48 protein-coding genes are annotated in these 42,423 nt (G+C 60.5%); 28 read left to right on the top strand and 20 right to left on the bottom strand.

The features are described 5' to 3' along the window. Positions 1–72: 72 nt before the first annotated feature. On the bottom strand, positions 73–966 hold the full coding sequence (locus NCR34_RS26295; protein WP_250501273.1) for a PRTRC system protein D: 894 nt from the start codon (positions 964–966) through the stop codon (positions 73–75). Positions 967–2,110: 1,144 nt separating this feature from the next. Between NCR34_RS26295 and NCR34_RS26290 the strand changes: the two genes are divergently transcribed. The 7 genes from NCR34_RS26290 to NCR34_RS26260 all read left to right on the top strand — a co-directional run bounded on the left by NCR34_RS26290 (position 2,111) and on the right by NCR34_RS26260 (position 8,987). Then, positions 2,111–2,467, top strand: coding sequence for a hypothetical protein (locus NCR34_RS26290; RefSeq protein ID WP_248324020.1), 357 nt, complete (start codon positions 2,111–2,113; stop codon positions 2,465–2,467). Between the two features lie 485 nt (positions 2,468–2,952). Continuing rightward, the gene (locus tag NCR34_RS26285) at positions 2,953–4,113 is read left to right on the top strand and encodes a phage integrase N-terminal domain-containing protein (protein ID WP_248324021.1); all 1,161 of its coding nucleotides are present in this window, start codon (positions 2,953–2,955) and stop codon (positions 4,111–4,113) included. Between the two features lie 62 nt (positions 4,114–4,175). Next, positions 4,176–5,726, top strand: coding sequence for a methyltransferase domain-containing protein (locus tag NCR34_RS26280; RefSeq protein ID WP_250501272.1), 1,551 nt, complete (start codon positions 4,176–4,178; stop codon positions 5,724–5,726). A 25-nt stretch (positions 5,727–5,751) separates the two neighbouring features. Continuing rightward, the gene (locus tag NCR34_RS26275; protein WP_248324023.1) at positions 5,752–6,408 is read left to right on the top strand and encodes a PRTRC system protein A; all 657 of its coding nucleotides are present in this window, start codon (positions 5,752–5,754) and stop codon (positions 6,406–6,408) included. Beyond that, a complete protein-coding gene (locus NCR34_RS26270; protein ID WP_248324235.1) occupies positions 6,405–7,238 on the top strand; it encodes a PRTRC system ThiF family protein in 834 nt (277 codons plus the stop codon). The genes NCR34_RS26275 and NCR34_RS26270 overlap by 4 nt, the downstream gene beginning before the upstream one ends. A gap of 94 nt (positions 7,239–7,332) precedes the next feature. Continuing rightward, complete coding sequence (locus NCR34_RS26265; protein WP_248324024.1) at positions 7,333–7,812, top strand: hypothetical protein; 480 nt, start codon at positions 7,333–7,335, stop codon at positions 7,810–7,812. A 92-nt stretch (positions 7,813–7,904) separates the two neighbouring features. Continuing rightward, positions 7,905–8,987 (top strand): hypothetical protein, encoded by a 1,083-nt coding sequence (locus NCR34_RS26260; RefSeq protein WP_248324025.1) that lies wholly within the window; start codon positions 7,905–7,907, stop codon positions 8,985–8,987. 57 nt (positions 8,988–9,044) lie between these two features. Here the strand turns inward: NCR34_RS26260 and NCR34_RS26255 are convergent, their stop codons facing one another. From NCR34_RS26255 to NCR34_RS26245, 3 genes are all read right to left on the bottom strand, one after another. Then, positions 9,045–9,749, bottom strand: coding sequence for a hypothetical protein (locus NCR34_RS26255; protein ID WP_250501271.1), 705 nt, complete (start codon positions 9,747–9,749; stop codon positions 9,045–9,047). Positions 9,750–9,804: 55 nt separating this feature from the next. Further along, positions 9,805–10,278 carry a tRNA lysidine(34) synthetase gene (locus NCR34_RS26250; RefSeq protein WP_250501270.1) on the bottom strand — a complete coding sequence of 158 codons (474 nt, stop codon included), beginning with the start codon at positions 10,276–10,278 and terminating at the stop codon, positions 9,805–9,807. A gap of 78 nt (positions 10,279–10,356) precedes the next feature. Continuing rightward, a complete protein-coding gene (locus NCR34_RS26245; RefSeq protein WP_248324028.1) occupies positions 10,357–10,662 on the bottom strand; it encodes a hypothetical protein in 306 nt (101 codons plus the stop codon). A gap of 454 nt (positions 10,663–11,116) precedes the next feature. Here NCR34_RS26245 and NCR34_RS26240 point away from each other — a divergent pair, with 454 nt between their 5' ends. From NCR34_RS26240 to NCR34_RS28380, 8 genes are all read left to right on the top strand, one after another. After that, positions 11,117–12,664: an EAL domain-containing protein gene (locus NCR34_RS26240; RefSeq protein ID WP_248324029.1), complete on the top strand. Its 1,548-nt coding sequence runs from the start codon at positions 11,117–11,119 to the stop codon at positions 12,662–12,664. Between the two features lie 274 nt (positions 12,665–12,938). Next, positions 12,939–13,184: a hypothetical protein gene (locus NCR34_RS26235; protein WP_248324030.1), complete on the top strand. Its 246-nt coding sequence runs from the start codon at positions 12,939–12,941 to the stop codon at positions 13,182–13,184. Positions 13,185–13,299: 115 nt separating this feature from the next. Further along, positions 13,300–13,434, top strand: a complete 135-nt coding sequence (locus tag NCR34_RS28120; protein WP_256465428.1) for a hypothetical protein — start codon at positions 13,300–13,302, stop codon at positions 13,432–13,434. A 98-nt stretch (positions 13,435–13,532) separates the two neighbouring features. Continuing rightward, positions 13,533–13,994 carry an outer membrane lipoprotein gene (locus tag NCR34_RS26230; protein ID WP_248324031.1) on the top strand — a complete coding sequence of 154 codons (462 nt, stop codon included), beginning with the start codon at positions 13,533–13,535 and terminating at the stop codon, positions 13,992–13,994. A gap of 35 nt (positions 13,995–14,029) precedes the next feature. Continuing rightward, on the top strand, positions 14,030–14,296 hold the full coding sequence (locus NCR34_RS26225) for a hypothetical protein (RefSeq protein ID WP_248324032.1): 267 nt from the start codon (positions 14,030–14,032) through the stop codon (positions 14,294–14,296). A gap of 180 nt (positions 14,297–14,476) precedes the next feature. Continuing rightward, positions 14,477–14,938 carry a hypothetical protein gene (locus NCR34_RS26220; protein ID WP_248324033.1) on the top strand — a complete coding sequence of 154 codons (462 nt, stop codon included), beginning with the start codon at positions 14,477–14,479 and terminating at the stop codon, positions 14,936–14,938. 232 nt (positions 14,939–15,170) lie between these two features. Further along, positions 15,171–15,617 carry a hypothetical protein gene (locus tag NCR34_RS26215; RefSeq protein ID WP_248324034.1) on the top strand — a complete coding sequence of 149 codons (447 nt, stop codon included), beginning with the start codon at positions 15,171–15,173 and terminating at the stop codon, positions 15,615–15,617. A gap of 97 nt (positions 15,618–15,714) precedes the next feature. Continuing rightward, positions 15,715–17,205: a hypothetical protein gene (locus NCR34_RS28380; RefSeq protein ID WP_502800127.1), complete on the top strand. Its 1,491-nt coding sequence runs from the start codon at positions 15,715–15,717 to the stop codon at positions 17,203–17,205. 7 nt (positions 17,206–17,212) lie between these two features. Here the strand turns inward: NCR34_RS28380 and imuA are convergent, their stop codons facing one another. Beyond that, positions 17,213–17,920: a translesion DNA synthesis-associated protein ImuA gene (gene imuA / locus NCR34_RS26205; RefSeq protein WP_248324035.1), complete on the bottom strand. Its 708-nt coding sequence runs from the start codon at positions 17,918–17,920 to the stop codon at positions 17,213–17,215. 443 nt (positions 17,921–18,363) lie between these two features. On the opposite strand from imuA, the gene NCR34_RS26200 reads away from it, so the two are divergent. Further along, the gene (locus NCR34_RS26200; protein WP_248324036.1) at positions 18,364–18,663 is read left to right on the top strand and encodes a flagellar transcriptional regulator FlhD; all 300 of its coding nucleotides are present in this window, start codon (positions 18,364–18,366) and stop codon (positions 18,661–18,663) included. A 134-nt stretch (positions 18,664–18,797) separates the two neighbouring features. Beyond that, positions 18,798–19,250 (top strand): monooxygenase family protein, encoded by a 453-nt coding sequence (locus tag NCR34_RS26195; RefSeq protein WP_248324037.1) that lies wholly within the window; start codon positions 18,798–18,800, stop codon positions 19,248–19,250. A gap of 88 nt (positions 19,251–19,338) precedes the next feature. Here the strand turns inward: NCR34_RS26195 and NCR34_RS26190 are convergent, their stop codons facing one another. The 5 genes from NCR34_RS26190 to NCR34_RS26170 all read right to left on the bottom strand — a co-directional run bounded on the left by NCR34_RS26190 (position 19,339) and on the right by NCR34_RS26170 (position 22,949). After that, on the bottom strand, positions 19,339–20,805 hold the full coding sequence (locus NCR34_RS26190) for a 3'-5' exonuclease (protein ID WP_248324038.1): 1,467 nt from the start codon (positions 20,803–20,805) through the stop codon (positions 19,339–19,341). 73 nt (positions 20,806–20,878) lie between these two features. Next, positions 20,879–21,217 carry a hypothetical protein gene (locus NCR34_RS26185; protein ID WP_248324039.1) on the bottom strand — a complete coding sequence of 113 codons (339 nt, stop codon included), beginning with the start codon at positions 21,215–21,217 and terminating at the stop codon, positions 20,879–20,881. Between the two features lie 53 nt (positions 21,218–21,270). Further along, positions 21,271–21,675, bottom strand: a complete 405-nt coding sequence (locus NCR34_RS26180; protein WP_248324040.1) for a hypothetical protein — start codon at positions 21,673–21,675, stop codon at positions 21,271–21,273. An 87-nt stretch (positions 21,676–21,762) separates the two neighbouring features. Further along, positions 21,763–22,212, bottom strand: a complete 450-nt coding sequence (locus NCR34_RS26175; protein WP_248324041.1) for a hypothetical protein — start codon at positions 22,210–22,212, stop codon at positions 21,763–21,765. 221 nt (positions 22,213–22,433) lie between these two features. Next, a complete protein-coding gene (locus NCR34_RS26170; RefSeq protein ID WP_248324042.1) occupies positions 22,434–22,949 on the bottom strand; it encodes a GAF domain-containing protein in 516 nt (171 codons plus the stop codon). A gap of 179 nt (positions 22,950–23,128) precedes the next feature. Here NCR34_RS26170 and NCR34_RS26165 point away from each other — a divergent pair, with 179 nt between their 5' ends. From NCR34_RS26165 to NCR34_RS26155, 3 genes are all read left to right on the top strand, one after another. Beyond that, on the top strand, positions 23,129–24,931 hold the full coding sequence (locus NCR34_RS26165) for a methyl-accepting chemotaxis protein (RefSeq protein ID WP_248324043.1): 1,803 nt from the start codon (positions 23,129–23,131) through the stop codon (positions 24,929–24,931). Continuing rightward, positions 24,928–26,403, top strand: coding sequence for a chemotaxis protein CheW (locus NCR34_RS26160; RefSeq protein WP_248324044.1), 1,476 nt, complete (start codon positions 24,928–24,930; stop codon positions 26,401–26,403). Before NCR34_RS26165 ends, NCR34_RS26160 begins: the two co-directional genes overlap by 4 nt. 117 nt (positions 26,404–26,520) lie before the next feature. Then, the gene (locus NCR34_RS26155; protein WP_248324045.1) at positions 26,521–27,171 is read left to right on the top strand and encodes a TetR/AcrR family transcriptional regulator; all 651 of its coding nucleotides are present in this window, start codon (positions 26,521–26,523) and stop codon (positions 27,169–27,171) included. 138 nt (positions 27,172–27,309) lie between these two features. On the opposite strand, the gene NCR34_RS26150 is transcribed toward NCR34_RS26155, so the two are convergent. The 4 genes from NCR34_RS26150 to NCR34_RS26135 form a co-directional block, all read right to left on the bottom strand. Continuing rightward, positions 27,310–27,873: a hypothetical protein gene (locus NCR34_RS26150; protein WP_248324046.1), complete on the bottom strand. Its 564-nt coding sequence runs from the start codon at positions 27,871–27,873 to the stop codon at positions 27,310–27,312. A gap of 513 nt (positions 27,874–28,386) precedes the next feature. Then, entirely contained in the window at positions 28,387–29,088 is a 702-nt protein-coding gene (locus tag NCR34_RS26145) for a TMEM175 family protein (RefSeq protein WP_248324047.1), read from the bottom strand. Between the two features lie 132 nt (positions 29,089–29,220). Then, on the bottom strand, positions 29,221–30,144 hold the full coding sequence (locus NCR34_RS26140; protein WP_250501269.1) for a tyrosine-type recombinase/integrase: 924 nt from the start codon (positions 30,142–30,144) through the stop codon (positions 29,221–29,223). Between the two features lie 38 nt (positions 30,145–30,182). Beyond that, a complete protein-coding gene (locus NCR34_RS26135; RefSeq protein ID WP_350029455.1) occupies positions 30,183–30,881 on the bottom strand; it encodes a nucleoside 2-deoxyribosyltransferase in 699 nt (232 codons plus the stop codon). A gap of 267 nt (positions 30,882–31,148) precedes the next feature. Between NCR34_RS26135 and NCR34_RS26130 the strand changes: the two genes are divergently transcribed. The 7 genes from NCR34_RS26130 (at position 31,149) to NCR34_RS26105 (ending at position 34,186) form a co-directional block, all read left to right on the top strand. Further along, positions 31,149–31,424 (top strand): plasmid mobilization protein, encoded by a 276-nt coding sequence (locus NCR34_RS26130; protein ID WP_248324049.1) that lies wholly within the window; start codon positions 31,149–31,151, stop codon positions 31,422–31,424. Further along, complete coding sequence (locus NCR34_RS26125; RefSeq protein ID WP_248324050.1) at positions 31,424–31,621, top strand: hypothetical protein; 198 nt, start codon at positions 31,424–31,426, stop codon at positions 31,619–31,621. The genes NCR34_RS26130 and NCR34_RS26125 overlap by 1 nt, the downstream gene beginning before the upstream one ends. A 20-nt stretch (positions 31,622–31,641) precedes the next feature. Beyond that, positions 31,642–31,890: a hypothetical protein gene (locus NCR34_RS26120; RefSeq protein ID WP_248324051.1), complete on the top strand. Its 249-nt coding sequence runs from the start codon at positions 31,642–31,644 to the stop codon at positions 31,888–31,890. A 589-nt stretch (positions 31,891–32,479) separates the two neighbouring features. Beyond that, positions 32,480–32,614, top strand: a complete 135-nt coding sequence (locus NCR34_RS28115; RefSeq protein ID WP_256465429.1) for a hypothetical protein — start codon at positions 32,480–32,482, stop codon at positions 32,612–32,614. A gap of 20 nt (positions 32,615–32,634) precedes the next feature. Continuing rightward, complete coding sequence (locus tag NCR34_RS26115) at positions 32,635–33,003, top strand: hypothetical protein (RefSeq protein ID WP_248324052.1); 369 nt, start codon at positions 32,635–32,637, stop codon at positions 33,001–33,003. A gap of 161 nt (positions 33,004–33,164) precedes the next feature. Then, positions 33,165–33,512 carry a hypothetical protein gene (locus NCR34_RS26110; protein ID WP_248324053.1) on the top strand — a complete coding sequence of 116 codons (348 nt, stop codon included), beginning with the start codon at positions 33,165–33,167 and terminating at the stop codon, positions 33,510–33,512. A gap of 170 nt (positions 33,513–33,682) precedes the next feature. Continuing rightward, a complete protein-coding gene (locus NCR34_RS26105; protein ID WP_248324054.1) occupies positions 33,683–34,186 on the top strand; it encodes a hypothetical protein in 504 nt (167 codons plus the stop codon). A gap of 71 nt (positions 34,187–34,257) precedes the next feature. Here the strand turns inward: NCR34_RS26105 and NCR34_RS26100 are convergent, their stop codons facing one another. From NCR34_RS26100 to NCR34_RS26075, 6 genes are all read right to left on the bottom strand, one after another. Then, positions 34,258–34,992, bottom strand: coding sequence for a Crp/Fnr family transcriptional regulator (locus tag NCR34_RS26100; protein WP_248324055.1), 735 nt, complete (start codon positions 34,990–34,992; stop codon positions 34,258–34,260). 636 nt (positions 34,993–35,628) lie between these two features. After that, a complete protein-coding gene (locus NCR34_RS26095) occupies positions 35,629–37,170 on the bottom strand; it encodes a methyl-accepting chemotaxis protein (protein WP_248324056.1) in 1,542 nt (513 codons plus the stop codon). Between the two features lie 29 nt (positions 37,171–37,199). After that, a complete protein-coding gene (locus NCR34_RS26090) occupies positions 37,200–37,688 on the bottom strand; it encodes a chemotaxis protein CheW (RefSeq protein WP_248324057.1) in 489 nt (162 codons plus the stop codon). Beyond that, the gene (locus NCR34_RS26085; RefSeq protein WP_250501268.1) at positions 37,591–39,123 is read right to left on the bottom strand and encodes an MOSC domain-containing protein; all 1,533 of its coding nucleotides are present in this window, start codon (positions 39,121–39,123) and stop codon (positions 37,591–37,593) included. Before NCR34_RS26085 ends, NCR34_RS26090 begins: the two co-directional genes overlap by 98 nt. A 77-nt stretch (positions 39,124–39,200) precedes the next feature. Continuing rightward, positions 39,201–39,707 carry a lipocalin-like domain-containing protein gene (locus tag NCR34_RS26080; protein WP_248324058.1) on the bottom strand — a complete coding sequence of 169 codons (507 nt, stop codon included), beginning with the start codon at positions 39,705–39,707 and terminating at the stop codon, positions 39,201–39,203. 1,046 nt (positions 39,708–40,753) lie between these two features. Then, positions 40,754–41,407 carry a glutathione S-transferase family protein gene (locus tag NCR34_RS26075; protein ID WP_248324059.1) on the bottom strand — a complete coding sequence of 218 codons (654 nt, stop codon included), beginning with the start codon at positions 41,405–41,407 and terminating at the stop codon, positions 40,754–40,756. A 173-nt stretch (positions 41,408–41,580) separates the two neighbouring features. Here NCR34_RS26075 and phaZ point away from each other — a divergent pair. Then, positions 41,581–42,423 (top strand): polyhydroxyalkanoate depolymerase (gene phaZ, locus NCR34_RS26070; RefSeq protein WP_250501274.1); only part of this gene is annotated, 843 nt, incomplete at its 3' end.

Here is a 42,423-nt window from a genome sequence, read left to right as displayed (position 1 = left end):
GTGGCGCCTAAACGCCGAAAAGTCCCCGGCGCCTTTATGCCGAAAACGGTTTGGCTCCTTAACGGCGAAAGTTCACATGTAGAGAGCCGCACCTCCACCGGTAAGAACGATTGAGCGAATGTCGACGGTGTTTTTCACACCAGCTTGGATCGCTTTAACCGCCGCGTCTATGACCGTTTGCGCTCCAGGCAGGAACTCGCGAAGGTCGTAGTCGTTCCCGTTGAGCAGCAATGTGGACCCGGTGCGCAACGCCTTATCGATCCGCTCAATCCCCTGCGTGTCGATATGCAGTTTCTCCTTGATGACAGCCGCGATAGCCTCGTAATAGTGAGATGCGCCGCTGTGATGACCTCCGCTGCGCTCCTCGTCGATCGTGAGCCCCGTTGCCACAACCCAGTCCGTAGTGAAGTAGCCAACGTCAATAATAAGGTGAGGATCCTCTTTGTCGAACTCGTGATAGCGCGAGAAGTTCACCAATGCGCCCAGAGGCTGCGGCAGCACGATGACGCTCCCGACATCGAACTCGACTTCGCCGTAGGCATTCTTGCCGGCGAAGGCACTGCGCAAATGCGCGACGTGGGTGTGGAAGTTCCGCATCGGCAGACCGAGGACCAAGCGGTCGACCGATGCAATGTTGGCGAAATGGAACGCGCCTGCCAGCAATGCGGCATAGCTCGAAGTGGTGCAGTAGTCGTCGTTCAGCGTCGCGCCCGCATCGCCGTTGCGCGAACTCAACAGGACGCCCGGGCCGACCTGATAGCGCTTCCCTTCTACCTCCACGGCGATCGTCTTCGGCGTCGTGATCAATCCGGCGCTTTCCTTGGCGATCGTATGTGCTTTGTACGGCGGCGTCAGCGATGGGAACATAAACGTTGAGACGTCAGATCCATTGCGAAAGGCAACCTTCGTGTTGCCATAACCGACGTCGACAGCAAGGACGGGCGCATTTACTTTCATTGCGTTCATTCTCTCTCCAGAGCATTTCAATAGGCCACACTCATCTGCCCGTTATCTGACAGAAAAGTGGCAGATGGGCGGTGATGACGCGTTCTCTCTTCCAACGTCCGGATAACTGTCAGTTATCTCCACCTTAACGGTGAGAAGCAAGAGTGGGTGCCGGGCCTTGCTTCAATCCGTTAGTTATCTGGACGAATTCGGTGAGAAAAGTCCACTTCACACGCGTCCAACTCTACAGATCGGCACGGAAAGTCAAGGAAGCAAAAGCTCACTACATTTAGGCAGCTTTCGAAAATTGCGTTGTCTTCCGAGCGGCTAATATTCCAATCACCAACCGCGCGACCAGCGCATCGAACCTCCTATACGGACCATCGAGGGGACCGCTTTGCCTAGCGAAAATCCCCTCTGTCACAGGCCGCAAAATCATGCGGCCTTTTTCTGAATCAAATCAAACGCACCGTGAGCCAAGTTGAGGAACACGGACACGCGATATCCATTGGGTTTGCGGGCAGTTCAGCCCGAGAAAGCAAGTTGAGTCGAGGTGCGAGCGGACACGGACACAGTCTGCTGCTGCTAACACCGACGCATTCGACGGCATGGACGCATCCTTACAGCACACGAAGCTGGGTACGTTGCATGAGGCCCGACACACCGCGGCGGATTCAACGCGCTTGGGGATGGGGGAGCGAGCAAGCCAGAGAGGCGACTGCTCCCTGTACGGAAGACGAACGGTCGGCGCAACCGGAACAAGACAGCGCAAAAGCAATTACCGAGCAATTGGCCTCAGCGCATCAGTGCTAAGGCCGGCGCGGTAGCCGTAGCAGCGGCATAGCCGAGTCGCGCAGCGAAAAGCGCGCGACAGGACTGTCGGCAGTAGCAGGGAAAGCAATCAACGGCGAGAGGTTCCGCGAAGCGGGCCCGCGTTGATGCCTACCAGGAGCTAGTCGGCGGCGGTCAACACGCGAAGCGTGAGACCGGCAGCACGCAGCAAAACGGACGGTCGATGCACGTTTCTTCCACGTGCGGGGCTGATCGAATGGAATCGCTAAAGGCGAGGAAGGCTGGACCCGGCGGGGTTACGCGGCGCGCAGCGCGAAGAGACGAGGGGATAGGCTCCCTGCGGTCCTCGCCCGGCGACAACGGGATCGGGCACATGTCAGTGTCCGCGTACCAAGCGCAAAACAACGAGGAAACGATGCAGGAGCCGTTGGAGGTGTTCGTGCTTCGAAAGGCAGTAACGGGCTCATATGTTGTCGGCTCGTACCACCGCGTCTTGGGGCCTGTTTTCCTAGACGTATTCCGTTCGGTCGGACGGCATCATGGGCTGACGCTAGACCTGGACCGCGCTCATCGCTTCGAGCGCAATGCGGTCGACATGGATGGGTTTCTAGCGAAGCTCGACAAATGTAACTACAAGTCCGGCGGGCATGCCGGCGACTTCGCCTCCCTGTGCGAGCAAACTTCAGTCACCCCTGAGAGCTTGGTTGCGTGGGCAAAAGCCACACCTTGAATAGAGGTTTTAGCGCCTGCGCCGCCGCTGTATTTGCGCGCTTTCGGACCGGCCGTCGAGCGCTATTCGCCCTGGACGCCAGACGTTTCTAAAGCACTCCGCTTCAGTGCTCGAGAAATCCTGCTTGAGCCATCGCTCAGGCGAGTCGAGCCGCACGGGCGTTTCGTCTCGCTGGCGGCGGGTCATGCCACCACTACAAATTCGCAGAAATCCGCCCAGGAGCCGTGGGTCAATCATCCGCTTGAGGCAGACCTAGCGTGGTCCATGTGGCAGTTGTCCGTGCGATACGGCTTTGACGATGTGAATGCTCGACGAGCTGCGCTTAGGCATGCGGCGGCGGCCGGCTGGGAATCCGCGGCGGCAGGTGTGATTGAGATATCCGGCCACATTGCACGGTCGCCCGAGCTGCGCCAATCGTTCGAGACGGGACGGGCGCTCTGCTACTCAACTAATCACTTGATCAAGAAAGCACTGGGGAATCGCTAATGTCGGTCACCGTAAACGTCCGCTCGGAACTTCGTCGCTACAACTTGCCAGAGGACTTCAAGGTTGCACTCGAACGGCTACTGGAGGACAACGTCGCTCGCGTGCACAGCCGGACTCGCGTGAGTAAGAACCCGCTGTCATTAAAGACACAGGCATATCGGATCCAGAAGATCTGCCACGCATTCGTGGAACTTCGCGAGAACGGATACGCTTTGAAATCTCCGTGGGCCTTGAAGCAGAAGCACGTCGAGGCACTTGTGGACATCTGGGTTCGTAAGAAGCTGACGGGCGGAACAATCGAAAACAAGCTGACCTATCTTCGCGCACTCGCCCAGTGGATGCATAAGCCGAACCTGATTGGCCCGTTGGAAAGCTACGTTGACCGCAGAGAGCAAGGTCTTGTTCGCTCGTACATCGCCACCGAGGACAAGTCGTGGGAGGGCAATGGAGTCGATTCGATCGAGAAGATGACCGAGTATTCGGCGATGGAAGTTCGAAGCGAATACAAAGTCGAGCGCGAGCTCAACACGTTCTGCCGACGGCTGCTCTCGCGGCTTGTGATGGAGGCGAGCCGCAAGTTCGCGCCCGCAGGCGGCAGAATCGAGATTGACCAGAGTCGCGAACTCGACCGATGCGGCCTCGATATCGAAGAAGAGCTGCGGAAGCACAACGTCCCTGACCTGAACGGCTTCTGGCAACACTTGGAGCGAACGTTCGGCGGCGAAGCTGGCGAGCGCGTTGCGTTCGAGCAAGCAGCCAAGGCCATCATCGACGGCTTCTGGTTGAAGCCCGACACCGAGATCAAGCGCACCAGCAGCGCGGTGATTCTCGAAAAGCGCGTCACCTCTCAAGGTTCGTATCAGTCGAAGGGGCAGCGCGAGGTCTATTACTCGTCGCAGCAAACCGTTGTCTCGACCTTCGACGGTCTGGCGACCTTCGCGAAGAAGCACCAGTTCACCGCGCTCGCGATGCAACTGCGCAACTTCAACATTCACCGCCTCACTTTTTCCACCCGCGACAAGTTGAGCTTCCCGGGTCTGGAAATAGTGATGTTCAACGACAAGTGGCAGTTCAAGTTTGCCCACGACGTGGGCGACGCTTTGTCCCTCTTCATCAGCGAGTTCGGCGCGCAGTACCTCGCCTCGCGCGACCGGTATTGATCCGCGACCGTTCCTCATTCTGACCCGCTTCGGCGGGTCTTTTCATTTTTAGGAGCAAATCCGTGCAGAGAGATCTGTTTTCGTTCGAGCGCGACTGGTATGAACCGTTGCGTGCGATCCGAAGTCTAGGGTCGCAGGCGCCGTCGATCGCTCATCAGGGCGAGCTGGCAGCGGCACGCCGGCAGCACCTTGGGCAGTTCTTCACCCCGGACGCGATCGCCGCGTTCATGTGGAGCTTCGTGAGCGGCTGGCGAATCGATCGGCGCATCCGCATCCTGGATAACTCGGTAGGCTCGGGCAGGCTGTTGCAGTACGCTGACCCGGAACGCCATGCCGTGTACGGCATCGACGTCCATGCCGAGGTTATCGAGCAATGTCAGAAGGTATTCGAAGAGGCCGGGTTCCACTGCGAGTTCCGGCGAGCCGGCATGGAAGAGATCCATCCCGCGCGCTTCGATATCGCGTTGATCAATCCGCCGTTCTCGATTCACCTCGAGTCGCCGCATCTTCAGCCGCTCGGATGCACCACGTGGGGCCGGTATGGCGCGTACACCAGCGCGCTGAGCCACGACTACGCGGTACATCAGGCGTTGGAAGCGGCGAACATCGTGGTTGCGCTGTTGCCGCTCACGACGGCCGAGGCGATGGCCGCCGGCGAGCAGGGTGACAGTCTGAAGCGTCGCGCCGCGGGCTTGTTCGAGCTGCCGGGCGACGCGTTCAAGCTGGAAGGTGCGAACGTGCGCACGGCGGTGGTCGTGTTCGACCGCTACCGCGATCGCCCGTCCGACTTCGTGCGCGCGGTAGTTCAGGACCTCGCGGAGCCGGGCCCGAATCTCGGCCTGCATTTCGAGGAACGGTCCTATGGCGAAGCGCGGCTGCGACTGCAGAAGCTCGATGACAGCGTGCCGTTCATCACGCGTGCCGTCACCGGCGACAAGTCGGTCAAGGTATCGCACGATGGTCGGTGCATTCGCCTGTCCTTCGCTTGCGGCTTCAACGAGGCGATGGTGCTCAATGCGGTGCTCGTAAAGCGCATCTACTCGCGCGACGGTCACCGCCTGCCCCGTGGCTTTCGCTATTCCGGGCAGGGCATGCTGGATATGGAAGCGTATCTTGTGCAGGACGACCCGGTGCGAGCGTTCGGGCAGTTGCTTGATCGGATCCGCAGCGTAGGCGGGGAGCCGCAACTCGCACCCGGTTTCATGGAGCACTTTCGCAGACGCATGCGACGCAGCCAGCGACAGTCAGTACCGTTGCGGCACGTTGCCTGGACCACTGGTGCGGGATCGCAAGATCACGTGTCGGGGGTCGCGAAGGAGACCCACAAGGTCGACGCGACGCGCTGGGCCAGTCCGCTCATCAAGGCGGGCGCCGAAGTTCAGTTCGACCGCGAGGCTGACGGCCGATACCAATACGCGGTGCATGGCGTTTCGTATCACCTGTCGGTCGACGAGCTCAATGCGCGGTTTGTGGTCGAGAACGTGAGCGAGGGGTGGGAAGTCGTGCACGAAGGTCTGTGCGTGCGCTTTCCGGACCAATGCTCGACGGCAAGTACGGCGAGCAATTCCCGAAAGACGCGCTCGTCCCTATGGACCTTACCCTCGCTGAGCTGATCGCCGGCAAACAAGGAGTTCGATGATGAATGCTGGTGCTTTGAATCCTGCCGATGCCGCGCTTCAACGCTCATTTCCGACTGTCATGGTGCCCCGGCGTGAGCCGGTCGCGCCAATGCAGGCGGCAGGTGAGCGGCTGCTGATCGGCGAGAACGGTGTCTTCCTAGAAATCGATCTGCCGTGGCTCTCGGTCGTTCGCCGCATTGCGCACTACACGGTCCCGACCGCGATCCCGTACGGGAAAGTGGTCGAGTCGACAGAGTTGCGCTGTGGTGCGGTGCCGCCCGAGTTGATCGGCGAGTTCGTCACGATGGCGCGCGCCGCGCATCCGCTGGAAACCGGTGCGTGGGTCGTCTGGAACGTCGAGACGAAGCAGTTTCGCCTCGCACCTGTGAAGGTGCTGTCACAGGGGACCGGGTCGCTGAAGTACGAGCGACCAGATCTTCTGCCAAGCGAACTGCGGGTCATCGACTGCCATTCGCATGGCGCGCATCCCGCGTACTTCTCGCCGACAGACAACGAAGATGACCGTCACGAGACGAAGTTCGCTTTCGTCGTCGGGAACTGCGCGTCGTCGGTGCCGAGTATGGCGATGCGCTTGTGCGCTAAAGGCATCTTCGAGAACGTCGAGCGCGTGCCGAGCAGTTGGTACGCGGCGGCTCGCGCTCAGGAGGTTGCATGAACGGGATCATCCGACATCAACTTCCTTCGCGGATGCTCGAGCGAAGCTGGAATGTGGTCGTAGTCGGCGCGGGCGGTACCGGAAGTGCGGTGCTCCCGAGCTTGGCGCGGCTGCACCACGCGATGCTGGAACTGGGCCATCCGGGCGGCATCGACTGCACCGTCTTTGATGACGACACCGTCAGCCCGACCAACGTCGGCCGGCAGGGCTTCTATCCGAACGACGTGGGCGAGTACAAAGCATCGCTTATCGTCAATCGGCTAAACGCACTGATGGGCACGAACTGGCGGGCGGAAACCCGGCGCTTCGGTCCGGGCGAGCCGCTCTACAACGTCGATCTCGTGATCGGCTGCGTCGATACGCGAGCCGCTCGTGCTGCGATTGTTGGCGCCGCCCAGCACACGGGGGCGTATTACCTCGACTGCGGCAACGACACGGATCGCGGACAAGTTGTCATCGGTCAAGTCTGTAGCAAGAGCTACGCGCTGAAACATCCGGAACGGCTGCCCCATGTGGGCGAGTTGTTTCCGGAACTGATTGACGCGAAGCTCGATGCGAAAGACGAGACCCCGTCCTGTTCGATGGCCGAGGCGCTGCGCAAGCAGTCGCTGGTCATCAATCAGGCCATCGCGGTTCAAGCGTTCAACATGCTCTGGACCATGTTTCGAACTGGCGCGGTGCCGTTCTCGGGCGTGTTTGTGAACCTCGCAACGGGGCGCACGAATCCGATTCCGTTGGATGCGGCCGCGTGGGCGCGCTTTGGGTACGAAGTCCCGAAGCCGCCTGTGAAGAAGGCGAGGAAAAGCCGAAAGGCCAAGCTCGCTGCCTAGTAAGTCGTTGTTCCATCACTGCCGACCCCCGCAAAGGGGTCGGCATTTTTCTTTCGTGCTCAACAAGCACGACAACCTCATAGGAGTATCCGAAATGTCGGAAGACATTGAAATCGTAGTTTCGGCACCGCTCAAAGTGGCGGCGGCGTTGTGGCAAGAGCGCTGGTGGTGCTGTGCGGCCTTTCTTGCCGCAACGGCCGCAAATACGCTCCCGCCGGCGGGCTACCTCGGCATGGCCGTCAGGTTCGCGTACGAGCACTTGTTGCACGACGCATCGGGAGTTGGCCGAGTCATGGCCGGGCTGCTCGGCGTTCTCGCGGCCTCGTTCGCATGGCAGGTCGCCTGTCAGCGAGACCGCGCCCGCCCAGGACTCTTCGCCCGTGTGTGCGACTGGGTCGTCAACCGCTTCCTGATGTCGCACCTTGCGCGCGGCGTCGCGGTGGTTATCGGCGCAAGTGCCGCGTGCGGCGCACACGGCGTTGTATTCGGTGCGGCATTCGGCGTCTGGCTCGCCCTGGTCATGTGCTGCATGCAGTGCCTGACCGCCTTCTCGGTTATGCCGCGTCTGCGCTAACAGCATTAGCCGCTCCCTCGTGGAGCGGTTCTCTTTTACCTCAGCGGGTACGCAGCCCGTTGGGGCTGCTCCGCGTACCAATGGAGCAAAACATGGGTTCTTCGATTTTGACGGGCAAGCGCGCAGGCGCAATGCAAAAGGCCGACGGCGAGTGGATCTACGCGTTGTTCGAGCGCGGCTATGAGTCAAACGTCTATCCGCACACCGACCACTGGTCGGCCGTGGCACTGGGCAACTATGCGCAGGTCATGCGCCGCATCTTTTCGCACGCGACCAGTTGCGAAGGCGGGATGCTCCGCAGCCGCAATGGATCGATACGGCCTGAAAACTACATCGCCAGCTGGAGAAGTGAGCTTGCCAAGCCTACGCTGCTCCGGGATCGGTCGATCGATTTGTCGGTCGGCTCCTCGTGCTACTCGGCGGTGCCTGAGTCGCAGTTGGATGATGTCCGGCTGTCGTTGATCCGGGCGGGGTTTGAGTCTCGTATCGATGAATTGGTCGGCGGCAGCCTTAGCGTTTCGCTGCACGCGGACATCGACCTACTGCTCTCAATCTATGGGAACAGCGGCCCGCTCAGCGTCTGGCGAGTGCTCAAGGAGTACGACTGTGGGACCGCGCAGATCGAGGTGCCGGTGCCGTCGGCAGCGAAGACCGCGATGGAGCGGATGCCCGAGGTGCGGTGTCATTCGATCGACCAGCACAATGTGTTGGTCGCAATGGGCGCGGCGCCGTGGCGTCACGCTGGCTGGCAATACAGCGCGGTCGGCTCCTTCATCACCGAAGTCGCTTATCCGGTTGAAATGGAAACGCCGGGGTTCGCCAAGAAGGCAATTCCAGCGTTCCGCGACGCCTTGACCGACGCTCCGCAAGTGCCCGCGGCGACGCGCATCACGGTGACGCGCGCGCCCGAGGGCACCGAGGAGTGGCGGGCTCGCCGCGCCGACGAGCTTGCGCAAACGCTCGGGCTCGTGACGGAGGGCGCATGCGCCCCTGCGGTCTATAGCTTCGCGTTCGGCGACTTGCTCAATCGCGAAGACACGGACCGGCTGCTGTACGGTCTCGGTTCGTTCAGCGATGCGCAACTCCAGTGGGAGGTGCCGCTCGCGCGAGAGGGTGCTCAGCCGGACCCGGCTTTCTTCTCGGCGGACGTTCAGCTCTCGCTTTGTCTCGCCTAATGCTGTTCTGATCAACGCCACGCTCCCGGTTTCCGGGGCGTGGTTTTTTTTCGCCCGTTAGAAGGCGAAGCTCGCTTGCGCCGGGACTGACACGGCTGCGGGTGCGATGGCGTCTGCGTCGGCAGCCGAGGGCGCGCCTTGCCGCTGTGCCAGCAGCTCGTCGTACCGGCGCATAACCTCGGTCGCGCTGGTGTAGCCGACCTCGATGCCGACTGTTTGGGCGACGCGGCGGCGCACGCTCGCGAGCAATTCCGCTTCGTCGGGCGTCGGTCGGGCGGTCGGCCACCCCGACGAGAAGAGCAGGTGTGCAGGGATCTCCGCCTCAATGGCTTGGCGCTCGACGGCGGCAGCCTTCGCACGTGCAACGTCCGTGGCCAGCTTAGGCGGCAGAAGATGGGGCGCGACGTCGGCCAGCCACCGTTGCCCTTGGAAGGCGAACGTCGAGTCGGCTTCTAGCTGCACCATCTCACGATAGACATCGTGGTTGTCGGCGCAGCTTGCCGCGGCTCGCAGGTCGTCGAGGGAACTCATGATGCAGTAGGCGCACGATACGCGCGACGCGCCATACACCGTGTACGCCTCATGCAGCGCAAGTCCGGCCGCAGCGATCTCGGTGAAGACCTCGTCCACGGTCCATTCGATGACAGCATTCCACGTCATACCGCTGCGACCCTTGGTCGACAGCGGAGCGAGCGGGGCCGCAACAGCCATCTTGCTGCGCGCGCTGCTTTCCTGGCGCCGCACGCCTGTCACGTTGATCACGTTCTGCGTCGGAAAACGCTTGTTGAGCGCGCTCGAAACAACCGAGGACTTGAGCTCACTGGTAGAAACGAAGAGCCGGCGTGCTCCACGGCAAGATCAGTCGGACGCACGATAGGTTGCTATACCGCTCCACGTTGTTTGTCCATCGCTTTTCCCATCTGGCCAGCATGTCGCCAGCTTGCCGCCGCACCGTCAAAAGCTCCCAACCCAGATGTGCGGCGAGACGCTCGCACGCAGGACCGCTGTCCTTCCATTCGACGCGGCCAAGGTCCGAGTGTACGAGGATGCGCGGGCCATTATGGCCGATGGCGTCTAGGTGCCGGGAGACCGCAAGGGCGCATGCAACGCTGTCCTTGCCGCCACTCACTCCGATAGCGACGACCGCGTCGCTGGCAAGCAGCGCAGAGACTTCGGGCGTGAGCGCGACGTCACGCGCACGCGCCGCGTCGAAGGTGGGGCGGGTGGGGCGCAGCGAGGACAGGTCGATGGTTTGGAACATGGCGAAGAGAATCGAGTGAGCTTGATCCATCTTCGCAGTTACAGCGCAAAGTCAAGGCGCTAGGCCCATGCGGGCTGCGCGGCCGCCATTCTCGCCACCCTGCAGCATCTATGCCGCTATCTGGAGGCGATCGCGCGACGGTGCTGCTGCGGCCAGTGCGGTTTCGAGGTCATCGATCGAGCGAATGAGAGTTGCAAGGCGCGCCCGTTGGGTGACTAGCAGCATGTATTGACGATCCAGCGCGGACACGCGCGAACGCCAGTAGGCTGGACCGAGAACGGCCGGAATCGACCCGGGAGACAGTGAACGGAACACTGACTCCAGGTGCGACAGTTCAACTTCGGCATCCCGCGCCGTACGTTTGGGCAAGTCACTCCGCGCGGCCGCCGCGTTCCCCGAGACGTGCTTCTTCATGATTGGTCTGATTCATTTTCGTTGTGAAGGCGCCGTCTTTGCAAAGCTCGTGCCGCTGGGGCAGGCCGGGCGGGCGCTGGCTGACCGGCGCTACCAAATGTCTGAGCAAACGTTTGCGCGCAGCGGTATAGTGAAAGCTCTCTCTCGTGTTCCGCTGCCCCGGCGGACGCGTCTTCGGGCCGATGCGCTGCATCGGCTTTCTTTTTTGAGAGGTTCCTAGGTTTTGCTCGGTAGAATCGCGCAACTTTTGCTCAGCTTTACGCGTTCAACCGACCCGAGTCGATTGGTAAATTACCGGTTCTCTCAGGTTCGTCACTGGCCCCTCGGAGGCTGACGGATCATTCAGCGCCACTCCAGCGATGGAGCTGGCGTTTTTTTTTCGCTTGTGACGGCACGGAAGCCGGCAGTTTCAGACATACGGATGAATTTGTGATTGCGAAGCGAGCGAAGGTCTATGGCTGATGACATTTATCGAGCACCAACGCGCCTATCGCTGCTGCTTTGCATCGTCTGCGGTGCCGCCGTGCTGCTTGTGTGCATCGTGGTCGGGGAGCAGCTCGCGACGAAAAGAATGGCGGACCATGAGCAACTGATTGGCCGCGATCTGGTTGCATCAGTCGACCGAATCCTCGACAGCGTCAGTACGCGACGCCGCGAACAACTCGCCGGGCTGCCCGGTGAAGCGTGCAGCCGGGCTTGGCCGTCACTGTCGGTCCTCCAAACGTATGTGCGCTACGTGCGCGCGATTGCACTGGTATCCGGCGATCGCGCCTACTGCTCCTCCGCGTTCGGAGCCATCGACTTCTCGCTGTCCGACTACCCGCTCTCTTCGGGCATACGCGACAGCATCGGTCTTCTTCCGCAAACGCAGTTTCAGCCGGGAGTGCCGGTTCTGGCCATGTTCCATCGGACGGCGCCCGGTCGAGGTGTGCTGTCGATCGTTGAGGCGGAGTACCTCACCGATGCCCTCGCGCATGGTCTCAGGTATGGCGCGCATACAGCCGTGATCTCGGTCTCGGGAACCGGGACTATCAGTGCTCGTGGCGTCTTTATGCCGGCGTCCGCACCGCTCGCTGAATACACGACGCGGGTCGCATCGCAGAAATGGCCATTTGCAATCTTGGTGTCGTCATCCGCAGGTTTTGTTTCCGGCATGCACTGGGAATACAGAATTGCGGGCTTTGCGGTCGGGCTCCTCGTCGACGGCTTGATCGCCGCGATCTACCTGCTTACGTTCGCCCCCCGGCGACTGGTGCTGACCGCCGTGCGTCACGCGCTTCGGCGCAATGAGTTCCATGTCGTCTACCAGCCAATCATTGATACCGCCACGCGGTCAATGGTCGGCGTTGAGGCTTTGCTCCGGTGGGACCACCCGAAACTAGGCGCGATCAATCCGGCGTCGTTCATGGCGGAGGTCGAGTCGAGCGAAATGCTTGGACCCGTTACGCAGTATGTGATGCGGACGGCAGTGGCCGAAATGGCCCAGCAGTCGGCAACGGTCCCGTTGCGCATCGCGGTCAACGTTGCGCCGCGTGATCTCGAACGACGAGGCTTCGTCGCTCAGGTCGAAGCCCTTACCGCTGAGTTGCCGGCGAGCGCCTGTCTCGTTCTGGAACTGACCGAGCGGTTCCTGCTTAGCAAAAGCACACATACAGCGGCTACGTTCAACGCATTAAAAGCGAAGGGAGTGAAGTTCGCGATCGACGATTTTGGGACCGAGCACAGCAATCTCGATCTGCTTGGCCGGTTCCCGTTCGACTTTGTGAAGATCGATCGGCAGTTCGTGAGCGAGGTGGACAAAGGCGGCGCCGAGCTCATCCGGGGCATCGTCTCAGTCGCGAGGCATTACGGACTGGAGGTCATCGCCGAAGGCGTCGAGACCGAATCCCAGCACGCCGCGCTGTCCGCAGCTGGAGTCCCATTCGCGCAAGGCTACCTATATCAGCGGCCGGTGAGGGCGGAGCAACTGGCGCAGCTGCGCGAGGTAGCCACAACCTTCTGAATCGTGGCTCGCACGGTGCAGAGTGGTCGAAAAACCGGAAGGCATAGCGAAATCCGTAGCTTTCGAGCTTTGGCCTCGTCCTCGGCTCCGTAGACTAGCGTCATTCCCCGCGCTTTTGCGCATCGAACCTAACCCTCCAGCGTGCTGGAAGGCCACTTCTTTCCCGCCGTCTGATGACGGCAATCTTCTGGCGACCCTTGTTGGTCGCCTTTTTTCGTCCCCTTGGGAGCCAATCCCAACGGGAGACGGCTCCCTTTTCATTTAGGAGCTGTCTATGTCTCGCACTCTCGCACCTGTCGTCAAAGTCTCCAGCATGAACGGTTTCATGGCGAATCAGCGTGTGGTCGGTCAGGACGTCGAGGCCAGTCCGCCGCAGCTTTACACCGGTCGTATCAGTTCGGTGTGGAGCGACGGTACGGCAATGGTCGATTGGGACTATTCGCTCAATCACCAAGCCGAACGGCATCTCGTGCAAAGCGGTCGCATCAGACTGCATCACCTGAGCCGCAGCGCCTCGTAGTTCTTCGTAAATGACGCGTCCAGTGCAGTGCGCTGGACGCCGTTTCTTGGTCCAAACCTTTCCTTGATGGGAGCCTCCCATCGCGGGCGGCTCTTACTTTTCTCAGGAGTTGCCCTTGTTTCCGATCATTAAACACGCTCTGAACAGTCTCGCCTGGTACGCCAAGCAGGACGCAGAAGCTTGGAAGATGCTGTCGTTTCTCGTTGTCGTCGTGTCGCTCTCGACGGCAATCGCCTCGGTCACCCACTGACCCGCGCAGCTCAACGCTGCGTATAGCTCATTTCTCTTCCCTTTGGGGCAAACCAGCCCTTCGGGAATGGATTGCCCCGCTTTCATTTCAGGTGATCCATGTTCAAGTTTCTCTGCTCCGTGTTGCTTCTTTCGGTTCTGACTGGCTGCGCTACTGCAGACTTCGGTTCGCCGAACACCTATCAGCGCTACGACGTTCAACGCATCGGGCAGTTCGAGCAGGCAACCATCCTGCGCGTGCGTCCGATCACAATCGAGAGCAATTCCGACTCGTCGGGCATTTCCTCGATCGTCAGTGCGGCAGCGGGTGCCTTCCTGGGCTCGCAAGTCATCGGCAATGGTCGCGGCCGCTACATCGCAGGTGCGTTGTCCGGCTCCGCTTCGGGACTTATCGCGCAGCGCGTCAGTTCCGTGATGTCGCGCCACACCGGCGTGGAAGTCTTCCTTCGACGCGCCAACGGCCAAACAGTTGTCGTGACGCAGGTCGATGACCAGCAGTTCGCCCCGGGACAGCAGGTTTTCCTCGTCTCAAACGGGTCCGGCTACCGGATCACCCACTAACCGGCGAATCGACGCAACCATCTGACGAGTTATCAATGAACCACTATCAGTTGATCGCCCACGGGCAGACCAGCGGCTGGAATCCCTCCGCCAACGAGGTGAACGGCAAAAACTTCTACGGGATGCTCCCGGTGGAAGTCGCTGCACAGGCAGGTGACGTCGATGAGTTCGAGGCGATCGTGTCGCACCCTGAGTTCAACGCGTCCGGCGCCAGGCCGCACCGATTCGCTGCAGTTGGGCGGCTCAGTGACTGCGGTCCGGGTTTCGTTGCGCACGGAGACGCTCTTTGTCGATGTGCTTGAGCATCGTGCAGGTTCCGGCGTCGCGCTTAGCTTCAGAACTCGTCGCGGCCGTTCGGACCTGACGGGCGGAGGTGAAAACCACGTCGCCCTGACTCAACTCGAAACGCCCTCGGGCTATCGAGCGATGCTGGACGGCTTGCGTTTGGCCGGCGGAATCGACTCTAAGTGCGGAGGTCGTCGATGAAGCTGGCGAAAGTAAAGATCGAGTACAGCTCCGGAACCACGATCATGGACCGGGTTACACTCGATCCAGCAACTGGCCGAGTTCATCTGGCGCCGCGTGTTCTCGGGCTGCTCGCCAAGATGGAGGAGTCTGAGTGCTCACCGTCTTTCACGCTCGAATACATGGGCTACATACTGCCTGTGTCGAACGTCAGCGGGGGGTACGTAGTCTCGCTCCCTGCGGGCCCGGGTCCGGGATGGCGCCAGGTGTTTCATGCAATCAAAACGCCGACGAAGGATCAACGCCAGCAGAACGGGCGTCTGCTCCACACGCTCTCAGCGGCTTCGATAGTTGGCGCGGTCGGTTATGCTCATTCCGCGTCATCCTGGGACTTCTTGACCGCAGCAAACACGATCGCTCTTGCCTTGGTTGGGTTAGTATTGTGGTACTGCGGCTATTTCAATATGAAAGGAGAGTGAAATGGGTGCAACGATTTTCACGCTGGTCCTGGGCCTCTCCATTGCAGGTTTCTTTCTGTGGACCGGGCACAACGGGCAAAAAGCCGATCGCGAACGCGATTGGGGCAAATGATTCGACGCAGCGCCAGCTGAGTCCAAAAGACGAAACCGCACCTCTCGGGGGTGCGGTTTTTTTTTCGCCTTCATTTTTTGCGCGCCTTCGGGCGCGCTCTTCGTTTTAGGAGCTTCACCTATGAATCAAACCAACACGGCTGCGCTGCCGGCCGGCGTTGCGGCGACCGGCGAAGTCGATATCAAGTCGGTCGCTCGGCTGACCACGGACGGCAAGACGGTCGATCAGGTGTTCACGGAACTGTGCCGCTTCTTGCGCGGGACCGAGATCGAACCGGAATGGCTCTGCCACGCGAACCTGCAGGACGACGCGAACGAGGCCATGTACGGGGCGCGCCACAGCAGACCGTGGCCTGAGCCTTCCTCATACGACCGGGTCTCCGTTTCTGTTTGCATCGGAAACTGCGAGGGCTGGATTGTGCATGTCGACTACGTCAGCCGACCGCAGCTTAGCGATTCGCTTGATCGGACCTACGCCGTGATGCCCTTGCTTCGCGCGAAGGTGTTATCCAGTGACCACGCGTGGTCGCTGGCACGTCTGATCGCGCGTCTCCTCGACGCGGCTTAACCCCTCAGTCTTCTTCTGCGCCATCTGGCGCACTCAACCCTTGCGGGCATCGACCCGACAGGGACCGATTGTCCGCAATTTTCCGAGGCAATCGATCATGTACCAGCTTTCCTTCAAGGGCTTCGCCCAGTCGTTCCGCTCCATGCTCGAGGTGCTGGGCTTTCTGCGCACCGGCTCTCATGCCGATGGCATCGACGCAGCAGACATCTCCCTTACTTTCTTCGGCCACCCGGTCGCCGTGACCCGCTACAACGGCAGGCTGACAGTTCGCCAGCCGGGAACGGCGGTGAGCCTGTTCCTGTCGCTCATCGACGAAATCGACGCTGCGTACTTCAGACCGTCGTTTTCCGCGCTCCAGCCCTGGCAGATTCGGCGCGAGCACTGGAATCTGCTGTATCTCGCGTTCGACCTGGCTCGCGAACCGCTCTATCTCTTCTCGTCCGATCAGGTGGCCCTAGCCAACGAAGAGGCGGCCAAGGCCGGACGTCGTGGTCTGGATCTATTCGAGCTGCTGCAACAGGAGTCGCAACGCCGCTTCGGGTTCCGCTATGCAGGCCCGATGCTGGATGATCGGCAGTGCAACGGCCGGCACGAAGTTCATGTCGCCTATGCGCTGGCTGCTGGCAAGCCCGTTCCGCAAGAGGTGATCGACGACTACACATCGTTGTCGAAATTCGACTCGGACCTGCAATGGGCCAAGCCACTTCTGGCTGTGCCGGAGTTGCGGGGCGCACTGCCGCTTTCGAAGCTCGTGCCGCTCGCATCCGTGATGCGTCGTTCGAAGCAACCAATCACCTCGGCCAACGCAGCGTTGCTGGTGATGGTGATGGGCCTTGCCCCGAAGGAACCGACGACCGTCGAAGTCGATGACCTGCTGTACGCAAAGGGCATCCTCGAGGCGCATCCGTTGCCTGACTCGTATCTGAAACCGGTCGATATCGGCCTGCCGGCGTGCAAGTTCGCCGAAGTTCTCAGGCGCACGCTTGCCGACGGCATCAGGGACAGACGCTTGGCCGAACTGGAGAAGGCGCGCGAGGAGGGCAACCTCAGCCTGCGCGACCTCCAACTCGGCAAGCAACTGGCCATTCTCGATCACGGCAGGCACACGCACACGTACGCCAACGAGTTCGCGAAAGCGGTTCAGACGGCGGACGTGTCGTATCTGCTCGGCATGCTGGACCGGCCCGACGACGCCAACCGAACGACCAAGCAAGCTGTGCGTGAAGTGTTCGGCATCAAGCTCATCGGCGTGCGCGCCGCGGCTCGGCGCCGTGCGATCTTCGAGCTGGCAGGCATGGACGCGGCGCAACAGGCGGAATGGGAGTCGCTCTCGGTGTCGCAGCGTGAGGCTCGCCGACACGTCAACGAGAACGGTCTGTTCCTCGGCGATCGATACCTGCGGGCTGAATTGCATCAAGGCCGTAGCGACATCGGCGACGGCCTGCTGCTCTTTGATTTCGTCCTTGTCGTGGATGCGCGCGTGCGGCGCGAGCGTGAGGACGCCGCCCTTGCGCATGCCAACGCGAACCCCGGCCTCATGCGCCGCATGATCGAGCGCAACGACACGCTCATGGTCAAGCACGACTAGACCTGTGTCACTCGTGGATGACCAGTTCGGCTGGAAGACTTCTCGGCTGAGGTGCGGCAGATATACGCCGATCCACACTTGCATGGCGATTCAACAGGATAGGCGAATGGGTTAATCCAACGACGAGCGGCTCATCGCGGGCGGGGCCGCGCCGCTTCACAAACTGCAACGACACGCTGTCGCGCGCCGGGCGCACCGCGACTCGAAGCGGAGCCGGGCTGGTATCGCTCGCGGCGGCAAGCGGCCGGATCATGAAAAACAGCGACTCGCCGGTTTGCGCGGCGAGGTGCAGGCGCCGGAGCGCCTCGGGACGAACGTGGGTCTGCCAGAAAAGCAAAGCGCCGAACGTACCGGACCGAAGGATCTGCTCCGCCGCCCACAGTGCATCAGCCGTCTTTTGCGCGCGCACCACGTTGACCGACGTCTCGGGCAGGCCCCAATAGGCTGCGGCTTCGGGCTGAAACCGGTGCGGCGGTTGGAGAAGGGCGATACGCCGTTGGGCGACAGCTTTCAGCGCCGGCAACAACAATCGCAATTCACCGACGCCCGGCTGCTGCACCAGCAAGTCGGTCAGTGCGCCCTTGGGCCAGCCGCCGCCCGGCAGTTCTGCGGCGAGCGTCTCAGATCCACACGGAATGACGTTCAGACGAGCTGAGGCCAGTTGAGAGCCGCGCCAGATCGATGGATGAATGTCTTCGAGGGCTAACGCTCCCATGTCGAACCCCGTACTGTACGTTTGTACAGTAGTCTACATGAATGATCGTCATGTGGTCGTCCAACCAATCGAGTCCTTGCTAGCAGCCGACAAGAGGCTGTCGTTTAATTACGCCAGTAAAAGATGCCGAGCCGTAGAACTTACTTGTGCTGAGCCTTGTCGAAATTGCCGAATAACACGCACGTTCGAATCACGCGCAGCGCAAAAAATATCGCAAAAAGCGTTGAATCGAGCGTGAAACCGCAGAGATTTACGGCAGAAGGTGCTTACGGATAAAACAGCGGCTTCTCGCGCGAACGATTGCGGACAGTTAGCTTTAACTGTAAGCGACGTTTACCCGATGTAACTATTTGTTGCAGAGCATCGATGTTGGATCAGACAATTCGTTCCCGCTTCGACTGACGGCGCAATGAGCAAGTCGAACTAATTACTGGTCTGCCGCTATGAACACCGCTTCTGATCTCAGTGCTATCCGCGAATTGAACATGTCGTATCTGATGCTCGCGCAACGCGTTCTGGCATCAGACCGGGAAGCGGCACAGTCGCATCTGGGCCTCTCGAGGGAGATGGCAGACCTGCTGCTGAAGCTTTCGCCGGAGCAAACGCAGAAGCTCGCGTCGTCCTCGCAAGTGCTGTGCTTCTTCCGCATGAGCACTGATGCGATGGTCGTTGAGCTCGCTGGTCGCAGCATTGGTGTGGCAGCGAAGTCGGCGGTTTCGAACGACGCTCTGCTGGCAGCATGACCATTACCACGCACACCGCCTCGAAAAGCTCGCCAACGAAGGGGCTCTGGTAACCCGCGCGATACTCGACATGAGCGGGCGATCGATCAGCGACTATCCTTACGTCGTTACCACGAGAAGCCGCAGGAGCCGCAATGCAAGCCTCCGTCGTTCGAAGATCCGTCGATCTCAGTGCGTACCCGAATCTCGTGGTCGTGTTATTAGGCTTTCGCGTGCGCCGACTGAGGGGCATCGCAGCGATACTTGGCATCGGTAAAGGGCTTCGACAGATCGAATTGAACCCGCCCGATGGCTTGCTTTCGAGTGAGCAAGTATTCTTCTCGCTCAACCATATCGGTATCCGGCAGTATTGGCGCGACCTCGACAGCCTCGAAGCATTTACCCGCAGCGAGCCGCATTCGCGCTGGTGGCGCGACTTCCTGCGCGATAGCCGCGGCGCAGGCTTCTGGCATGAAACGTATAGCCGGCAGGGTATGGAAGCCGTCTATATTGACATGCCCGGGCCGGTGGGCTTCGATCGCTTTGCGCCCGAACGCAAACCGACCGGTCCGTTCATGAGCGCGCGGCAGCGGATGGGCGCGAATTAGTGGATAGGGTCTGACGTACGCATGACCGATCGTCGCCCGGCCATGCCGTTTGGTCAGTCCATCGTGGAATGAATGATGAGGCGCGAAGCTACACGCGCAGGTTGAATAGCCGCAGCAGCTCCTCACGAAGCTCCGAGATGTCGAGCACGTGTTGGGCGCGCGTGAGCGCGACATACAGCAGCCGCATCTCGTCCTCGTCCAACGTCAGCCGCCCATCGACCATCTTGAAGCGGAAGTCATTGACGATACGCACGCGTTTCCACTCCAGTCCCTTCGCTCGGTGAATGGTCGAGATGACATAGTCGGCTTGCGCTTCGGGCGTCTGACGTTGAGCGAGCGCACGCAGGTAGCCGGTGCCGCGGTCGTCAACGATCTCGACAACCGGCAGCAAGTCGCGCCCGACCGCGCCGCGGGCGAATGCCTGCGCCTCTTTCCAGTTTTCGAACAGCGACAGTGCTGTCGGCCGAAACGCTCGCCGGCCGCTAAGCAACTGGTCGGCGCCGTCGGCAAATGCGATGATCTCGCTCGGGTTCATGCGCAACGCGGGGCGATGGCCCATCTCGACACCCGCCGCGAACTGCCAGATGGCCGTGGCGTTCTTTCGGCAAAGCACCGCGTCCACCGGCGGCTGTACCGACGGATCTTCGACCATGATGGAGCCGATGCTCGGCTGGCCTCGGATCGGGGTGCTCTCTCCAAGTAGCGCAAGCACGCAACTCGCGAGTCCCGCGAAGGTGGGCCCAAAGCGGAACGATTCGGTCAGCGGCCGCTCCGGTGCATCGATTTGCGCCATTGCGTTGATAGCACCGCGCCACTCATAGATTTGCTGATACGGGTCGCCCACGTAGATGGTCTGCGCGTGCCGTTGCTTCGCGAGGACCGACAGCATGATGCCGTCGCTGTCCTGCGCCTCATCGAACAAGATGAAGTCGGCGTTGATACGTGGATTGGACTGGCCCCACACCTTCAGATAAACGTCCGGCTGTATCGCCTTCAGGCCGCGCGGGTTAATGCTTTCCGCCCATAGCCGTCCAATGCTCGGTGCGAGCTGCTCGCGCAGCCAGTCGGCGGCATCGTCGCGGATCTTTTCATCGACCGGTATGTGGAAGGGCTGCGGCGTATCGTCGGCGGACCGACAGAAGCGGCCGAGACCGTCTGCAATCATACGGCCGATTTCGAAGGGCGCGACCTCCGCGTTCTTTCCCGTGATGGTCGGCACTTCAATAGGCCCGAAGCCGTATCGGGCAGCCAGTTCGTGCGGCGGCTCGGACGGCAGATTGATGCGTGCGGTCAGCCACGCGGGGGCGCTCGCGTAGGCGAGCGAATGGACGGTGCGCGCTGAGACGTTGGCTGGAAAGCCGCGGCGCGCCGAGTCCGCGATTTCCTTGTTGAATGCCAGGTAGCTGCCGCGCTGGCCGGTAAGCTGCTGAGCGACGAGCCGCAGCGTCGAAGTCTTGCCTGCGCCCGCATACGCCTTGACCTTCAGATCGCCGCCGCCTTTTGCGGCTTCGACGACGGCTTCCTGTTCCACCGTGGGTTTGTATGCCTTGGCCACCGAACGTCCATCCAACGAAAAGAAGCAGTGTGCCGCAAGTTCGACTGGCGGGCAGCCGTGCTGCTGTCTGCCGCTACTTCCGTCGGTCGGCGACAAAGCGGGGCGGAAAGATGATGCAGCCGGATTCGTCGCGTTCTAGCGGGACGTCGGAATTGTCGAGCATCTTCTCGACCTCTTCAACCTCGGGCAACGGCGGCCACGGCCATGCTTTAGTCGCCCATGACGGTATCTCGTCCTGACGAACAAAGCCGAACTCCTCGGGCTCGTCCCAAATCAAGTCGAATGTCTCGTTCAGAATTTGCTGCATATAGGCGACGTGCTCAGGACGCATCGACCACCAGTGACGGCGAATGCGGTCTTCGCCGGCGATGACCGTGCGCGACTCGGGATCGAGCACGAACCGGTGCTTCATGTACGGGTCGCTGGCCCATAACGAATCCCACTCGCCGACCGCATATCGTTGCTTCACTCCTGCCAATAGTGTCCCCATTGGTGGCGTTCGCGCGCCTCGATGGCTACCGCCATGATCTCGCCTAGGCCGAAAGCTGGATTGTCACGTTTTACCGCGATGAACCGGTCGACAAGCGACGGCGCAACTCGGAGCATGCACAACGCCTTCAACTCAACAAAGTCGAAGAGGCTAGTCATGATTGGCCGGTTCGCAACTAGGGCGCTAATCTCGTGGCATAGCACCGCTTCCCGACGGTCTCGCAAGCCGCGCTTCGCCATCACGTCGGCAAACACTGCTCGTTGCGCGAGATTGCGGTCGCCGGCAGTAGCGAATTCTCTGGAATCGATCTCCAGCAGCGCGAGGTTGATCTCGTCACCGGCAGCGAGGAATTCGGAAAGCACTGGTTCTTCTTGGTACATGGCGATGAGCGTCGTCTTACGGTAGACCCTATTAGCGGCTGCAAACGGGCGTTCTTAAGAGGGTGCCTAACAATGCAAAGCCTCTTGTCAATCGCGTAATAGGCCCGTGAGCCACGGTTCCGCGGACTGTCCCGCACCAAGGTCCACGAAAAGGGCGACGCTGCCGCCTACGATGTCGCGTGATTCGAGAGCAACGACAGGCGGCTTCCATGGCTCCTCGGGCGAGACGCGAGACGGAAACTCGGCGGCGTTGAAGTTCAGTGGATATTCGGTGAACGCCCCTTCTGACTCCACCACGAGGCGCGTTCGGTCGACGCGAATCCCACGAAGCTCCTTATCGACAATGCGCCCAGCGACCACGTCGAACTCGCGATCACGCTCGAACAGATAGGTCTGACCCTCCGCCTCACGACGCAAATGAATTACGACCGAGACCTCGGATTCGCGCTCGATCAGAACAAGTCGATATTGGGCGACCCGTGCTTCCCGTTTTCCGTTGGGGTAGATGATGTCTTTGAACTCGCCTCGATAGGCCATGCTCGCTCCGCAAGCGGCCGAGACACCATTGTCTCGACGCTCTACCGAGCCTACGGATTGACGGAGGAAGTCAAGGAGCTTTGGTCGAGGGGAGAAAGCAACAAAACTGAGTGGTCTAACGACGATTGAGCCAGCCAGCGCGGCGGGCAACGCGATCTGCGTTTCTTGTTCCGCGCGTCCGAAGTTTCGGGCCCGTTGCCCTCAACCCAACCGAGATTTATCTACTGGGTGTCGGTCGACGAGGCTTCGGCTTCCACGACGCGCAGAACGTCAGCGGCACAGCCGGCGAGGTCCTCGAACAACCGCCGCTGAACGGGCGAGAGCGCTCGGGGGGCTTTGTCGATAACGCACAAGGTCCCGAGACGGTGGCCGCCGGTTCCGGTGAGCGCGATACCTGCATAAAAACGAATCCCGGGGTCACCCGTCACCAGCGAATTCGTGCGAAATCGATCATCTTTTGTAGCATCTTCGACCACAAAGATGCCGGGCTCGACGAGTGCATAGTTGCAGAAGGCGAGATCACGAGGGGTTTGCTTGGCCACGAGTCCGTGCCGCGACTTGAACCACTGCCGGTGTGCGGCAACGATTGAGACCAGGGCGATCGGGCAGGCCGTCACGTACGCGGCGAGCCTCGTGATGCGATCGAGTCGGGGATCGTCGGGCGTGTCGAGCAAGCCGCATTGCGCGACCGCATCAAGTCTGTCTTCTTCGTTGTATAGAACCGGATACTCGGACATCGTCGCTCGCTAAGAAAGGGGAAAAAAGGTCGGGACCCATGTCTTGTCGGCAGATTGCGATCAACACTTGAGCGCCTTGTCTTCGCTGAGGACCGTCTAAAGATTGTTCGCCTCGCGCCGCTAACTGTGCATGAGCCCTGACAGTCCATCAGGGGCGATGCACTTCAAAGACGAGAACCATGAACGCGAACGCCGAGACCTCCTTCACCATGCAGAGCGCATCTATCGCGGCATCAGCCGGCCAGAAGTCGCTCGACGAATTGCGCTCCTTGTGGGCCACCACGGAAAAGGAGCGGGCCGTCGTTGAGTTCTCGCCCGACGGCGTGATCCTGCGCGCGAACGCCAACTTCCTGACCTTGATGGGCTATCGGGCTGATGAGGTGGTCGGATCGCACCACCGCATCTTTTGCGACACCGCATACGCCAACAGTCAGGCATATCAGGATTTCTGGATCATGCTCGCGTCCGGACGCGAAGCGAGCGGCGAGTTCAGACGCCTGAACAAGACGCGCTCAGAAGTCTGGATTCGCGGCTCCTATACGCCTGTCCTGGACGAAAGCGGCAATGTCCAGAAGATCGTGAAAGTTGCCAGCGACATTACTGGCGCGCGAACCCTCGCCGACGATCACGCCGGCAAGGTGCGGGCGATGGAACGGGCACAGGCTGTCATCGAGTTCGATTTGCACGGCCACGTCCTTGCGGCGAACGACCTGTTCCTTCATCTGATGGGCTACAGCCTCGAAGAAGTGAAGGGTCAGCATCATCGGATGTTCTGTGATCCGTCGTACCTAAACACGGACGCTTATCGCTCGTTCTGGGAAAAGCTCGGGCGCGGCGAGTATGACGCCGGGCAGTACAAGCGCATCGCGAAGGGCGGCCGCGAGGTGTGGATTCAGGCGACGTACAACCCGATTTACAGCGCGGACGGCCGGCTCATCAAGATCGTGAAGTTCGCCTCCGACATCACCGAGTTCAAACGCGGCGTCGCTGAACGAGATGGCCGGTTGGCCGCCATCGACCGGGCTAATGCTGTGATCGAGTTCGACCTCGAAGGCAACGTTCTGGCCGCCAATCAGAACTTCACGGATGCGATCGGCTATACGCTGCGCGAGATCGTCGGCAAGCATCACAGGATGTTCTGCGATCCCGAAACGACAGCGACGGCCGAATACCGTGACTTCTGGGCGCGACTGAGCCGCGGCGACTATCATGCCGGGCGCTTCGAGCGCGTATCCAAGCACGGATACCGCGTGTGGCTTCAGGCGACGTACAACCCGGTGCTCGACGAGTCCGGCCGGCCCTACAAGATCGTGAAGTACGCGAGCGACATTACCGCGCAAGTGGAGCGCGAGCGCCGGATGCAGGCCAGTCTGATCGCGATGAGCGAGAAGATCGACGAGTTGTCCCAGTCCATCGACGGCATCGCCACGCGCACGCGCGAGGCAACGGCAGTCGCGACCGAGACGCAGGCCGAGGCGGATACGGGCGGCCGTACGCTGGCTGAATCGATGTCGGCGATCAAGGAGATCGAGCAGTCCTCCGCCGGTATCAGCGAGGTGGTGAAGGTCATCAGCGAGATCGCCACGCAGACCAACATGCTCGCCTTCAACGCAGCCATCGAAGCGGCGCGCGCGGGCGAGCATGGACTGGGGTTCTCCGTCGTCGCGAGCGAAGTGCGTCGGCTGGCCGAGCGCTGCTCGCAGGCGACCAACGAGATTCGTCGCCATATCGACGAGTCCGTGCATCGGATCAAGACCGGAAGCGAGACGTCCGGACGCGCAGCCAATGGCTTCGACCGTATCCGCGCCGGTGTGAACCGTACAACGGAGACCATCGCCGGAATACACCAGGTAACCGAGAAGCAGGCAACCGCTACGCGTACTGTCTCCGAGCTGTTGCGCGAGCTCACGCTGGTAACAGGCGGCGAAGCAGCGGTTCGTTCATCTTCCACCGTGGCCGCGCTGTCCCGCCAAACGCAATGATGGATTCGTCAGCCCTTGTTGTCGGCGTCGTGCAGGTCGGCTCGATCCGCTTCGGGATCCCTGTCGAGCACATCGTTGAGGCGGTGGAAGCGCCATCCGCCTACCAGCAGATTCCGGGTCAGCCGGCCAGCATGAAGGGATACTTCCTGCTGCGCGGCGACGCCGTCGCCACGCTCGATACATATGGGCTTATTTGCCCCGATGAGACCGCGCCTGCGCAAGCGAGACATGTCATCGTCCTGCGCCAAGGCGATGCGGTGTTTGGCATCGAAGTCGATGCAGTCGGCAAAACCGAAGCGATCGACCGAGATAGCCTGATTACCCTGGCGCCGGACGACGAATCCGCGGCGGGCCTCTTTCCTGTGCTGGCCGCACTCGGAGAGCCGTCTTCGCTCATCGGCATTTCAAATGTCGGGAAGCTCTATGAAGCAACGGCGGGAAGGGCTGCTCGCAAGGCGATTCGGCCGCGCGACATGGCAGAAAACATCGAGAGCGCGGGAGATTGTTCGAACGACGAAGCGAAGTCGCGACGTAGGCAGCACGCGATCGTACGGTGCGGTGAGCATCTGCTCGGCGTCGACGCGCTCAGCGTCCGATGTGTCATTCCAATGCCCGAGCTTCAGCAGCCGAGTCCGGGCAACACGACGTTTCTGGGAGTCGCGCATTGGCTCGGTGCAGACCTTGCCGTCATGGACCTTCCTGCGGTACTGGGCCTTCCCCAGCGCGAAACGGGGCAAGGCAAGTATCTGCTCGTCCTCGCGCACGGTGACCGTGTGACCGGTTTCGCCGTTGACGAGCTTTCAGAACTGGTACTGCTGGCGCCGAAGGACATACGGCCGGTGTCGCCCGCTGCCTTTGCCGAACCCGGCTTCTTCTTCGGCGCAATCGGTACCTCTCGAAGCAGAACGGCGCTGGTTATGAACCCGGGAGCGCTTTCCAGCAGCGGACGCTTGATGTATCTAGCGCGCGCCGCAGCGGCGCAGAACGGCTCGGCTACGGGCGCTTCGACAGCGGCATACACCGGTTCGTACCTCGTCTTCTCGGTGGCGGGACGTCCGTACGCGACGAACATCGAACACGTGGCCGGGATCGTGACAATGCCTAAGGTCGAGATGCGCGGGCGCGCAGACAAAGCGAGCCTCGGACTAATCACCTGGCGCGACGACTACGTCGAGCTCGTCAGCTTGCACTTGGCAGCGGGCAGCGACGTTGAAAGTTTTGAGCCGCGGCAGGCGCTGGTGGTCGTGGTGGGCGGCCTGACGCTTGCGTTTGCGGTGGACGCTGTGCTGACTATGTCGGGGCCGACCGAAGCCACACAGATCTCCCGAGCCGTCGACCGAGAAACGGGGGGAACGTACCAGATCGTAACGATGACGGAACCCAGCCGGATCAGCTATCGGCTCGTCGACCTCGCGGGAAAAGTGTCTGCGCGGTTTCATTCCCTCAATGGAAGGAATGAAGAGGCTGCGTAGCTCGCTGCGCATGGTCGCGGAACGTGAATCTGTGACGGCGGGAATATTCTCCCATGCAGATCGCCGCCCCATAATGGTGTTGTACGACCATTCATTCCGCGAGAGGTCACAGCCAAAATGGACAGCAACCCGTCTAAGCCAGTCAAGCGCGATCCGGAGGGGACTCGCCGCCGCATTCTCGAAGCCGCAACTGACCAGTTCTCGAAGTTCGGACTCGCCGGCGCACGCGTTGACGCCATCTCAGAACTCGCGGGCTCCAACGAGCGGATGCTCTACTACTATTTCGGCAGCAAGGAGCTGCTCTACGTCGCCGTACTGGAGTCGATGTACAAGGGCTTCGCTCAGAAAGAAAGCAGCTTAGACCTGACCGGGTTGGAGCCTTCGGAAGCGATAGCAGCCCTAGCTCAGTCGATATGGACATACCTATGGGACAGTCCGCAGTGGCTGAACCTGATTAACAACGAAAACCTGCATCAAGGGCGGTACCTGAAGGAGTTCGAAAAGCTGGACGAGGCCATTTTGCCCGTGGTGGAAGTGATTAAAGCAATCCTCGAGCGCGGTGCCGATGCGGGCCAGTTTCGAAAGGGCGTCGATCCTCTGGACTTCTATGTCACGCTGATTGGGATGGGCTATTACATCGCATCGAACCGCTTCACACTAAATGCGTTCACCGGCAGGGACTATGTGAACGTGGAGAATAGAGAGCGAATTTCCGCAATGCATGTGGAGATGTTGCTTGGATTCCTTCGCCCGCCGGTTGGTGCCTAAGTCAGCGATCGCAGGGCGGTTCCCGCGGCGCTGATCATGGGTCCGTAGTCGACTCATTACCGACGATCGCATCGCCTGCAATCCAATGACAGGTAACAGAGCGGTCCGGTCATCGAAACGAGTTCCGGAACGCGGAGGCTATCGCGCCTTATCCGAGGCACTGAGCATCCTGGGCTCCGGGCCGTACATTGACAATCGCTGCGGTTCAGCCGCCCGCCATCTGACGACGGGTTTGTCGGCTGGCGATCCCTCCCAAAAATCCCAGCGCCAGCTGGGATCGATGAGTCGTTTCATCGGTGGGCGCGTCTGGTTCCCGAACTCAGTAATTTCCACGCAGACGTAGAGCGGAACGGTCCAATGATTGTTCGCCCGTAAGACCGTGGTGTAAGCGTCTCCGTACTCCGTCACGTCGAGCTTATTAAGCCCGACCAGTGATCCGTCAGGCGGTGCACCGACAACGCTTACCAGCTCGATACTTCCAGTGTCGGTTCCCGCGCACCATTCGATCTGAGCGCTCACGCCGTCTTCATGATGGGAACCGTTCTTGTCGCTCCAATTGCGAGCCGCCTGCACGACGAAAGTGTGCGTGTCAACAGTTGGGTGCCCGTGCAGAGCGCGCCGCACCTCGCATGCGAGGACGTCAGTGCTGGAATTGTTGAGTGTAAAAAAGGTTTTGCTGTATCGGAGTGTCACAAAATTCATCTGTTCTTGTTCGCACCACCCAGGCGCTAAGCCGTTTGGCCATGCTTGCTGCGATTCGTTGCAATCGTGTCTAGGCATGGCGCCCCCCGTGCAGTGGTGGAACTGTCGTTGCTGAGGCGGAATATAGGATGTAAAGCGACCGAAACCAAGTTGAATGCTTCGCCGCCGATTATGAACGGGCAATCCCTCGGATTTCACTCGCCGGATATTAACCGTTGCTGCAAGCCCGTTCGTTCAGGATCCGTCGCAGTTCATCAATTCTGGAGTCGTTGTCGCACCGTCGGCTCGTCAGCGATTTACATGCAGCGGCCGAGTGGGCGGAAACAACATATCGTTTGTCGGGTTCACAGTTTCGGCCGGGGCCCAATTCTTTGCGCGTTTCAAAGTCGCAACTCCAGTAGCAAGCTTTGCCAACGGCTGTTCTCACGGTGGAGGCGCCGCCTGGAGGGCTTAGAAAGAGTCAACATCTATGTCCGATGTTTGCCGATCACGGTCTGAGACAGCGCGCGCCCTTTACGTTTCCAACTTCTCAGCCTCGCTCGGCTCCTCTCTTGGGTTGTAGCGCGGCGTGGGCTGGGGCACCAGAAAGAAGGCCACGGACAGCAGCGCTATGGCCACTCCGATGCGGCACGCAGCGATCGCGACGGGAACCGCAGCGATCTGGACCAGGGTAGCAACGCCGTAGCGGCGCTTCATCTGCTGAATGAAACCGGGCGTGAGCCGTTCATCCATCAGCCGGCGGCCTTGCATTGCATAGAACCACTCGGCCATCCACGCGCAGGCGGTCAGGGCAAGACTGGCTACCAGAGTCACTGACGCGACGGGCTCAAAGTCCGTGCCGAGGTGGAAGCACCAGACGCGGATCGGGTACGGAATAATGACGATCGCTAGGAGGAATAGTAGCTTGATCGCGCCGAACCAGTGATCACTCTTAGCATAAATGCGACCCAGGTAATGGTGTTGCAGCCAGTAGGCACCGATCACGATATAGCAGAGAAGGAGCGCGAGATATTCGCGCCACTGCGCCACCATCGCGTGTATTAGGTCGCTGTAGCCATGCGGGCCGTCTGGAGATCCGGGAACCTTGATCTCGACGATCAGAAGGGTCAGCGCGATTGCGAAGACCGCGTCGCTGAACCCCTCGAGGCGGTCAAGTCCGCGCTCCGCACCATGCGTTCCCGCGACGGTAGATTTACGCCTATTACGCAGCATCATCTGAGTCCTTTGGCGGAAGGATGAAAGCATTCAGTGTGCCGCCCACGCGTTAGCGCATGGGGTAACAAGACGCTAGATGGATGCGTTGACGACAGCGGGATTAGTAGTGCGGTCGTGAATGCAGAAAGCCACTCAAAGGAAGTCGTGACTGGCCTCGACCGTTTGGCGAAGGCGAGTAGCAGTGCGGTGGCTCGACAAGCCCATAAGATTGCTCACCTGCTCGTTGCTCTTGCCCGCGAGCAGGTGGCGTCGTCCGAATGTATTCCTAAGCAGTCTGGGGCTTTCGTCAGCGGCGGAAAGATTGGCCGCGTGTAAAGCAGAGCGCACGCATTTGAGCATCGTGTCGGGCTGCATCGGTTTGCCGGCCGCCGTCGTAATGAACAGCCACTGAGTGGGGCAGAGTATCGAGCGCCGCCCGTCGGCGTATGCGCGGAGTACGTCGACTGCAAACGCATCTATCGGTACTCGACGCGCGATGCGAGGTCCGTGCTTATCGACGAAGATGGTCGGACGGTCGTTGTCAGCATCGAGGTCGTCGACCCTCAGTTGCCGAAGCTCGGCCGCAGTCACCCCAGAGGCAAGAAAAAGGGCGACGATCGCAACGTTCCGCAGTTGCTTGAACGACTCGGGCTTCGCTGAGGCGATGAGATCCTGCAACCGCGCGTCGTCCTCCGCAGACAGGTAGATAGGCGTCGGCTCGTCCTCTGGCCAACTCTCGTTGTTCAGCATCGCGGCAGCCGGGTTATCTGCCCGTAGCTCCATGTTCACCAAGTGCCGGGTGAAGCGGTCGATCAACTTCAGGTAGCGCAGCGTCGTGGTCGTGCCGGGCGAGCAATCCCGGGCGAGGTCGACGAAGAAGCCCTCAAGGTGATCGGCGCCGTAAGTGGTGACGTTCTGCCGATGCGCGATGAGGAAATCGTTGAACCGCGAGAACATGGAGCGATGCTGGACGATTGATTGATCGGCGAACGCGCGGCGATCAGCACCAGTCGCTTGTTTGCGTTGCCATTGCGCGTAGGCTTCTTCGGGATCGGACAGCCACAGTTCGATAGTCATAAAGTCGATATACTGAAATTTCCAAACCTAACGCGAAGCTACCGCTTCGCCAACCCCGAGCCACCAAGAGGGGGGCCGCCGCCATCCAATGCACCCTTGATCGCGTCGAGACAAACGTCCGGTCCGCCGACGACGATCTGCGCGGAGCAGGCGAGCATCAGATTCACGGTCAGCCCAAAGTCCTCGATGAGATAGCCGGCTCGGCACACGCCCCCGGCACTGCTCACGGACGTAGCCTCGACGCGCTTTGCGAGCGTCACGGCGTTGGACCGATAGCCCCAAACCGGCTTTGCAAGCGCCGCCGCAAACCCGACCTCAAACGCCGTCCCGCTGTCCGGCTCGCCCGGGCCTCGAAAATCATCCAGGTTCGCCATGACGACGTCGGCAGAGCGGATCAGGTCAACGTTCGCTTGATAGATCCATTGGGCGGCGTCCTGGCCTTGGAGGGACGAGGGCAACTGGCCGTCGAGCGGATAGAGCCCAACGAAGCCGCGATCGCGGCAGAGCTGCTTGAGATGCTCGCCGTGCTCTTTCGCGTCCTGCCGGAAGACATCGAAGCCAGCGAGGTAGATGCGTGGCTCCTTGGCCGCGCGTTCAATCGGCAACGGGGAGGGGTCGAACCTCCCTTCGCGGACTCTGCGTTTGATGCGGTTGAGTTGCCGCTTCACAGCAAGGACGCTTTTGCCGAGGCTCGACGCGATCTGGTCGATCGGCAAACCCTGGTCAAGCAACTCCATCAAATCCCGCTGCGACCTCGTCGGACTTCTTCTCTGCATCGGTTCGGGGCTGACGGTTCTGGTTATTGACGCGTATGAGCTTACCAATATCCCGGCGGAGTCAAGTCAGCCGCGCACCAGCCGACGTTGATTGCCCGCTGGTGCCATATGCGGCTCGCGCCGCGTTGGACGATTAAAGGCCACGCCGCGAACGCCGTTAAACATCTTGATTTCGCCGCGAGGGCCGCTATTATGTACATATCATGTGCATGTACATAGGGGTGTGCGATGGCAGCAGCAACCGATCGGATCGTCGTGCAGGTTACGCCCGACCAGAAACAGGCGATCGCGCGTACCGCGAAGCGTCTGGGGTTGAACGTCAGCGAACTGATGCGACAGGCAGCGCAGGGCTTCACCCCCTCTGAAGACGAGCAGGAAATTCTCGCGCTTGTTGAGCGCGTGAACATCTCGACCAAAGAGGCGAGCGACGCTCTGGACGAAGCACTCGCGTTCGTTGCGGAGTCGAACAAGCGCATCGCGGCAATGACCGAGAGCGAGCAGTAATGGGTGTGACAGACAAGGTATGGGACGCCCTCACCACCGTGATCAAAATGAATGACAAGGTGGTCTCTCTCGCGGGCACGGTCAAAGAGCAGCAAGCGAAGATCGAAGGCCTCACGGAGCGCGTCATCCGCTTAGAAGCGACGCTTGAGCTTTTGATGCGCTCGGGCAGCGATAACAAGAAGCTGCCGCGCTCTTAAACAGGAAATTGTAGGCATCGATGGACCCATATACGCTCGCACGAGCCACGAACGCGGAAGATACGGTGCGGAAGTGGGCCTATGCGGAAAGTTTGGAACGCGACCTTCTGGCCGTAAAGGCCAATCTCGAAGGTATGGAAGCCCTGAAGGACGCCGCGATGAAGCAACTGGCCAAGGCTAACCCTAACGACTACCTCATGACGCAGGCAAATCGCCAAGCGGTTTTCGATGCAGCGTATGACAAGTTCGTTGCCGCCGCGCGACGGTGAACGGATCGGAAAACAGCGCGCAAGGACGTGTATGGCCATCGTGGTGAAACTGTTCGGTAACGGGAACATTGGAGTTACCTTCGCGCTTAACCTTGTGGCCTCAAGCGCCAAATAGTTGACTCATGCGCGACGGGGGAACGCTTCGCGTACTCTATCGCTTTGTTAATCTTCATTCGCCACAACGGCGGCTCAATAATGCTCGTGACATACACTGAATACGCCACCGACCGGGACCTCCTGGTTAGCACGACCTACTCCGACACGGCAGACAACTGCTATGTGCCACGTATCGGAGAGCAAGTTCTCATCAACAACAAGTACTATGAAGTGCTGATGAACGTCTCGACGCCATTCGCACTCTCCAAGAACAACAAAGTGGTCTGCTTCCTGAAAGCCGTCTAGATTTATTATTCAACGAGAAGCATGGAAGATTCGCCGTCGCGCGCCGCATTGGAAAACAGGAAGCTGATGGACGCATATGCGCTGATGAAGGCGCGCGAAGCGCAACGCGTGGCCGCAGACTGGAAGGCTTACGCTGCTCGCGTAGAGAAAGTGCTACACGGCACCGAAGCGAACTATCAAGCAAGGTATGACGGCATTGAAGGACGCGCTCCTAGCGGAATTGGCCCGCGTCGATCCGCAGAATCGCCTGCTGGCCCAAGAAAACCGGCAAGCGATTTTCGATGCAGCGTATGACAAGTTCATCGCCGCGCCGCGACGGTGAACGGATCGGGAAAACAGAACATGCATAACTATTGGGTAGTAGGCGCGACATGGGGCGGCCAAAAGGACCAGTCGGAAGTTTTTATCCGGCGGGGGTATTGGTTCATGGGATGGGCCGACGAAGAACAGCCATCGCAAGCCTCGCTGCGCGATGAGATTCGTGAAGGTGACCGGATCGCCATTAAGCGAATGCTTGGGCAAGGTTCCAAGGAGATTGAGATCCGCGCACTTGGTGTCGTGAAGGAAGTAGACTCAAAGGACAAGCGCGTCTACGTCCATTGGGCAGCCAAGGACCTCAATCGGCGAGTGGCAGCCAAGGGATGTTTCGCATCAATCCATGGACCATTCAATGCGGATGACCAATGGACGCGACAGGTCTTCCAACTTTAGGCCCAACGGATACTTGGCGCGAAATCGGAAAACATGCCCGTAACATCTTCAACTACTAGGATTTAAGCATTGTGCGCGGATTGGCTGGGATCGGGGTTGTTTGCTTGGTAGTCGCTGGATGCACGGCGACGCCGCCTGGAAAGCTTTCTGACGATGCATATGTGCTTTCGCAGAAGCATTACGCGTCTTCTCCAACCATTACTCTCGCCCGCTTTCGGCAAGGTCTGCGCCAGTGCGGCCCAACAAGCGATGGATTGGTGTTCGTTCGTCACTTTGGCGTCGCGGATTGCTTAACCGCCGAGGACGGCCACGCGGTTTGCGACCTGTATGTCGGTGGCGCGGCGGGCGGAGCTTCAAATTTCGTGCTGGGGCGTGCCGACTTTTACCGCGACAACGTTTCGGGAACGAACGCGGAGTACCGCGTTCGTAAGATGGCCGCGCACAATGAAGCCACTCTCGAGGCTTGGGACAACTTCTCTAGCGGTAACGCCAGCAACACCTGTGAATAGGAGCATTCGGAAGCCCGCCATGCCCTGCCGGATGGAAGCCGTTAGTTCGCCGCAGGTACCTGCACCAGTAGCGCGTCAACCGCTAAACATCTTGGCCGCTGAGCCGTTATTACGCGAAGGCGGGCGCATCAGCCTTCAACGGATGGAAGAAACAGCGAGCTTCACAAGCAATGACGATAGGCGAAGAAACGACAATCTACGTTCAATTACAGATCGACGTGTACGGCGGTTGCATTGAGCTAATGAGCAGAGATGTCCCCGAGGCAGAGGCGCGTCGCATGTTCGGCAAGGTGGTGGCCGACCCTCGATCGGTGAAAGAAGATATCGCTGCACTGCTTGCGACGGAAACTCGCGGCGACACCCTGCTATTGGGTTACTCGGCGCCCGGACTTCGCGGTCGTCACGGCACGGTTGAGTTTGCCCTTGAGCATGCAGTCGATGCTGCCGAGAAGTATTTCGGCTTTCCAGCCGATGAACTGCGCGCAGCGCTCCAACCTGCTAACGTCTCCGCGCTGATCGATGAGCGTGAACGCGGCATGGCGACTCTGCAAGACGAATTTCCCGAACTGGCCGAACTGTATGAGGCGTTCGTCGATGCCGTCGACGACTTAAGGGAAGACCCACCGCACGAAGTGACGCGAGAGATTGCGCTCAACCGTGGAGCGCTGCACTAAAGAGCTGCGTCACTAGCGTGAGGCAAGGCGCGACACCCGATCGCGCCGTCTCATCATCGCGCCTAGTTAGGCTACGCAAATGCATCCGCCTGACGCGTCCCCGGCAGCATTCGATCGAACTCGCGCTTGACGATGCCATAGCATTCGCACGAGCGCGCTTCGAGTGCCGCCCGGTCAAGCAGCCTGATGCATCCGCGCGTGTTGTGAAGAACCCCGGCCTCGTGCAGTTTCCCAACCGCTTCTGTTACCCCTTCGCGACGCACACCGAGCATGTCAGCGATCGATTGCTGCGTCACCCGCATCTCGTCCGAGCGTACACGGTCCGCTTGAAGCAGGAGCCACCGGCACACCTGCTTGCTCAACGCGTGATGACGATTGCACGCGGCGGTTTGTGCGACCTGCGTGAGCAGCGCTTGCATGTACAGGAGCGTGATGCGCCGGAGCAGGTCGGAGCGGCCGAAGTGCGCCCTCAGAGCGCTGGCGGTCATGCGATACGCCGACCCCGCTACCTGGACCTGCACGCGCGTGGGCATGGTATCGCCGCCGGTCAACACCGGCACGCCAGTCATACCTTCGCGTCCGATTGCCGCCACCTCGACGCTGCCGCCGTCTTCCATCGTGTGCAACAGCGTGATGACTGCCGTCGTCGGGAAGTACACGTGATGGATGCGTTTGCCCGAGTCGCATAGAAGCTGCCCCGCGCGCAGTTGAACCAGTTCAAGGTCGGCGGCGACCAGTTCCCATTCGTTCGAGGGAAGGGCGCCCAGCAAATGATTGCCGTGAAGGTCGGACTTGAATGTCAGCATTGGTCTCTCGTCTTGTCGCTGTCGTTTCCTGCGGCCGCTTTTCGTGTCCGGATCGGTAGTCCGATCCGCCGAACTCTTGCGGCCGACCCCGTAGCACCGTGGCGCTGTCTGCTGAAGAACAGAACACGCTATTTTTTAAGTGCTTCGTCGTACATAAGCGAGAGCCATGCCATAGCGCGGTAAAGCTCATACCAGCAGGGGAAAGGGCGGCGGCTCGGCCAAAACGTCGCGAGGCTGCGACGTCTTTTTGATTCATCCATGAGGAGGCGGTAGCTTACCCATGATCGCCACCCGGACCTAAGACAGTTACGTTCAGAAAACCTTTTAACGTTTGCGAGGGTTGAAAAGCCCAATGAAACACGTTGAGCCTTCCACCTGCGGGGGACTTGAGTCGCCTTTCAAAAACGTTTCAAGACTGAGTCAAGGCCGCCCGCTGTCGTTACGGCCGCTGGCTACGAGCTAGTCCACGCTTGAGCGAGAAACGTTGCACTTTTGCGCGACCGTTGCCATTTGCTACCGGTTGATCGCCGCCCTTCATCCTTCCTGCAGCCGCCACGTCTTGTTCGGCGAACCGTCGATCGACTTCTCGAAGCCACTGTCGAACACCCAGGTCCAGGACCGCTCGCCAACGCCTGCTTACGCTTCGGTCTTAAACACGGCCATCGTCGCGCGCAGCGTTTCGGCTTGATCTTGAAGCGAACCGGCAGCGGCGGCGGCCTGTTCGACGAGCGCTGCATTTTGCTGGGTGACCTCGTCCATCTGGGCAATCGCCGTATTCACCTGCTCGATGCCGCGACTCTGTTCGTTCGAAGCAGACGCGATCTCGTCCATGATGTCGGTGACCTTCTGAATCGCTGCGCCGATCTTGGTCATCGTCTCCCCGGCTTGCCCGACAAGGGTGGTGCCGGTGTTGACACGCGAAGTGGACGCTTCGATCAACTCGCGGATTTCCTTGGCGGCTGTGGAGGAACGTTGCGCCAGACTACGCACTTCACCAGCGACCACTGCGAAACCACGTCCTTGTTCGCCGGCGCGTGCCGCTTCAACCGCAGCGTTGAGCGCAAGGATGTTGGTCTGAAACGCGATGCCCTCAATCATCCCGATGATCTCGGCGATCTTGTGCGAGCTTTGCTCGATCTCTGCCATTGTTCCGACGACGTTCGTGACGATTGTCGCGCCTTCCTTCGCAACGTCGCGCGCGTTGCCAGCCAAGCCGCTAGCCTGGCGGGCGTTCTCCGAATTGTGCTTCACGGCCGCCGTCAGTTCTTCCATGCTCGCCGCTGTCTCTTCGAGCGATGCTGCCTGCTGCTCAGTGCGCGACGACAGGTCCGTGTTGCCCACAGCGATTTCACGGCTCGCATTGGCGATCGCATTAGCGGACGTCTTCACGCTGTCAACAGCTGAGAGCAATTGCGTGCGCATGCGGGCCATCGAATACATGAGGCTTGAGCGGTCGTCCGCAGCAGTGGCTACTTCGACTGCGAGATTGTTGTCAGCGATCTGGTTCGCGACCTCAGCGGCGTATGCCGGCTCACCGCCCATCGAGCGGAGAATGCCGCGATTCAGGCGCGCCACGACAACGCTCAGCACAACCGCGATCACCACAAGGATACCGATGCTCCATTCGAGCGACGTGTAGAACGCGGCATCAATGTCGTCGATATAGACGCCTGTCACGACGAGCCAGTCCCAGGGCTGATACAGCGACACGTAGGACATCTTCGGCAGGATCTTGCTGCTTCCGGGCTTCGCGAACGAATAGTAGGTGTAGCCCGCGCCCTGGCGCTTCGCTACGTCAATCAGGTCGCGGTACAGATAGACGCCGTTTGGGTCCTTGAAGTCCATCATCATCTTGCCGACAAAATCTGGCTTCATCGGATGCACCAGCACCTTTGCCTGCGAATCGAAGACGCTGAAGTAGCCGTTGTCACCGAATCGGATATCGCGGATCGCGCTGAGCGCGCCTTGCTTGGCTTGCTCTTGCGTGATCACGCCGGTACTGGCTTGCTGGGCGAACTCACGAATGATGCTGTTCGCGACTTCCGTCGCGTGCTTAATGTCCAACTGCGTCTGTTCCGTGCGAATCGAGCGCATGCGGAACGCGTCGGCAACGGAGATTCCTGCGAGGCACACAAGGCTGAGCAGTAAAGGCAGCCAGAGCTTTCTAGAGAAGGTCATGTCGCGGGCGTCTATGTTCGTTGGTGTGGTCAGGCGGTGACGCCTTCGATGAGCGCCATTTCCTCGCTCGTGACGAGCTTCTCAATGTCCATCAGGATGAGCATGCGGTCGTCAATCGTGCCGATGCCGGTGATGTAGTCGGTGTTGAGCGTCGAATTGAACTGCGGCGCTGGCCGGATTTGGTCGGGCGTGAGCGTCTGCACATCGGAAACGCCGTCCACGACGATGCCGACAATGCGGCCCGCCACGTTAAGCACGACAACAACCGTCTGGTCGTCGTAGGTGGCGCTCTCCAACTCGAACTTCAGGCGCATATCGGCAATCGGCACGATCACGCCGCGCAGGTTGATAACGCCTTTGATGAACACGGGCGCGTTGGCAACGCGCGTCACGGCGTCGTACCCACGGAGTTCCTGGACCTTAAGGATATCGATGCCGTACTGCTCTTGGCCCAGGTTGAAGATTAGAAATTCTTGGCCGCCCGCCTCGGGCGCACCGTGTCTTTGATCGCTGTTCATTTCCGCAAGTGCCGTTTCGAATTTTCTGCTGCGCCCGTTGTAGCGGACGGCTACCTATGCCAGCGAGCGCCCCTTTCATATCGTCCATGAAGCGGAACGGTCCACAGAGATAGATGTCCGCGTCGCGCGTGATACCGGCCTCGCTCAGAACCGCTTGCGACAGGCGCCCCGTCGCGTCGAAATCCACGCCCTCGCGGTCGCCCGCAGCGGGCTTGCTGTAACAGACGTGGCTGCGTCCGTGAGCGAGCGTGGACACCAGAGCGCGAACTTCGGCGGCGAACGGATGATGCTTCCCATCGCGCGCGGTGTGCATCCACAAGACCGGCCGCGTCGAGCGCGCCGCCGACAGCGCATGCAGCATCGAAAGAACCGGCGTCGCGCCGATGCCCGCGCTGAGCAGCACCACGGGTCCGTCGCCCGGCTGCAGAACGAAGCTGCCGCGCGGCGCGCTGACGTCGATCGTATCGCCCACGTGCACATGTTGCTGGAGATAGGACCCGGCTGCGCCATCCGGCTCGATCTTCACGCTGATCCGGTAGCTCTCCGGCGAAGGCCCGCCTGAAATCGAATAACTGCGGTAAAGCGGCGGTCCGCCGGCCGTTGCGTGCAGACGCAGCACCAGGTATTGCCCCGGCAGAGCGGGGCGCAGCGGCCTACCATCCGCGCTTGTGAAGCGGAGCGAGAGGACGTCGGCAGACTCCGGTTTGACTGCGGAGACCTTGAGTGGCCCGAAACCCGGTGCGGCGGCATTCGCTGCCGCTGCCGCCGCGAGCCCGGGATTTCCGCCCTTCGCGCCGTCCTTCAGAAGCGCCTCGAAAGACCGCCGCCAACCCGGCGACAGCGCTTCGATCCGCAACGCTCGCTCCAGTTGATCGCGTGGATGATGAGCCGAGTAAAGCAGCGCATTAACTTGCGTGACGCTCATGAGCTCTTCGGCTTCGCCGACCTTCACGATCTCGTCGCCCGCGCCCACGTCGCCTTCCTGCAGGACGCGCAAGTAGAAGCCGGGTCGTCCGCTCGATGTGAGCAGGGCGGGCATACGCGGTTCGTTCATGCGGATGCCGACGCGATAGCAGGTCACGCGGGGCTGCGTCACCTCGAACAGCGCGCTGCCGATTCGATAGCGGTCGCCGATGCACACATCGGAATCGGGCAGTCCTTCGATCGTGAAATTTTCGCCGAACTGTCCGCAGGCGAGGTCGTTGCGTTTCAGTTCCGTCTGCCAGTAGCGCGACGATTCGATCTGGTAGACGAAAACGGCGCGCTGCTCGCCGCCGTGGCCCGCGAGATCGCCCTGGCCGTCGCCATCGAGGTTCAGCCGTCCGACGCGGCATCGGCCGCGCACAGGTTGTTTCCAGATGCCGGTATGCACCGTGCGGCCTTTCCACTCGATGTCGCGCGGAAGCCCGACATTCACCGATAGTAGTCGCGCCATGGTCGTCACCGCTCGATGTGTTCGCACGGCACCTGCCCGCGCGGAGTAAAGCCCGATTCGCAGAGCCACATTTCGTTTCATCGCGGCTGCGAGGATTTGACCCTTTCGAAGATCAGAATGCCGACGCCCTCGCGCCCGTCCACTGGACTCTTGTTCTCTTCCGTCTTGATCGTGAGTGTGTCGCCATCGACGGTGAAGAAGCGCAATTGGTTAGTTCCAATACGTCTGCCATCCCATTCTATGTCGATGTGATGGACGACCTGACCTGGAGAAACGTCGTACGTACCGCCGTAGGCCAGCATCGATTTATGGAGTTGCACTCGCTCTTCGTCGGTGGGCTCCGCCCGCGGGCGCGGCTGATCGCCAGAAACAAAAAATGCAACCATCCGCCCGTCCGGCAAATAGCTAAGATAGCCCTCAGGATGTTCGCCCAGCTGGTTGTATCGCTCGCGCGTTCCCATGTCTTCGCGCACAAACGAGATTAGACGCCATGTCCCTAATAAAGGATTTGAATCCGACAGCGCATGTGTAGAGAGGCACAGCATGCTCGCGGTCAGGAAAAGCAACACCAGTCGTTTTTCCACCGAACGTTCCCTCCGCTCCTCACTGCTAGCGACAAGAGACATTACCCGGGCTGGCATCGTGGGCAGAGTCACCCCCGCTGCCGCGTAGGGTCTGGCCATTGAATCAAGACGCCCTGGCAGGCGCGGCGACGCTAACCATACTAGGCCATTTTTTCGCGGCTTTTAAAGCATTTGGCTCACGCGATCGTGAATGCCAGCAAGCAAATTGCCTCGGAGAACACTGACTTGTCATCGCGCACGGAGGAGCAGGGCGCCTCGCTTAAGGAAACGGGTGCAAGCATGGAGGGAAGTGACCCCTTCCGGTGCGCAAGATTCCAAGATGCGCGGCAGGCCAGCGTCCTCACGGGCAATTGGTCAGCCTTGTATGCTTATCTGGATTGCTGACACCCAGCTACTCCCGAGGGGTGAGTCAAGCCCGCCGACGCTATGTGTTCAAACCACACGGCGTCGGACGATATCGTGGGCGACTGGTCGCAGGATTCGGTTAAGAGACGCTCGGCGCGCCGAGCGGCGAACGCCTGGATCGGGTCGGTTTGATGCGTTCGCCGGCGGCCACGTCCCGGCCAGTACCGGAAATCGCTCGGCTCGGCGAAAGCAGATCAACCAGGCCGTCACGCATATTGACACTGCGACTCAACGGAACGCGGCGCTCGTGGAGCAAGTCGCTGACCGCACACTCGATGAAGTTCCAGGCGGACGATTTGATTTCGAAGGCAAATCATTCAAAGTGGTCAAACGGACGCGCGCAGGATCGCAACCGCTGTTTTTTTCCCCTTGTCGCGCGCCTGGCGCGAAGATAGGCCTGGCGAGGTGGCGAGGAGCTCGTCACCTAGTCGCGGCGCTGAAGTGAAGTCGCCGGCGACCAGATCGAACGACGGAAGCATCAGAGCACAGCGATCACCAAAAAAATTCGCCAAGGCGATGGCTGCCTTGGCGCAGCTTCTGCGCCGTCGCGTGGTCGGACTTGATCGTTGCCAGACTTAGCCCGACGTTCTGTCGTGGCACTCGATGGTTTCTGTATAAATTTACTGACGCGCGCGGCCGTTTTAGAACTCGATATCCAGCTCGTCGATTTCTTCGGCTTCCTGTTGCGCATCGGCGATCCAGCGGCGCATCTCCGGCATCGCGAGAATGCGCGCGCCATAGCCGACGATATCGGCGTCGAGTTTCACGTCGTAGGTGACGAAGCGGGTGACGACCGGCGCGAACATCGCGTCCGCGCACGTTCGTTCGCCGAACAGATACGGTCCGCCATACTGGGCGAGGCATTCATGCCAGATCGTCACGATCCGTTCGATGTCGGTCTGCGCGCGCGCCCATACCTTGAAGCCGGGAAAGTGCGCTTTCAGGTTCATCGGCAGGGCGGAGCGCAATGCGGCAAAGCCAGAATGCATTTCGCCGCAGATCGCTCGGCAGTGCGCGCGCTCGGCGCGTTCCTTCGGCAAGAGACCGGCATCGGGGCAGACTTCGTTCAGATATTCCGCGATGGCGAGCGTGTCCCAGACCTTGATGCCGTCGTGAAAGAGACGCGGCACGAGAATCGACGGCGACAGCAGAAGCAGTTCGGCGCGCGCGCCGGGATCGTCGGCGGGCATCACGACTTCCTCGAATGGCAGTCCGCTGAACTTCGTCAGCAGCCAGCCGCGCAGCGACCACGACGAATAGTTTTTGCTGCTGATGGTGAGCGTGGCGTTCGCCATAAGTCTTCCTCGCGCGTCGTGCACCAAGACGGATCGAGCGCGGTGCTCTTACGCACCGAAGCGCGGCAAAACGCGCTCGTAGATGGCATCGGTGCAAAGCCTATGCCAATCGCATGACCGCGGGCGTGTCGCCGGGACATCGAATGGCATGGCTATTGCCTTCCTTTGCGGCCATGAATCCGTACACCTACGCGGGCTATCAGCTCTGGTCCGACGCGATGCTGCCGATGCGCCATGCCGCCGAGCTGGTCGGAGGCGCGCTGCGCGGCTGGCGAGAGATGGGCGAGACGCCGCAAGGCCGCGGTCTTGGCGCGTTCTGCGAACAGATCGCGCTCGCCGGGCTCACGCACGCGCGTCCGCCTTTCGATATCGCGCCGGTGAAAGTCGAAGGAAGAACGATGCGCATCGTGGAGGACGTCGCGGCATCGACGCCATTCTGCGGTCTGCTTCATTTCCGCAAGGACGATGCGTCCGTCGCTCAGCCGCGCGTACTCGTCATCGCGCCGATGTCCGGCCACTTCGCGACGCTCCTGCGCGGCACCGTGCAGACGATGCTCGCCGATCACGACGTCTACATCACCGACTGGCGCAATCCGCGCGATGTTTCGCTGATGCATGGCCGCTTCGGCTTCGACGAATACGTGCAGCACATCATCAATTTCATCGGAACGATCGGGCCGGGCGCGCATCTACTCGCCGTGTGCCAGCCGACGGTCGCGGCGCTCTCGGCCGTCGCGCTGATGGCCGAGGACCGGAATCCCGCCGAGCCGGCGAGCATGACGCTGATGGCCGGTCCCATCGATACGCGCGTGAATCCGACGCGTGTGAACGAGCTCGCGAAAAGCAAGCCGATCGACTGGTTCGAGCGCAATCTCATCAGCATGATGCCGTTCGGCTTCGCGGGCGCGATGCGGCGCGTCTATCCCGGCTTCGTGCAGCTGGGCGCATTCATGTCGATGAATCTCGCGCGGCACATCGAATCGTTCGAGGAGATGCATCATCAGCGTGCGAAGGGC

It is taken from the genome of Caballeronia sp. GAWG1-5s-s, from assembly GCF_023631445.1.
Lineage (GTDB): Bacteria > Pseudomonadota > Gammaproteobacteria > Burkholderiales > Burkholderiaceae > Caballeronia.
Note: the sequence above shows the minus strand (reverse complement) of the source record. Positions and strands in the feature narration are given on the sequence as shown.

Coding starts and splice junctions, on each gene's coding strand:
- NCR34_RS26295 (WP_250501273.1), bottom strand. CDS start 966: ATGAACGCAATGAAAGTAAATGCGCCCGTCCTTGCTGTCGACGTCGGT.
- NCR34_RS26290 (WP_248324020.1), top strand. CDS start 2,111: ATGTCAGTGTCCGCGTACCAAGCGCAAAACAACGAGGAAACGATGCAG.
- NCR34_RS26285 (WP_248324021.1), top strand. CDS start 2,953: ATGTCGGTCACCGTAAACGTCCGCTCGGAACTTCGTCGCTACAACTTG.
- NCR34_RS26275 (WP_248324023.1), top strand. CDS start 5,752: ATGAATGCTGGTGCTTTGAATCCTGCCGATGCCGCGCTTCAACGCTCA.
- NCR34_RS26270 (WP_248324235.1), top strand. CDS start 6,405: ATGAACGGGATCATCCGACATCAACTTCCTTCGCGGATGCTCGAGCGA.
- NCR34_RS26265 (WP_248324024.1), top strand. CDS start 7,333: ATGTCGGAAGACATTGAAATCGTAGTTTCGGCACCGCTCAAAGTGGCG.
- NCR34_RS26260 (WP_248324025.1), top strand. CDS start 7,905: ATGGGTTCTTCGATTTTGACGGGCAAGCGCGCAGGCGCAATGCAAAAG.
- NCR34_RS26250 (WP_250501270.1), bottom strand. CDS start 10,278: ATGGATCAAGCTCACTCGATTCTCTTCGCCATGTTCCAAACCATCGAC.
- NCR34_RS26245 (WP_248324028.1), bottom strand. CDS start 10,662: ATGAAGAAGCACGTCTCGGGGAACGCGGCGGCCGCGCGGAGTGACTTG.
- NCR34_RS26240 (WP_248324029.1), top strand. CDS start 11,117: ATGGCTGATGACATTTATCGAGCACCAACGCGCCTATCGCTGCTGCTT.
- NCR34_RS26235 (WP_248324030.1), top strand. CDS start 12,939: ATGTCTCGCACTCTCGCACCTGTCGTCAAAGTCTCCAGCATGAACGGT.
- NCR34_RS26230 (WP_248324031.1), top strand. CDS start 13,533: ATGTTCAAGTTTCTCTGCTCCGTGTTGCTTCTTTCGGTTCTGACTGGC.
- NCR34_RS26225 (WP_248324032.1), top strand. CDS start 14,030: ATGAACCACTATCAGTTGATCGCCCACGGGCAGACCAGCGGCTGGAAT.
- NCR34_RS26220 (WP_248324033.1), top strand. CDS start 14,477: ATGAAGCTGGCGAAAGTAAAGATCGAGTACAGCTCCGGAACCACGATC.
- NCR34_RS26215 (WP_248324034.1), top strand. CDS start 15,171: ATGAATCAAACCAACACGGCTGCGCTGCCGGCCGGCGTTGCGGCGACC.
- NCR34_RS28380 (WP_502800127.1), top strand. CDS start 15,715: ATGTACCAGCTTTCCTTCAAGGGCTTCGCCCAGTCGTTCCGCTCCATG.
- imuA (WP_248324035.1), bottom strand. CDS start 17,920: ATGGGAGCGTTAGCCCTCGAAGACATTCATCCATCGATCTGGCGCGGC.
- NCR34_RS26200 (WP_248324036.1), top strand. CDS start 18,364: ATGAACACCGCTTCTGATCTCAGTGCTATCCGCGAATTGAACATGTCG.
- NCR34_RS26195 (WP_248324037.1), top strand. CDS start 18,798: ATGCAAGCCTCCGTCGTTCGAAGATCCGTCGATCTCAGTGCGTACCCG.
- NCR34_RS26185 (WP_248324039.1), bottom strand. CDS start 21,217: ATGAAGCACCGGTTCGTGCTCGATCCCGAGTCGCGCACGGTCATCGCC.
- NCR34_RS26180 (WP_248324040.1), bottom strand. CDS start 21,675: ATGTACCAAGAAGAACCAGTGCTTTCCGAATTCCTCGCTGCCGGTGAC.
- NCR34_RS26175 (WP_248324041.1), bottom strand. CDS start 22,212: ATGGCCTATCGAGGCGAGTTCAAAGACATCATCTACCCCAACGGAAAA.
- NCR34_RS26170 (WP_248324042.1), bottom strand. CDS start 22,949: ATGTCCGAGTATCCGGTTCTATACAACGAAGAAGACAGACTTGATGCG.
- NCR34_RS26165 (WP_248324043.1), top strand. CDS start 23,129: ATGAACGCGAACGCCGAGACCTCCTTCACCATGCAGAGCGCATCTATC.
- NCR34_RS26160 (WP_248324044.1), top strand. CDS start 24,928: ATGATGGATTCGTCAGCCCTTGTTGTCGGCGTCGTGCAGGTCGGCTCG.
- NCR34_RS26155 (WP_248324045.1), top strand. CDS start 26,521: ATGGACAGCAACCCGTCTAAGCCAGTCAAGCGCGATCCGGAGGGGACT.
- NCR34_RS26150 (WP_248324046.1), bottom strand. CDS start 27,873: ATGAATTTTGTGACACTCCGATACAGCAAAACCTTTTTTACACTCAAC.
- NCR34_RS26145 (WP_248324047.1), bottom strand. CDS start 29,088: ATGATGCTGCGTAATAGGCGTAAATCTACCGTCGCGGGAACGCATGGT.
- NCR34_RS26140 (WP_250501269.1), bottom strand. CDS start 30,144: ATGACTATCGAACTGTGGCTGTCCGATCCCGAAGAAGCCTACGCGCAA.
- NCR34_RS26135 (WP_350029455.1), bottom strand. CDS start 30,881: ATGGAGTTGCTTGACCAGGGTTTGCCGATCGACCAGATCGCGTCGAGC.
- NCR34_RS26130 (WP_248324049.1), top strand. CDS start 31,149: ATGGCAGCAGCAACCGATCGGATCGTCGTGCAGGTTACGCCCGACCAG.
- NCR34_RS26125 (WP_248324050.1), top strand. CDS start 31,424: ATGGGTGTGACAGACAAGGTATGGGACGCCCTCACCACCGTGATCAAA.
- NCR34_RS26120 (WP_248324051.1), top strand. CDS start 31,642: ATGGACCCATATACGCTCGCACGAGCCACGAACGCGGAAGATACGGTG.
- NCR34_RS28115 (WP_256465429.1), top strand. CDS start 32,480: ATGACGGCATTGAAGGACGCGCTCCTAGCGGAATTGGCCCGCGTCGAT.
- NCR34_RS26115 (WP_248324052.1), top strand. CDS start 32,635: ATGCATAACTATTGGGTAGTAGGCGCGACATGGGGCGGCCAAAAGGAC.
- NCR34_RS26105 (WP_248324054.1), top strand. CDS start 33,683: ATGACGATAGGCGAAGAAACGACAATCTACGTTCAATTACAGATCGAC.
- NCR34_RS26100 (WP_248324055.1), bottom strand. CDS start 34,992: ATGCTGACATTCAAGTCCGACCTTCACGGCAATCATTTGCTGGGCGCC.
- NCR34_RS26095 (WP_248324056.1), bottom strand. CDS start 37,170: ATGACCTTCTCTAGAAAGCTCTGGCTGCCTTTACTGCTCAGCCTTGTG.
- NCR34_RS26090 (WP_248324057.1), bottom strand. CDS start 37,688: ATGAACAGCGATCAAAGACACGGTGCGCCCGAGGCGGGCGGCCAAGAA.
- NCR34_RS26085 (WP_250501268.1), bottom strand. CDS start 39,123: ATGGCGCGACTACTATCGGTGAATGTCGGGCTTCCGCGCGACATCGAG.
- NCR34_RS26075 (WP_248324059.1), bottom strand. CDS start 41,407: ATGGCGAACGCCACGCTCACCATCAGCAGCAAAAACTATTCGTCGTGG.